Source organism: Hymenobacter sp., from assembly GCF_035709525.1.
GTDB lineage: Bacteria > Bacteroidota > Bacteroidia > Cytophagales > Hymenobacteraceae > Hymenobacter.
The window spans coordinates 1-57,671 of sequence record NZ_DASTEP010000136.1 but is presented as its reverse complement, the minus strand read 5'-3'; the positions used below and the strand labels follow the sequence as shown (position 1 = coordinate 57,671).

The following is a 57,671-nucleotide window of genomic DNA, read 5'->3' as shown; positions in this document are numbered from 1 at the left end:
CCTACTGCCCCGCTTCTACGACCCCAGCGCCGGGCAGGTGCTCATCGATGGGCACGACATCCGCGCCTGCACCCTGCACTCGGTGCGCGACCAGATGGGCATCGTGACGCAGGAGAGCATTTTGTTTAACGACACGATTTATAACAACATCAAATTCAACACCGAAGCCACCGAGGCCGAGGTAATCGAAGCCGCCAAAACGGCCAACGCGCACGACTTCATCATGGCCAGCCCCGAGGGCTACCAGACGATGATAGGCGACCGCGGCGGGCGCCTGAGCGGCGGGCAGCGGCAGCGTCTCAGCATCGCCCGCGCCATCTTGCGCAACCCGCCCATTCTTATCCTCGATGAGGCTACCTCGGCCCTCGATACCGAAAGCGAAAAGCTGGTGCAGGAAGCCCTCACGCGCCTCATGGCCTCGCGCACATCGCTCGTTATTGCCCACCGCCTCAGCACCGTGCGCCACGCCGACGAGATAGTGGTGCTACAACACGGCCGCATCGTGGAACGCGGCACCCACGACGCGCTGCTGCGCCGCGCGGGCGGCCTCTACCAGCGCCTCAGCCAGCTCCAAACCAACGCCGCCTTGGCGTAGCTTTGGCGCAGTACTTATCCCTTTTTCTCCTCGGTTTTCGCTTATGTTCGGCTCTAAAGCTACCCGCTGGTTTGGTATCCTGTTCTTGCTGATGCTGGGTTTGCGCCTGGGCTACAAGTACTACCGCACGCAACAGCCCCCGGCCGCCGAAGAACAGATGACGAAGCTACAGGCACGCAACGAGGCGCTTATCAAAGCCATTGAGGCCGACCAGGCCCGGCAGCGCGCCAACGGCGCTACCGCCGTGCGGGCCGACTCGACGCTGACCGCCGCCGACCCCGCCGCAGCCAGGTAGCCAACGCAGCAAACTGCACGGCTGCTCCGTAGAAGTGGCTTTGGCCCTAGCGCCTTTCACCTTCTTTTCACCCGATTTTATGCTTGCTTTTAAACGCATCGTCACCGTCGCCGCTTTAGTGTATTTACTGTTAGCGGTGCTGTTTTTCTTGTTTCCGGCGGTGCGCAGCAGCGTGGCCGGTCTCAACGGCAGCGGCTCGCTCGTGGACGACGAGCGCAGCTTTTTCTACGTGCTGGCCGCCATTGGGGCAGCGGTGCTGGCACTAGTAGTCGTGGTCGAAAATCTTGACAGCAGCCTGTTGCGCCGCGAATCTCTCAAGCAGGACAGCAAGATTAACGAGCTAAAAGCCAAACTCTACGACGTGCACCAACCGGCTCCCGGCACGCACAATCCGGCCGTATCGTACCCCACCGCCGCATCGGCGGCCGCTGCTGCCGAGCACGCGCCACGCCCCACCGCCCCCCCTACCACCCCGACTACTTACTAAGCTTACGCTGTGTCCGACTCCGTCGCCCTTACTCCTGCCTCGCTGGCTGGCCTCGTGCAGGCCGAGCTGGCCGAAGCCCGCACCGTGCTCACCCAGTTTCTGGCCGATGAGCGCAACCTCACCTGCATCGCCGAAGCGGCCGAGCTCATCGCCGCCAGCCTCAAAAATGGCGGCAAAGTGCTGACCTGTGGCAACGGCGGCAGCCTCTGCGACGCCCAGCACTTTGCCGAGGAGCTGAGCGGCCGCTACCGCCACGACCGCCCCGCCCTGGCCGCCATCGCCCTCACCGAGGCCTCGCACATGACCTGCGTGGCCAACGACTACGGCTTCGAGTTTGTGTTCAGCCGCTTTGTGCAGGCGCTGGGCCGGCGCGGCGACGTGCTGCTGGCCATCAGCACCAGTGGCAACTCGCCCAATATCCTCAATGCCGCCGAGGCCGCCCGCGCCGCCGGCCTGAAAGTGGTGAGCCTCACCGGCAAAAACGGTGGCAAGCTCGCCGACCTCAGCGACATTGAAATCCGGGTGCCGCACTTCGGCTTCGCCGACCGCATTCAGGAGGTGCATATAAAAGCCATCCACATCATGATTATGCTGATTGAAAAGCTGATGTTTTAACGCAATAGCGTACCAACTAAAAAGGGCCACCCGTCGGGTGGCCCTTTTTAGTTGGTCGCGAAAGCAGCTTACTCCAGCACCACGCGGCGGCTGGCGTGCGCGCCGTTGGCGGCTTCGGCTTCGGCCAGGTACAGGCCGGCGGGCAGCGCCGGCAGCGGAGCGGGCTGGCCGTTGGGCGTTTCCAGGCTGGCTACCACGCGGCCCAGGGCATCGCGCAGGGTGAGGCGCAGCGGCTGGGCCGGGGCCACCGTGGCCAGCTCGAAGCGCGGGGCCTGGCCGCGCGCGGTGGGGTTGGGCCAAGCGGTGAGGCCGCCCGTGGCTACTTCGCGGGCGGCGGTAGCATTCAGCGGAATGGCCGTCTCGGCCGAGTAGGCTACCGCCGTGGGCGTGGTGAAGGCGCTGGTGGCATAGCTAAGGCTCAAGGTCTGCTGCGCCGAATTCTGGCGGTAAAATAAATGCTGGAAGAGGTAGGTTTTATTGCCTTGCGTCTGGCCCAAAGCCCCCAGCAAGAGTGCCGGCGCCGGCTGGCCACTCAGGTAAAAGCTGTCTTGCTGCACGAAGCGCCGCTGCACCAGTAGCACCGGCAGCGGGGCCGAGCCGGCCGCGCTGCCCGCCACCGGAATCCGCACCGTGCCCCAGCCCGCCACCGAGTCGACGGTAGTAATGCGCTGCACGTAGCGGAAAGGAGCCTGATTGAGGAAGCCCGCCGCCACCGTAAGCAGCGAGCTGCTGCTCGAGCGGCTTTCGCGCACCACGCGGGTGGTGCTGGTGAGCGGCAGCGGCAGGCGCAGCAGATTGACAGCGATGTTCTGGGCTGGCACGCTCAGCACATCATTGGGGCCGCCCGTGAGGGTAGTGAGCGGAAAGCTTTGCGCGGCCACCCCCGTGCCGAGCTGCGAGTAGCCCACCGCGTCAAAACCCTCGTAGGCCGTGGCGGCTAGCGCAAACGTACCCAGCTGCAGCGTCAGCGGATACGAGCGGTTGCTGTTGGCAAACGGCGGGTTGGTACCCACACTGTTGAACGTGCTGACGATGACGCTGCCCTGCGGAGCGAGGCTGCGGTAGTCCCAGGTTTGGTTGGCCCCTTTGGTGGGCGCGGCCACGGCCGCCACGGTGGCCTGCTGCACGCGCACCACCGTGGCGGCCGTGGCCGGATACTGGGCCGCCGTGATGGTGATGGGACTTTGGGCGTAGGCGGCGCTGCTGGCCAGCAGGCAGGCGGCGAAAAGCTGCTTCATAGCTGAAAATTAAAAGGTTAATAACTTGGCTACAAAGGTACGCACCAGGTAGCCGCAGGCACCAGGTAGCCGCAGGGTTCATTCTTTTATATGTTCAGGAGTAGCTATACCAGCTAGTTGAAAAGCAGTTGGCTAATTTGTTATTTTGCGGCTAGTTAGCTCACCATTTCGCGCCAACGTGGCAGCAATACACCCGGCGCGGGCTACCTTCGCCGGGTGTATTGCTGCCGGCAGGCAGGTTTTGTTATTTTTATGCTAACCAAGGTTTTTGGCTCGGCGGTGCAGGGCGTCAACGCCTACACCATCACCATCGAAGTAGTGGTTTCGGCCGGCACCAATTTTTACGTGGTAGGCCTGCCCGACAGCGCCATCAAGGAAAGCCAGCAGCGCATCGAGTCGGCGCTGAAGCTGCGCGGCTACCGCATGCCGCGCACCAAAGTGGTGGTGAACATGGCCCCGGCCGATATCCGCAAGGAAGGCGCGGCCTACGACCTGCCCATCGCACTAGGCATTCTGCACGCCTCGCAGCAGCTCAGCACCGACGAGCTAAGTAGCTACGTGATAATGGGTGAGCTTTCGCTCGATGGCACGCTGCGGCCCATCAAAGGCGTGCTACCCATTGCCATTCAGGCCCGCAAAGAGGGTTTCAAAGGCATTATTCTGCCCCAGGAAAATGCGCAGGAAGCGGCCATCGTCAACAACCTCGACGTGATTCCGGTCGAAACTATGCAGCAGGCTATCGATTTCTTCGAAGGCCGCGAAGCGATTGAACCCGTGCGGGTTGATACCCGCGATATTTTCCAGCACACGGCCAACCAGTACGCCGCCGACTTTGCCGACGTGCAGGGCCAGGAAAACATCAAACGCGCCCTCGAAATAGCCGCCGCCGGCGGCCACAACGTCATCATGATAGGCCCGCCCGGCGCGGGCAAAACCATGCTGGCCAAGCGCTTACCCACCATCCTGCCGCCCCTCAACATGCAGGAGGCGCTCGAAACCACCAAGATTCACTCGGTGTCAAATACAAGAGTTGATGCAAATACTTAAAAGTTGATGCGAATTGCACCACGCAAAGGCGTACAGAATTAGAATCTATCAGCAGTTTGTTCAGCACGTTGTTCTGCACTATATGTTTCCCCACTTCAACTCTGATTTTCCAAAGGATGAAGAGTATTGGATGGTTGCGTGGGTTTACTTGGTCACTTTATCTGGCAATGACTATTTGCTTACTGTCGACCTTGCCGCCGTTAACATCAGCACTTTCAACGCGCACCCTTATCGCGCCGATAATTTCACCTCCAAGCGCCGAACTATCCGTGTAGGAACTGGATTTTTATCCTTGGTCGAAATAGGAAGCATTTGGCACCGCCAATCTCTGTTTTTCTCCCCCTCGACTTCTGCGAATGTCGATGGGAAGGTCAGCACCTTAACTATCACGGTAGCTGACCCCCAGCGAATGGTCAGTACTACATTGCAGCAGCTGGCACAAGCCGTCGACCGCATCGCCAGTGTTCATCCATTCGGCAGTTTTGATGAGGAATTACTACGTTTTTCCCCGTGCCGAGTACTCAAGCCTGGGGCATTCACTTTGCAGGACGGGGAAAAGGTTGGCTTCCTCGTTATTCCCCCTTCAGAAATCCTTCGCTTTTATCACTGCGGCTCTGGCAGTCTAATCCAGCAAGTGCTAGCGGGCGGCATCCCTTACGACCGTATTTACCTCCAGGAAGCTACGCGCTACGACCCAGAAACAGCAGAGTTATTTGTTCGAATACGCGGGCACCTACAAGACTCGGACGCGCTCTATGTTGGCCGTCTGGCGGGTGACCGAATGGCGCACGAAGAAGCGGTAAACTTAGGGAAGAACATTCGGCAAAATCTGGTAAATCACCGCGTTAGCCACCTGGACATGGGATTCCCTTTTGCGGGGCCAACTAGATTAAAAGTGGCAGGAAAATGGATAAAAGCAACCGCCGGCCCCCATAAGTGGGCGTTTTTCGTGTACGCCATCCTAAGTTGCACTGCTCGACTACCTTTTCGAAAACTTCTTTTTTATCGAGAAAACGACAATACCCAAACAGCCAATCCTCAGCAGGAAAAACAGGCCAACGAAGGTATTATTCGGCAAACCAACATGCCTGTTTCAGGAGCCTCGGTCAGCTCCACGAGCCCGCCCAGCTCCGACCTGGCAAAAGGCAAAATGGGCCTTCTGATAGCCGCTGACCAAAAATTTCTGGGAGCGCCCCCGGTCGAACGTGTCCAGAAAGAACAGCAACTCGTGGCACTCAAAGGGCGGCGGCCACGCTGGCACGTCCAACCCAGCAGCTACACGGTCTCAGACAATGTTCCTAATGCCAGCGACGGTTTGGTCGGACCCGTGAGCACTGATGTAACTGATGACACACTGCCTAATCCCGACGCCGGAGTTGAATTTTCACAGTTCCACCATATTACGGAGACCCTGCGTGCAGAGAAGGTTGACTGTTTGTATATGGACGGTGCAAATGAAATTGCCTCGCATACTGCTTACATAGATTTTCCCTTTCCTACTCAGCCTACACTCAGCGCTCCTGCAATAAAGCGGTGGCTTATGCTTAAGACAACAGCCGGTACCCGGCGAAGAAGAGTCGTCATATTGCAGCTGACTTATGGACGTCGTTTGTTCTACCTAGTAGAATGCGAAGCCAGAAAAAGTGAAAACTTCAGTCGATTTCTACTTGCTTCAAACGACCCATTTTACAACTCAGAATTATTACTCAGCACTCTACTCCGCCAACTTGCTGCTGCGCAAGGCCGGTGGAGTAAGACTGATTTATCTGATTTGGACATTGCCAAGCAAGCTATCCATCATGGCAAGCAGGACACACCTCAAACCGTGGCGCAACGCCTGCTTGGCTATCTGAAGCGGATGCTGGAAAGCTAGTTAAGTTTTAGGCGTGCTTTGATGAAAAATTCAGTACAACAGCTAAATGGACTGTGGCCCATTGGCTGCTGGGTCCCGCAAGACTAACTGGCGGCGGTAGCGCTTGACACTCGATTCACTCACGCCCGTGGCAGCTACGGTCTGATGCACCGACATGCCGGCCGCTAGACAGGCCTGGACCTTGGCCAACTTTCCCGCGTCCACCCCAGCACGGCGGCCTAAGTGCTTCCCCTGCGCTTTGGCTAGAGCAATACCTGCCATCGCCCGCTCGCGAATACTCTCACGGTCGTACTCGGCTAATGCAGCGAAAATACCTAGTATCAATCGCCCAGCGGGAGTCGCCGTGTCTATACCCAAGTCTAGGGCGACGAACCGCACCTGCCGGGCGTGCAGGTCTGCCACCACATTCATGATATGAGCACTATTGCGCCCCAATCGGTTTAATCTGGCCACCGTTACCGTGTCCCCGACGCGCAAAATGCTCAGCAGTTCGGTGAGCACTGGCCGATGTGCGGTAGTACCACTAATTTTTTCCTGAAACACGCGGTCGACGCCCGTAGCCTTGAGTTGTTCGAGTTGGGTATCGAGGTGTTGGTCTTTGGCTGAAACGCGGGCGTAACCGAAATGCATATAAAAGGGTCAATAAGGTGGGGCCAGCAAGATACTCATCTGGTCCCACTTTCTGGCCCTATTTTCGTCTGGCTGAAGTCCACTTGTTAATGAGGACCGGCAAGGTGTACCTTTCTGGCCCCACCATCAATGCGCAATAGTTAGCATGGTGTGTTTCGTGAGCTAGACGCCTTGTGTCGGACCGCTTATTTTTTGAACCGAACTTTTGTTGAGGTCAGCATTCAATGTTAATATGAGCGCCACAAAAGACTCAGGCAAGTGATGTGACTCGCTCAGAATGGAAGACAGCCGAGTATTGGTCTGCCTAATGACATCGAGGAGACGCGACGGCCACTCTTCCAAAAGCCAAGCCACTTGCTCGACTAATCGCATCCTCTCCTCCAATCGAAGGGTCTCTAGCCGGTTCCGGTACCCACCAGCTGGTTGGTGAAACATCAATTGTAGACTTTCGGCAACCGCCCGTTGAAAACCCAGCAGGCTCGGCTTCCGGCTGCTGAGCAGCATCAGCAGTTGATGCAGCACGTCAAAGTATTCGTATCCGTTGCCAGTGTCTCTGCTGTCGGTGATGCGCTGGTACCATTCCTGCTGGAAACGTAATACTAGGGGTGGCACGACTTCAGTTCTTAAATCTGCGAAATCCGCGAAGCAACTAGTACAGCAACTCAGCGGGTAAGTAGCCAACTCACGCTTTCGCCCAATCTCGCTGCGATGGAAGACTACCGGTTGCTTACAAAAAGGGCACTCATCCAGCAACTGACAGCCACATTCGGGGCAACCAACGGCTAATGCTAAGCGCCACCATCGACGATAGTAAGGCCGTGCACCGTCTTGTTGAAAACAGGAAGGGCAAAATTGAATGCCGTAACGGGTGTGGGTTCGGTGATAGATGCCTAAGGCTAGCAACCAAAACGAGTTGCCCTGAAACGACGCTCGTTTGAATAATATTCCTTCATAAGCCGCCAGCGTTGTCTGGTAACTTCGTTCGGGGCTCACGCCTACCTTGAGCGCCATCAATTGCCATACTTCGGGCAACGCCATTCGGTCAATGTCCCGATTCCAAAAGGCCAGACGGGGCCACACAACTTTGCAAAACGTGTGCGCCTTCATCTGGTGAGCATGGCTATTTCTCAACAGCCAACTTGAAAGTAATTCGTCCTTCTTCGGAAGAACAAAGGCTGGCCATCGAGTACTTACGGATAATGGCATGAGATAGAAAGCGTTATCAACCTATCGGTCAAGGCAAAAACTGCTGTGCGGCTTGGTTATACCCAGCCACACAGCAGTCTCAAAACGAGAGCACTTTCCCAATATTAGAATTCAACAATTTTTTAACAATTCAATGATATAAATTCAAGTTTCTTTTGCTACTTAGTGCCCTCAAAGTTGTGTTGCACACCACAGCTCCAGAGCCAACCACTTCTCGCTTGCTACAGAGTATGCAAGGACTACTAGCACTTACCCTTTAAGGCCTGAAAATCAAAACGTATCATGATAGACTTCCGCAGACGCATTAATGCCAATGGCCCTGACAAGAAAGTGGACCCAGTGGAAATTTATCAATCTCTTGATACCACTGTTGATGTAGCCGGACTGCGAGTAGCTCAGGAAGCCGTTCTAGAGGACTGGTTCAAGAATTATAGAGATGAACGTGATATTATATTGAAGCTGCATACAGGTCAAGGCAAAACGCTAGTCGGCCTGCTCATGCTACAATCTCAACTCAACGCCGGTAGGGGCACAGCTGTCTATTTGTGCCCTAATAAATATTTAGTTCACCAGACTAAAGAACAGGCCCGGAAGTTTGGAATAAAATACTGTGAGTTAGATGGCAACGGAGTGTTCCCTAACGAGTTCTTAGAGGGCAGGCAAATCCTAATAACTACAGCGCAACGCCTGTTCAACGGCCGAACTAAATTCAAGCTTGGACCCAGAGCTGTTGAAGTAGGCACCATTGTACTAGACGACTCGCATTCCTGCATCGATACCATTCAAGATAGTTTCACTATTAAAATATCAAGAACAGACGACGAACAGCTTTACGACGCTTTCCTTGCGCTATTCGAATCAGACTTAAAGGAACAGGGGCAGTCGAGGTTTTTCAACGTACGCGAAGGCGACCACCGAACTGTCATGTTAATTCCCTATTGGGCTTGGCAGAACAAGGAAGGTATGGTCGATGCGCTTTTAAGAGAAAATACTGATATCAATGGTGTCGGCTTTGCTTGGCCGCTAGTAATGAATGAACTAAAAGACTGCCAGTGTTATGTATCTGGTAGTAGTATTGAAATTTCACCTTACCACAATAACATTGACCTATTTGGCTCTTTTTCGAGAGCTAAAATGCGCATTTTCATGTCGGCAACGACTAGTAATGACGCCTTTTTTATTAAGGATTTGGGTATTCCTAGGGAAGTTGTACAACATCCATTAGTCTATGCTGCGGAGAAGTGGTCAGGAGAAAAAATGATTCTCGACCCTTACCAAATGTCCGACCTTTTACACCGCGGGAACATCATTGCTGCCTACGCTCCAGCTTCTCCCAACCGTAAATACGGAGTTGTTAGTTTGGTGCATAGCCACCGTTCAGCAAAGCACTGGGAGGAAAAAGGCGCAGTCGTTGTCGAGAACGTTGAAGAGGAAACCGACAAACTTCGTAACGGTGATTTCAAACAAACACGAGTCTTAGTAAACCGTTATGATGGCATCGATTTGCCTGATGATGCCTGTCGGATTCTCATACTTGACTCCCTGCCATTTGCGCAACGCCTTGGCGATGCTTATCAGGAGTATTGCCGTCCTACTAGTACAACGATAGAAACCCGCGTAGCCCAGCGAATTGAGCAGGGCTTAGGGCGCGGGGTGCGCGGTGAAAAAGACTACTGTGTAGTCATTATCACCGGGACTGACCTAATTAATGTCATGCGTACGCCTCGATTTCGGAAAAGCTTTTCTGCTCAAACGCAAAAGCAAATCGAAATTGGCATAGAAGTTAATATAATGGCTACTCAAGATGCTACCACAGGTGACCCATCCGTTTTACTAGATAACGTTATCAAGCAGTGCCTTAATCGAGATGAAGGATGGAAGGACTACTACCAAGTGGAGATGAATAAGCTAACCACTGGCATTTCCGATAATCCATTGTTTCATATCATGGAATTAGACCGTAAGGCAGCTGAAGCACACAGAAAAGGAGACTCAGTTAAAGCTCAGCGGTTTATACAGGAACTCATCAACAAGCATCTTGACCGTACTGATGAGGAAGAAACTGGTTGGTACATGCAGGAGATGGCTCGCTATGCCTATGCAGAGCAACGTGTCGATTCGGGGACTTTTCAGACTAGTGCTTACAGACATAACCAAGCTCTACTCAGACCCGCTGACAGCACATACTTTAAGAAACTCATCATCAACCAAACCCAGGTGGAAAATGCTAAAGAATGGCTGGCATCTTTCGCCTCTTACGATGATTGTCGGATTACAGTAGATGCGATGCTTGGTACGCTAGAGTTTGGTAAAGACACTGACAAATTTGAATCTGCCTTAAAAGACTTAGGACTAATGCTTGGATTCGGTAGTGACCAGCCGGACAAGCAATGGAAAATGGGACCTGACAACCTGTGGAATGTAGCCCAAGGGGAATACGTATTTTTTGAATGCAAAAGTGGGGTGAAGCTATCCCGTACTGAAGTGAGTAAAGCAGAAGCAGGTCAAATAGGCCAGCATGAACTCTGGTTTCAAAAAAATTACCATGATGCTACCTTGCTGCCTATCATTATTACACCCGCGAGAATGATAGCAAATAACGCTGCCCTGAATCCAAATGTCCGCATTATGGATAATTCTCAATTAAACAAATTAAAAAAGAATGTTCGCAACTATCTAAAGGAATTCAAGAAGTATGCACTCAAAGATGTAACTTCTAACATTGTAGAAGCAGCTTTGCGTATGCATTCTCTAACAAAAGAGAGTATTGCTTCTTACACAGAAGTACCGATACCTGCAGCAACTAATCCCAAAGTGTAGTAGAACCCTAAAAATATTGCTTAATTTTTGCCGTTGGATAAAGCAAATTGGCTTATCCAACGGCATATCTTTTACTAATGATTGCGAATATCTTCTCAGCCAATGACTCATCCTACAGTATCGCCATTACGCGAGCGGATACGCATTCTACTTATCATTTATAATTTTTCTGAACCTTACAGTGACCCAGACCATCCGAACTGGGCACGTATCCTACGCTCAGAGGTAAAGATTCAGAAGATAGATTTTCTGTTCCGATACCCCAGTTACCTCTGCAATGAGTTGTTACGTGAACATGAAGCTGGTACTATTTCAGCGAACGAGGTCAGAGGTATAGTGCGGCAGATATTTGTAGATAATGAGCCCCAGCTACGCACCGACGAGATGAAACGCTTTTTTTTTGGCGCTTATAATGGCCTCGACACCACTCTTTCTGCACTTAAATCTCTTAACCTAATAGATTTGAGAAGTCAGCACAATGCGCTCCTAAAAAAAACAAACAAGGAATACTTTATCACTCATTTTGGAGCAGAAAAGATCACGCGCGCCTTATCTCAAGTACCTGCCGCGCAGTGGTACATCGCCCGCTGCGAATTAATTAAACACTACTTCGGCTACCTAAGCGGCAGCGACTTAAAACGACGGCAATATGATATTGAAACCTACCGAGAAACACCCTTGGACGAGGTAATTGCTGACATCGAAAACGAAGTAAGAGAACGTTATTTTAACCTTTTCAACGATTCCTTACCCCTATGAGTACTACACCGGAATTAACCGAGTTGGTTAAGCGCGTGCATAAACGTATCAATAGCGCGACTACTAAAGCTGACTTAGAGCAACTGTTTTCGCTCGGTGATGATGAAGCATATACCCGCGACAGTCCTCGCTCGGTAGGCCGTCACCTGCGTATTCTCTCCATTGAATTCAGCGGTGTCAAGCAAACCGGCGAGCCCTTACACTACACACGCAAGCCTGAGACCGGCGTTAATCTATGGGTAGGAGAAAATTTGGTTGGTAAATCCACTATATTCAAATCCGTCAAATTCGCTCTAACTGGCAATAACTCATTCGTTGACGATGTTGGTGAATGGATTAAAACTATATGGGTTGAGTTTACCCTAGGTGCACAAACTCACACGGCTCACATATTCAAAAGGCCAGCGGATCGAAACTTCATATTTGAATTCTACAGTCTGTCGCGCGACGAATTAGGCGATATGGATGCAGAGGAAATTGAGGATGCTGCTGATTTTAGAGGCAACAAAGGAGATTATGAAGCTTATGTAGAGAAATTCTTTTTTAAAGAGTTCGACTACTATAAAATGCAATGGACATCGAGTAGAAGTGGACAGAAAGACCAAGTTGGCTTACAGACTAATAATACTAGCTGGCAAACTTATTTCAAATCAATCTACTTAGAAGCCGATGATGCATTAGTGTTTGGGTCTCAAACGGAACTGGTGCTGCAAATGCTATTCGGGCTTGAGCTGACGTACCCAATCAACCGGCTGAAGATGGAAAAGGAGAAGAAGCAGAGCACACTTGGTCTGCTTAAATCTCAATCCGCCGCAGCTGCCACTAGCGAACAAACTCAAAGCTTGCAAAAAGATATCCAGCATGTCGAGGTTGAGCTAATGAAATTGCAGGAAACGAAGAAGGCTGCTAACGCATCTGTTGCACCATCCTCGGCTCGTGATTTTGAAATAGCTTTGAACAGGCAGAATACAGCCATCACTCAATCTGGATTACTGAGTCAGCAACTACTTCAACTGACAGCTGACCAAAGCAGATTGCAAGCCGAGGAAAAAGAATTCAAGCAGAAGATATACGAATTTGGCAACGAAGCATCTCTAAAGAAGAAGCGAAGTCGCTTCCTACAAGACCAAGAACAGTTTGGAGCCTTTTTTAACGAGTTAGAAGTCAGCATCTGTCCCAGTTGCAGTCATGAGGTCGAAACGATAAGAGTAGAGCATGAAAGACAGACCGGCAACTGCCGCCTCTGCACATCTCATATGCCGCCTGACCAGCCAGTAGTCGAACCAGGTACTCATCAGGAGGAAGTCAAGCAGCTTGAAGATGAAGCTACTAAACTAATAGCGGACCAGTACTATTACCGTGTCAAACGTTCTGGGGTACTTAAATCCTTAGAGGACGTTGGCAAACAATTAGACGATGTCAAAGCACAGCAATTGGCCAATACATCAGCCATTCCAATCTATGCGGCGCAGGTGCAGACATTGCAACAAGCATTATCGGCCAAACCAGTCACTTTTGATGTAGATAAGTATATTGAAGATACTACTGCCCTATTACAGCGGAAGGCAGAATTGAACGCCGAGCTTAATGCGCTTATTCAGCCTGCTGCGGATAGTAAACAGCGATTAGAGCGACTAGAGAATGAAATCAACTGGTTACATATGGCTCAGGAAGAGCTAGGTAACCTTCGTAACGAACGTAGTAGCGACCTACTCGAAGATTTTGAAAAGCTATACTTAAAACTTTTACAGGAGTTTGGCCTACCAAATTGCGAGAGCGTCAAAATTGACGATAAATTCAAATTTACCTACCAATTTTCTGGCACAGAGTTAAGCTTTGCTAAACTGGCTCCTGGGGCACAATTACGTGCAAAGCTAGGAATGTACATTGCTATTATTCAGCTTGACGTTCAACTGCATCACGGCCGTCATCCGCGCTTTATTATTCTGGATTCGCCCGCTGGTCAAGAGGCGGATAGACGCTTCGTGGAAGCATTAAAAGACGCCTTGGCTTACATTGAGGCCAACATGAAGGAGGATTTGCAAGTATTCGTTGGGACTGCTGTGCGTACATTAGCCGCTGCTGTTACGTCTGATAAGATGGATTGGCGCGACGAACCAGACCCATCAGGCCGCCAATATTTCTTCTAAATTCACTTGACCTTCCCCTTAAGCTACAGTTCGTATAGCGCTCAGCCGTTGGATGAGCGCTTTGACTGGTTTGAGCGACTAGAATGGAAGGATTTTGCACAACCGGCACAGGAGCGAAATATTAGGCGTTTTCTACAAGAAGTATTTGACTCTGAAGAAAATAATCACCTGAGATTGATAGCCCTCGAATGGTTCAGTGAGTTAGCGTTGGGTAATATTATTCCATCACATGCTGCCATGACTTTCTTAATGGATGTGGCGGCTGAAGAGCAGTATATTCAGAGTGCCAAACTACGGTACCTATTTCTACTCTTTGGAGATGATGCAAATGTGAATAGCACACTCGACAGTTACTTGGATAATCCAGACGCCGATGTCGCATCTGAGGCGTTCTACCGCAAGGGGCTAATTCATTTATTATATAGAACCTCGCAGGCAAATCAAGTTGTGTTCCTCAACGAGCTGGGGATGGCCAGTGAGCTCTTTAGCCAAGCCATCGATATGGCAGAAAACCGGGTGGATGCGCTCTTTTTCTTACTAGCTACCCGTTGCATAAAAGAATTACTGGCTTACCAATCGGAATTGTACACCGATACCTTTCATCAACTGACTGAGCTCCTTTGGCAGCGCCAACTTTGGATGGAGCAACCAGTAAGCGACCTATTAGAGTGGAATATATACCATAGCCTGAAGAATATCAAGAGCTTAGCAGAGCATGTAGATAAGCAAAAGGAAGAATGGGACGATTACCAAGCGGAATTTGCTGTACTCGCAAAGTACTTCAATGACGCCGTTGTTATAGATGGACTGAGCGATAGATTAAAAAAGACGCATCAGCACTTCACCAGCAGCGTCAGCGAGAGAATTATCGACCATTACTATGCAATCAACTTATCTGGTTGCCAGAAAAAGATTGAGTCTGTAGCAGCTAAGACCCGGACCACAAATCCAATACTTAGCAGCTTTTTACTTGAGTTGGGCGTCCGTCTGAATGCTCAGCAGAAAAAAAAAAATGACGAAGTTGACACCAGCTTATTGGTAAAATTCCTCAACTCCTTCACTGAAGCCACTCCTGAGAACGTTATAAATGCTATCAGGCAACGCACACAAGCAGGTGAAGAAGAGACGCTCGCTTACGCCAATCTTGCTCTTGATTATGCTGCTCGAAATCGTCTCGTTGAAAAAGGCCATAAGACAGGTAGTAGACCAGGGCAAAAAGTTTTGGAATACATCGCAGATGAAATAATCAAAGCTAAACTCGGTTATGACAAGCATGCCCTCGAAATTTTTCTTGCCTGCTTATCAGATATTATCAGCTATGCGCACCGAACAGATACCTTACCAAAACATTTCTTTCCTCACTTGCATGACCCTTCTGTAACAGATGAACGAGTGTTTCAGGATAAAATGTATGAGGGCCTTATTAATAATAACAGCAAAGCTCCCTATTATAATTACGAGCCTATAGACCGAATCGCAGGTGGAAGGGTGGATTTAACTTACGAAGAAGACGGGTACATATTTCCAATTGAGGTCAAGAAAGATACCCAACCAGTGACATGGCAAGCTGTTACTTCTAATTACTTGGCTCAAGCTCAAACATATGCTGGACCTCAAAGTGAGATAGGCATATTGGTCATTTTTGATATAAGCGAGAAAATTGGAAATGCCCCTAAAAACCCTTTTAGAGACCGTTTTGAGTTGCTTCATATGCCACCTTTATCACCTAGCATTTCAAAGCACCCGAGCTACGTTGTAGCAGTTATTATTTACGGTAACAATGTCCCACCAAGTGCGCTCTCTACTTACTCAGGCTTAAAAAAGAAAAAGAAAAAACCAGGCAGTGGCAACTAAAATCGACTTGGTCAATTATATCCGCCACATAGTAGGCAGTTTATTTTCTCTTTTGAGGCAAGCGCAACGATGAGCTTTGGTTATTGCAAAAACAATTACTCAATTCATCAGGTTGATAACTGCCTTTCGCTGAGACGGGGCCTGCCACCCTATCTGCTCCAGCAACCGGGTTGTGATACATTCTTGGCCATTATGAATAGCCCGGATGGCAGCTTGCCGAAGCAAGTTTGAAATCTCGCCGATAGCTCCCTCACTCATGGAAAGTATCTTTAAACTTAGCTCATCACTTTCTAAGTAGGAAGATTTCCTCAACGGTAGTTTACGCTCAAAGCTAGCTAGTAGTCGGCGGTAGTCCTCCCCGTCTCTCCAACGCGGTAGCAAATGGGGTTCAAAACGATTGGCTAGTTGCGGGTCGGTGTGAATAGCACGGAAGGCGTCCTTGGTACCAATGGCTACGATGGGTATTTGCAACTCATTTGACAAGTACTTGATAACGTTCAAGAAGCCGCGTTGTTTCGTTAGGTTGCCGGCCAATACATGATGTATCTCGTCAATGATAAGCATACGGGCCTGAACCGTTGCCAGCAATTGCATTACCTGATGCTGCTTGCGATCAATTTTATCGTTGACTTTATATGGAGTCGCCAACTTATCTAAGATGCCGTTGTACAAGCGCTTCTCATCTGGAATCGGAGGAGCCTGCACCATCACAACCGGTACGCGCACAAAATCCTCATCTGGCAGCGAATAAGCCGGGTGCAGTTCTAAAAAGCGCCCGGCAATCACTGTCTTTCCATTATTCGTGTTGCCTACCAGCAACAAATTCGGCATGCGGTGCGTCGGGGGATGTACCAAAAGGTCTTCTAGCCGGTCCATTGCTTTTTTCGCAAGGGGATAGCCGATGACGGGGCTCAGGGCCAGTTCCTTAATTCGCCGTGCTGGCGGCTCCTGCATCAGAGGATGCAGGTTGGGATGTAAATGATCCATGATTAGAGGTCACCAAAGGGAACATACTGCCGGGGAGTGGGAGCATCTAAGCGATTTCCTTCTTCCCGCAAGGCTTGTTTGGGTGCCAGAGCAACTTGCCGGGCTGCGTGTACATCCTGGCGCTGATTACGACGACGTGTTTCTTTTGTCTGCTTAACCGCTTGATCTTCAATCTGCCTCATCGCCTCGTAGGCTGCAAAAATATGCTCCTCATCCACCGGAATATTCTGGGCCTTTACTCGACGAATGGCTTCGCGGTATTCCCAAATACTCATGGGTGGCCGCGAGGTATCGCGATAGGGAATGGCAAAGTGCTCCTGAAGTTCTGGGTCGTAGAAATACACGACGCTCACATCACGCGGATCCCGTTTGAAAAGTAATTTCTGCCGACGCTTGTACTTATCCGTCGTCTTTATCCAACGCCGCAATACGTCGCTATAGTAGTAGATGTGGTCAATCAATACACCATATTCCTGGACGGTACGTTCCTCGAACGGCATGAAATCCATTCGCACTTTCTCTTCGTTCATGTAGCGAAACGGCATGCCGCTGCCCGAATGAGTATCCGTGCCGAAAATGCCTTGCTTGAAGCGCTCCAGTGGGGCAATCCCAAGGGCACTATGCTTGCGTTTGTGGTAGACGTTCGTGATATACGTCAACAACCACTTCTCTAGTTCTCGCAACGTCATCACAGCCTTTTCTTCAGAAGGATAGTCTCCCCGCTCACTGATAGAGGAGAACGTAGTACCTGGCAGTGTATGTAGTTCCCCCAAAACAGTCCCTAGGTAGCGCTCGATATGTCCGCCATATCTTGGCGTGGCGACTGGGCGCCAGTTCAGTTCAATGCCATATTGCTCGCACGCCCGCATGAGCATCGTTCCGTGGAACTCGCGGGCGTTGTCTAGGTGGAGCGTCCGCATTACACCCCAGCAGGGCCATTCACCACTCAAATCATGCATGGCCAGCCACTGCTCCTTGGGAAGGATCGCATTGGAGATACAAAGCCCTGTACCCATAGCCCCGGGAGGGTCTAGCGAGATATAGAAGCCGACTACCATGCGACTGAAAACGTCGATGGCCAACGTAATCCAGGGCCTACCCACTGGCAGGCGCTGCGCATCATCGACTAATTCGATATCCAGCTTCGTGTGGTCAATTTGCACGAAAGCCAAGGGATAATCGGCCCCGGGGAAACTTCCTTTATGAGGTGCTAACTGTTCATCGGCAGCAGCCTTTCCATAGCGGTAACGCAAACGGCTGTACTCCGTTAGCTGACTAATTCGGTTGCGAATTGTATTGGGGTGGGGCACCGGTAAGCCTGCCCGCTGGCATTGAGTGGCAACAACTTGATGGACTTTTGCCAAAGGTTTGCGCTGCGTAGTGAGGTACTCGTCCTTAATGGCCTGTTGAACAATAGTATCGATTTCCGGCATCAATCGAGTCTTACCACGACCGCCATCGCGCGGCTGCTCCATCAGCGAAGCAACAAGCCCAGTGGCTTCGTAGCGGTCCAGCCAGCGGTATAGGGTGCTGGCATTAATGTTGTTTTCGCGCGCAATCTGTTTCACTAGGGCTCCGTCCGTCCGATTTTCTAAGATGGGTTTCAACAGCGCAAAGCGTCTATTGGCGGTAGCCCACTGTTCTTCAGTGGCCAATTCAAAACTCGGCGTCTTGACATCGTTGGCATAGACTGGCTGCACGTCCTCCACGGCAACCACAACGATGTGGTTGTCTTCCGGTCGCTCAATCAACAGCCGTCGCATATCTAGCAAGGCCTTGACTTGATAGTGGTGTCCTTCGTAGGACACCGTCGACTTAGGAGTGATGGAAAACTGGTTCATAGGCGGCGAGTCGGCTGGATAAAAGAAGTCCGTTGATGGCTATTCGACCAGATGGGCGTTTGCATCGTCAATTTATGTGTCAGTTCGATGCCCACTACACCTAATGCCACCATATGCCACAACACGAACAGGTACTCGGCCTGCTTATAGGCATCGCGTGCAGCAAGTTGAATGATTTCGGATGGAGTTGTGTCAGGCAGCAACTCTAGTAATTGCTGCAAGCGGTGGATGTACCCAAGCTCGACATTCACCCAACGATAACGGTTAAGGAAGCGCACATTTTCTAAGTACTGTGTCCGAATCTCTTTTTCCGTTAGTATCTTAAAATCCCAACCGCGTTTGGCAGCAAACTGAACCGCAGCCTGAAATTTTGGACGCAACGTCGCCCACTCAGCCCAAAGAGTTGCGCGATACTTTACTTCTATTAGGCGCGGCTTTAACCATACGCCCGGTGGTTTATCCGAACGGTAATGGACCAATATGTCCGGCGTATATGTATGCAGTCGGCCGGTTTTACCCACAAACTCAATGCGCACGGGTTGTTCTTCAAAAGACTGCACATTGCGGTCAAATTCCAATAGAGAAATTAGGTCACGCTCCAGAGACGATTCAAATCCGTGCAAGCGCATATTCTTTTTGCTAGGTGCTACCCCGGCAATGGAAGAGTACTTAAGGGGTATATCGCGGACAGGCATGGTGAAGTATTCTTATGATGTGTTGTAAATTCCTAAAGCAGTCGCACTAACTTGTGTCAGATTTCGCAAATGATGTTGGTAATGATGTGTAAACCGCAATCAGCCAACTATGCCCTTTCTTCCTCCCTACTAGCAATATACCGTCTAGATTGCGACGAGAATGAATTCCCTAAATTCGCAGGAACTTCTGTATTTGACAGGCGGCGGCGGCAACCCGCAGCCCGGCGAAATCTCGCTTTCGCACAATGGCGTGCTGTTCCTCGACGAGCTGCCCGAGTTTAAGCGCACCGTGCTGGAGGTGATGCGCCAGCCGCTGGAGGAGCGCCGCGTCACAATTTCGCGGGCCAAAGTAAGCATTGATTTTCCGGCCAATTTCATGTTGATAGCCAGCATGAACCCCTGTCCCTGTGGCTATTACAACCACCCCGAAAAAGAGTGCGTGTGCGGCCCCGGCGTGGTGCAAAAGTACCTCAACAAGGTGAGCGGCCCGCTGCTCGACCGCATCGACCTGCACGTGGAGGTTACGCCCGTGACCTTCGACCAGATGACCGAAACGCGCAAGGCCGAAACCAGCGCCGACATTCAGCAGCGCGTAGAAAAGGCCCGCGAAATTCAGACCCAACGCTTCGCCGACTTCCCCGACATCCACTCCAACGCCATGATGCCCTCGCAGATGGTGAAGGATATTTGCCAGATAAGCCCCGCCGGCCGCGACCTGCTCAAAACCGCCATGGAGCGCCTCGGCCTCAGCGCCCGCGCTTACGACCGCATCCTGAAAGTGGCGCGCACTATCGCCGACCTCGCGGGCACCGAAGCGATTGAAATTCAACACTTAGCCGAGGCCATTCAGTACCGCTCGCTCGACCGCGAGGGCTGGGCAGGATAATATATTTTGATTATGTATAAGCAATTCGCCAAACCCCTGCTTTTCAAGCTCGACGCCGAGCGCGCTCACCATTTCACGTTTGATAACCTAAAGCGGGCGGCGGGCCTGCCGGGCGCCAAAAGCGTGCTGCGCGGCCTCTACGACTACCAGCACCCGAGCCTGGCGCGCGAGGTGTTCGGCCTGAAATTTCCGAACCCCGTGGGGTTGGCCGCCGGCCTCGACAAAAACGCCGTGCTCACCGACGAGCTGGCTACGATGGGCTTTGGCTTCGTGGAAATCGGGACCGTGACGCCCCGGCCGCAGCCCGGCAACCCGCAGCCGCGCCTGTTTCGGCTGCCCCAGGATGAGGCGCTGATTAACCGCATGGGCTTCAACAACGACGGGGCCACGGTGGTGGCCGAGCGCCTGAGCCAGCGGAAAAACCGGCAGCTCATCATCGGCGGCAACATCGGCAAAAACAAGGACACACCCAACGAGCAGGCCGCCCAAGACTACGTAGCCGCTTACGAGGCGCTGGCCGAGGAGGTCGATTATTTTGTGGTCAACGTGAGCTCGCCCAACACGCCGGGCCTGCGCGAGCTGCAAGATAAGAAGCCGCTTATCAGCCTCTTGCAGGCCGTGCAGGAGCGCAACCAGGCCCGCGCCACGCCGCGCCCGCTGCTGCTCAAAATCGCGCCCGACCTCACCGACGCCCAGCTCGACGACATCCTGGAAATCGCCCGCGAAACCAAGCTAAGCGGCCTGGTGGCGACGAATACTACCATTGCCCGGCCCGAGAGCCTGCGCACGCCAGCCGCCACCGTGGCGGCCCACGGCGCGGGCGGCCTCAGCGGGCGGCCCCTGCGCGAGCGGGCCACCGAGGTAGTGCGCTACCTGCATCGGCACAGCCAGGGCGGGCTGCCCATCATCGGGGCGGGCGGCATCCACTCGGCGCAGGATGCGCTGGATAAGCTGGCGGCGGGCGCGAGTCTGGTGCAGCTTTACACCGGCTTTATTTATGAAGGGCCGGGGCTGGTGAGCCAGATAAACCGGGCGCTGGTGCGGTAGTTACCCGCTGCTGCCGCACCCGTCGGTGCCACCACGCGATGACGGGCACGCCCAGCACCGTGGGCCATAAAAAGCTATACGGGAAAGGAATAAAGTGCAGGCTGGTAGCCGAAAAGGCCGTAACGGCCGCGATGTACGAGGCCATAAAACCCGAAATATGGTTGAGCAGCCACTGGCTTTTGCTCCAGCGGCCGGCTTGGGCGTAGCCGCGCAGCTGCCGCCCCGCCGTAATCGCCCCGATGCCGCCGAACACCGTCACGGGTACGTTGCCAGTGGCTAGGCCGTAGCCCACGGTACCTACGAATACCGCCAGCCCCGCGCCAGCCAGCACCCAGTCGAGCAGGGCCACGCGGGCATCCCAGGCGAGGGGCTTGAGGAAAACCGAGCGGTAGCCGAAGACCGCCATGTAGAGGCTAAACACCGCCGTGAGCAGCAGAAACAGACTGTGAATGTGCTGCGCGCCCGCCAGCGCCGTGGTGCCCGCCACCACCATTGCCCAGAAGAAAATCTTGCCCCAGCGCCGGTGCGCCGGCCCGCCCTTGCGCACGGCCAGCGCCACCGGAGCCACAAAAAACCCGACGAAACCAGCCGCAATGTGCAGCCAGCGATTGAGCAAAAAGAAGGTTTCCATGACGAGCGCCGGGGCGGCTTTTGGTTGATAGCCGAAAGATGGTGGCTTACCCGGCACCTCTCAACTTGCAACTACCCGAAGCCGCGCTAGCTGCGCCCGAAGTGTAGTGTGAGCCCGCCGAATCGTTTGGCTTGCTTCGCTGCGCTCGCAAAAACAACCCAAATTTGACTACCGCTTGGCGAGCTTGGCCCCTACTTTAAACTCAATCACGTCGGCCGCGCCGCGGTGGATTTTCAGGTCTATCGCCCCAAATACCACGTCGGTGAACTGGTAGCGCAGCCCCAGCCGCTCGTAGTAAAAGGCGTTGGATTTGTAGGGGTTATAAAAATATACGCCCAGGTGCGACACAAACGCCAGCCGCCCAAACAGCAACTCGTGGCCCATGAAAACGCCGGCTTTTTTAACATCGACCAGCTTGCCGCCGCTGCGGGTGGTATCCTTTTGCGCCGCCAGTAGCGAGCGGTCGTAAAAGCCTTCGAGGCCTACCAGCAAATTGCTCTTGCGGTTCACGCGGCGGCCGGCGGCCACGGTGATGGAATTGACGAAATACTTCTTGTCGTCGCTCAGGCCAAACTGCTTGTAGCCCAGGCTCGTACTGGCCAGCAGGAAATTGTGGCCCACGTCGGTGGGGACGGGGGCCAGGTAGGGCACCGTGGGCGCGGGGCGCTGCTGGTGGTAGTTGAGCCCCAGCACCAGCGAGGGCAGGTTGACCCCAAAATTGGGCTTGGTGGTGGCCCCGTTGGAGTAGTGGTTGACGGCCACGCCCACCAGCAGGCCCAGGTGCTCGCTCAGGGCGTAGTCGTATTCCACGCGCAGCTGCAAGGTGGCATTCAGCGGCGAGCTGACGATGGTGTTCTTGCGGTTGGTTTGCAGGTCGAAGGGGTTGGTAAACCACGCCAGCCCCGCGCCCAGCCGAAAGCTCAACTCCTGCCGCCGCGTGCGCAAAAACGGCTTGCTGATGTACAGCGAAGCCGCGTAGCTGCGGTCCAGAATGGGGTTGTGGTAGTCGTAGTACACCAGCGCTAGGCCTACTTTGGGGTACTTATACCAGCCGTGCCAGGCGGCGCGGCCGGTGGTTTGGCGCTGCGCATTCAGCTCGAAGCCCGTGGGGTGCGAGGCCGCCAGGTGGCTGATGGCCGCCGTGTGGTTGAGGATGAAGCTGCCCTGGGCGTAGGCCCCCAGCACCAGCGGCGGCCGGGCCGCCTGCACGGCCACCGAGTCGTAGGCGGCCGGTGTGGGCGCTACCTGCTGGGCCTGGGCCTGCCCCGCCGCGCAGCCTGCGGCCAGCACAATGGCTCGGACACTCGTTTTTTTCCTCGTCAATATCCTACTAAACCTCAGATAGGGCATAAAGCTGGCAGCAAACCAGTTCCAAAAATACGCGCCTAATCGCACTGGAAACTGCTACTCCGAATAAAAGTAATTTTTTCTCAAACTGTAACCCTGCCCCAACGGCGCTTGTATAAGGCGCATTTCCGGTCTACTGCATTTCGCTATTCATCTTACCGGCCGGTTTTATCCACACCTTTTTTTCAGCCATGAAAAAATTCATTCTATCACTCGCCGTTCTTGCTAGCGCTGCTGGCGTTGCTAATGCCCAGACTGGCATCAAGGTTGGCTTGAAAGGCGGCTTCAACGGCTCTACTTTCTCGGGTACCGACTCTAAAGGTTCGGAATACAAGGCTGGCTTCGCGGCCGGTGGTTTTGTAAACTTCGGTGTTTCGGACAACTTCTCGGTTCAACCTGAGTTTCTGTACTCGCAGAAAGGTGCTTCCGTTGATGACTTTCAAGTAAGCGGTCGTACGCTGAAAAGCACGCTCGGCTACCTCGATGTGCCCATCATGCTGCGTTACAACGTAGGCGAAGACGGCAAAGGCTTCTTCGTGGAGCTTGGCCCGCAGGGTAGCTTCGTGCTACACAACCGTGACTTCATTCAGACCGGCGGTGTAAACACGCAGCAGACGGAGAACACCAGCACTAACGACCTCAATAAAGTAGTAATTGGCTATGTAGGTGGCCTGGGCTACCAAATTACTAGCGGCCTGCAAATCGGTCTGCGCTACACCGGCGATTTTTCGCGTGTGTACAAAGAAGGCGCTTCTACTTCGCTCAAGGCTGGTTCGGCTAACAACGCCCAGTTCGTACAAAACCCCAACGTTCGCAACTCGGTATTCCAACTTCAGGTTGGCTACGCTTTCGGCGGCAAATAATATCGCTTGCCTTAAAGCGAGTTAACAATTCAATAAAAACCCGATCATTGCAAAATGGTCGGGTTTTTTGTGCTGCTGGCAGATACTTCCGCTACCTTTGCCAGGCACTCATGCTATATACACTTTTTTCTGTAATGAAAAAATTTTTCCTCTCTCTGGGGCTGCTAGCGGGTATTTCAACGGCCGCCCAAGCTCAATCAACCAAATTCGGTATCAAAGCTGGCGCTTCGCTCACCAACTTTGCAGGCGGCGGAGCCAGTGGCCAAGGTTTATTCGGCTTTAATGGCGGAGCCTTCGCCAACTTCGCGCTTAGCGACGCTATCTCAATCCAACCCGAGGTACTTTACTCCATGAAGGGCTTTCGGCGGGAAGCATCGGATAACTTCTACGGCACAACCTTTAATGTCAAGGCTACCTCTCGCCTGCACAATATCGACGTTCCCGTGCTGGCTCGCGTCACGGCTAACGGCTTGTTCATGGAGTTTGGTCCGCAGCTTGGGTTTAACATAGCTGCTAAAAGCAAATCAGAGGTTACGCAAGGCTCCCGGACTACTACCAGCAAAGATGATTTCAAAAACGAAATCAATACTGTGGAGCTTGGTTTTGCAACTGGCGTAGGCTATCAATTGACCAACGGGGCTGGTATTGGCCTGCGCTACAATGGTGGCCTCACCAACATCAGCAAAAACAATAGGACGTCATCAGCCGTTCGTAACAGCGCCTTTCAACTGTATCTGAGCTTCCTATTTGGCGGCAAATAAATCTCTAAACCTAAGCTACTTGCAGCCGGCTCTTGCACGAGAGCCGGCTTTTTTCATACCCAACAGCCTTGGCAGCGAGCCGTAAATTTGCCTTTTTCGGCCACTTTCTTACTTCTACTCAATGAAAAAATCGACGATAGCCTTACTAGCCTTAAGCCTGACTGCCAGCACTGCCGCGCAGGCACAGCGGGGCCGCAGCGGCGGCGGTAGCCCCAGCGTATCGTTGGGTTTGAAGGCGGGCGCTTCACTCACCAGCTTCACCGGGGCCGACGCCAAGGCGTATGACAACCGCTTCGGGTTTCACGCAGGCGTGTTTGCCAACATTGGGCTTACCAAGCTTTTTGCGTTCCAGCCCGAGTTGCTGTATTCGCAGAAGGGAACCAACTACGACAATGTGACTGATGTATCGCAGCGCTTGCACTATGTCGATGTACCGCTCGCGTTTCACGTCAATTCTGGCGGGCTGTTTTTCGAAGCTGGCCCGCAGGTAGGCTTTCTGGTAGGCGCCAAGTACCAGAGCGGCAGCGCTTCTACCGATATAAAAAGCACGCTTAACAGCGTCGATTTTGGTTACCTCTTCGGGCTGGGCTATCAGCTCAAGCACGGCCTCGGGGTAGGCCTGCGCTACAACGGCGGCTTCACCAACGTAGACAAAGCCGCCACCTTCGGCAACCTGACCGTGCAGCGCCGCGCCCGCAACAGCGCCTTCCAGCTTTACCTCACCTACTCGGTAAGCGGCCGCTAGGCCGCGCTGGCGGCCATTAAAAAGCCCGATTCCTGCGCAGGAATCGGGCTTTTTACTTTTACAGGGCAACTACTCCCCTACTCGCCGGCCGCGTACTCGCGGTAGAATTCGGGGATGGTTTCGATGCCTTTCAGGAAGTTGAAGACGCCGAAATGCTCGTTGGGCGAGTGGATGGCGTCGGAGTCGAGGCCGAAGCCGAGCAGCACCGAGTCGAGGCCCAATTCGGTTTTGAACATGGCCACGATGGGGATGGAGCCGCCGCCGCGCGTGGGCACCGGCTTTTTGCCGAAGGTGGTGGTCATGGCGCGGGCGGCGGCGCGGTAGGCGGCCGAGTCGGTAGGTGTCACCACGGGCTCGCCGCCGTGGTGCGGCGTTACCTTCACCGTAACGCCGGCCGGCGCAATGCTCTCAAAGTGCTTCTGAAACAGCGCCGTAATCTCGTCGCTGGTTTGGTGCGGCACCAGGCGCATCGATATTTTAGCGTAGGCCTTGCTGGCGATTACCGTCTTAGCACCCTCGCCGGTGTAGCCGCCCCAGATACCGTTGACATCGAGCGTGGGCCGGATGCTGGTGCGCTCGGGGGTAGTGAAGCCGGCCTCGCCGGCGGCGGCGGGCAGCCCGATGCTGGCATCAAACTCCGCTTGCGAAAACGGGGCCTGGGCCATCTCGGCGCGCTCGGCGGCGCTGAGCTCGGCCACGTTGTCGTAGAAGCCGGGGATGGTGATGTGACGGTTTTCGTCGTGCAGGCTGCTTATCATGTCGCAGAGCGCGTTGATGGGGTTCATCACCGCGCCGCCGTAGAGGCCGGAATGCAGGTCGCGGTTGGGGCCGGTCACTTCTACCTCGTGGTAGCTGAGGCCGCGCAGCCCTACCTCGATGCTGGGCACATCGTTGGCCAGAATGCCGGTATCGGAGATGAGGATGACGTCGGCGGCGAGCTTCGCCTTGTTTTCGCGCACGAAGATGGCGAGGTTGTTCGAGCCCACTTCCTCTTCGCCTTCAATCATGAATTTGAGGTTGCAGGGCACGCCTGCGCCGCCGTCGCGCAGCATCATTTCGAGCGCCTTCACGTGCATGTACACCTGGCCTTTGTCGTCGCAGGCCCCACGAGCGTATATTTTCTCGTCCTTAATTACCGGCTCGAAGGGCGGCGAGGTCCACAGCTCGTAGGGGTCGGCGGGCTGCACGTCGTAGTGGCCATACACGAGAACGGTGGGCCGGTCGGGGCCGGCCATGTACTCGCCGTACACGATGGGGTTGCCGGCCGTGGGGCACAGCTCGACGTGGGTAGCTCCGGCCTCGCGCAGGCGCTCGGCCAGGAAATCGGCCGCGCGCAGCACGTCGCCGTGAAACTTGGGGTCGGCCGAAACGGACGGGATGCGCAGCCAGTCGATTAGCTCTTCAAGAAAGCGGTTTTGATGCTGAGTCAGGTAGGTGGGAGTTGGCATATAAGCAGGAAAAATATTGTGCAAAAGTAATGGTTTGGTCACAAGCACCTTGCCCAGCAGGTAGCGCTAAGCTCTGATAAGTGCAATTCGCCCCTTGAATTAGGCTAAATACTCGCCCAACCGGCCTAAAGCCAGGGTGGCCGGCCGCTGCGCCTTCCTTCTACCGCTTGCCCCACAGCGGCACGCGGCTTTCGGTGCCCGCCCGCAGCCGGCCGATGTTGGCGCGGTGGGTATAGATAAGCATGGCCGCCAGCACAAAGCCAAACCAGATTTGCAGTGAGTTAGCGGGCCGAAAAGCAGGCAGCAGCTGTAAAAACGCAAAGGCCACGCCGGCCGTCATGCTGCTCAGCGACACGTAGCGCGTGGTGCCCAGCACCACCAGAAACACCAGCAGCGCCACCCCCACCGTAGCCGGCGCGATAGCCAACATCATCCCCAGAATGGTAGCTACCCCCTTGCCACCCCGAAACTGCGCCAGCACCGGGTAGATGTGCCCCACCACCGCCAGCACCCCGCACGCCAGGCGGAAGTAAAACAGGTTTTCGGGCGCGATAACCTGCTGGCTCAGCAGCCAGTTGGGCAGGAAGTACGCCGCCGCAAAACCCTTAAAGGCATCGAATAGCAGCACAAACGTGCCCGCTTTCTTGCCCAGCACCCGGAAGGTATTGGTGGCCCCGGCATTGCCCGAGCCGTGCTCGCGGATGTCGGCCAGCTGAAAAAACCACCGCCCTACCCACAGGGCCGTCGGGATGGAACCAAGCAGGTAGGCGGCCAGCAGCGCGAGTACAATGTAGAGCATACGGAAGGGTGGGTTGAAAACAAAAGTACCCCGAAGCAGGGCTTCGGGGCACTTGAGCTTACGAATCGCCGAAGGGGTCGTCCTCGGCTTTCTTCTTTTTCTTCGACTTCTTGCCGGGGTCGGTAGTCGGCTCGGCCGAGGGGTCGGCGGCGGGCTCAGGGGCCGCCTCGGCCTCTTTCTTTTTCTCCTTCTTCGACTTCTTGCCCGTGTCTTCGGCGGGGGTAGCGGTGGGGTCGGCGGCGGGCGCGGCCTCTTTCTCCTTGGCTTTCTCCTTCTCCTTTTTGGCGGGTTCGGCAGCGGCCGGGGCTATTTCACCGTCAGCGAAGGGGTCGTTGTCCTTCTTCTTTTTCTTGGATTTCTTGCCCGCGTCGGCGTCGGTGGTAGGGTCGGCGCTTGGGGGCGGCGTTATTTCGCCATCGCCGAAGGGGTCGTCCGACTTCTTCTTTTTCTTCTTGCCCTTGTCGGTGTCTACCTCAGGTGCGGGCTCGGGGGCGGCGGGGCGGGCGGCGAGCTTGCCCGACTTGCCCAAATACTCGCGCTCGAAGTGCGAGCGGAAGCCATCGACATCCGAGTAATCGCCCAGAAACACGCCAAACTCGGTGGCCGTGTTGGGGTCGCCCTTGGCCTTGCCGCCCACCAAGCCGTTGTAGGTTTCGCTCGACGACATCGTGACCACGATATTATTAGCGTAGCGGATGTAGTACCACGTCTGCGGGTCGGCCTCCAGATACACCTCTACCTGGTCGGTCGAGTTTTCGCGCTTGATTTCGATGTAGCCATCCACCAGCGCGTTGAGGCCGCGCTTGTTGATGCCCGCCACCCCGATTTTACCCACCGAGTGCCAGGCTTTGCGCTTGGCACTCCAGCGCAGGTTGGCGCGGCTCAAGGTCAGCGAGTGGATGAGCTTGGGCGATACCGTTGCCAGCAGCGGCGGGGCCGTGTTGGGCGAGCGGCTGGCGTAGGCTTCGGTGGCTTTGTTGCCGGCCAGCTGGCCTATCTTGTACAGCTCGGCGGTGGAGCCGTCGAGGGCCGGCTGCCCATTCTTGGTTACCTGGCCCAGGTTGGCGGCCATCACATCGAGGGCCTTGCTGGTCATGTTGATGTCGAAGCCCAGCAGCGCATCTACCTGATAGCGGGCGCTGTCGGGGTTGGCCTGGCCCACGCCGGCCGCCGTGAGGCCGTAGTTTTTATTGCTCACAATGAAATTCATCGGCCCCCGGAAGTCCACGCGGCCGTTGGTTTCGTTGTAGGTCAGCACCGCGCCCTCGTACTGCTTGGGGTCGGCGGGGTCAATTTTCGAGATGGTGTACTCGCCGGTTTTGGCGGCGTAACGCAGTTTGCCATCCACGGCCAGCACGGGCAGGTCGGCTTCCGTGGCTTTGGCCGCCGCGTAGCGCGGGTATAGCTTGTTGTCGGCGTCCGACAAGAACAGGCCGGTTACCAGCTCGGTCCCATCCTCGGTTTTAGGCTTGCTCAAAGTCAGCACCACGTTTTTGGGGTCGATGCTATCCTGCACCGCAAACCAATCGGAGGCGCCTTTCAGCTTGCCAAATTGCAGCTGCACCTGCCCGTCGAAGATGAGGCCACGCTTCTGCGAATTCAAACTGATGCCGCCGCGGTAGCCGATGCTGGGCGCCAGCTGAAACTTCTGGTTGTTATCGACGCTGGCCGTGGCCGTGGTAGCCACGCTGGGCGGCGTGGCACTGGCGGCCGGCGAGCGGCGCAGCAGGCTAAACCGCTTTTTGCTGGCCTGGCTCACCAGGGCCGACGAATCGGACCGGAAATTGGTGAATTTCATGGCCACCGAGTCGCCGGTAGCGGTGCGCGAAATGTAGCGCGCATCGCCACTAAAGGCATCGCGCGAGGTCACGGTGATGTTGCCGCCCGTCAGCTTGTGAAACCGCTCCAGCGAGTCGAGCAGCACCGTAGCCCGGCGCAGGGTCTGAATTTTGCCGCCGCCGGCCACCGTCACGCGGCCCGAGTCGGGCACTATCCAGGCGTCGGCCGCCGCGATGTAGGGCACGCCCTTGGTGGCGAGCAGCGACTTCGTAATGTCGTAGGAGGCCGAAGTAGCCTTAAACTTCAGGCCCTTTTGCTCGGGCCGGGTCGAGGCCACGTAAGCGGCCGCGTTGGCATCGGTTGTTTTCAGCGTCACGCGCTTCTTTTTGAAGTCCCAGCGCCCCTCGCTCAGCCCGGTGCGGAAGCCCGCGTAGGGCAAATCGAGACTGGCCGTGCTACCCTCGTCGCGCTTAAACTCGGCCACGCCGTTCTTGAGGTCGTAGCTGAAATTGGTGTCGTTGGCCGTGAGGGCGGGCTTGCCGGCCTGGGCCGATTTCACGCTCAGCACCGCCTTCTTGCCCGAGTACGAGTCGTTTTTAAACGTCAGCGACTCCGAGCGCACGTAGCTCTGCGGGCCGTCGAGGCGGCCGTCGCCGCCCAGGCCCTTGGGCGTCAGCAGCATACTACCCTTGAAGGTGTGGTCGGCGTACATCTTCACCGGGGCGGTTTTGGCGGTCGTCATCAGGTGCAGCGAGTCCGACTTCGCATTCCAGTTGATGAGGTAGCCGGGCGGCATCGTTACCTTCGGAAAGTTGGCCCCGGCCGCGATAGCGCCCGCTTTGCCCTCGCCGGTCAGCGAGTCGCCGTACATCACGAAGCGGTCACTTTGCAGGGTCGCGCCGAGGTAGGTTACGGTGCCGTCCGACTGCAAGCCCTGCGAGTTGAGGCGCACCTTGGCCCCGCCCGAGAGCTTACCCTTGCCGCCGTACAGGGCGTAGCCCGTGGCTGGCACCGTGTGCACGAAGCCCAGCGAGCCATCCTCTTGCGTCGTCATGGTCGTCTTAATCGGCGGCAGCGCCTTACTGTGGAATACCCCCACCACGTTGGCCCGCGACTTGCCCGTGCCCATCGAGTCGAACTTGAAGGGTGGCACGTCGAAGTAAGTAGTCGAGTCGTAAGCGCCGCCCAGCACGTCGGGCTTGTTAAAGAATACCGTGGCCCCCGAAGTCGAGTTAAAGGCCGGGTATTTGCCCAGCTTTTTGCGCCCCGAGCGGTTTTTGGGGTCGTTCAGGAATAGGCGCCCGCTTTGCGTATTACCCTTGTTGGTGAGGGTGAAATCGGTGGGGCGGGTAGTGTTTTTGCCGGCCGCTTTCTTAGGTGCCTTGCTGCGAATGGTCAGCGAGTCGATGTGCGGCATATCAATATAGTAGCCGTCGTAGTCGAACTGAAAGTCCTTGCCTTTAAACCGATAGGCCGACGCAACCACCCGCCCGCTAAAGTGCAGATTGCGGTTGCGCTCGATGCGGACCACGCCGCTATCGGGCCGCACCACCACGGCCGCCGAGTCGTCGCTGAAACTGAATTGCTCTACCCCGCGCACCAGCATCTGGTCGGTATTGAGGTTGAGCGTGGCCGAGCGCCCCGAGCCGGTGAGCGACTTAATAGCGATGTGGTCGAAGTCCTTTTTTTCGCGGGCCGCGCCCACGTAGTGCGTGCCCTTGGGCAGCAGCGTTACCTGGCCGGTTTGGGGCTGCACCTCCACGTAGCCGTCGCGGGCCAAACTCACCACGGCCGAGCGCAGGTTGGCTTCGGGTATCTGCACGGCCTCGGCCACGTCGCGCACCGACATGGTTTGCACCTTGCCATGCTCTTGGCTGTAGCCCAGCAGCATTTGCAGCGGGTGCAGGTGGTTGATGCTCTTGAGCTGCTGGTAGCGCACGTTGGAGAAGAAATTCTTGCTCTCAAAATCGGCCGATACCTGGTTGGGCGAGGTGTAGATGCTGAAGTTAATCTTGGGCTCGCGCAGGTTCCAGGTCACCATTTCGGCCCGCACGTCTACCTGGTGGTACGAGTCGGAATAGGGCGTTTTGCGGAACGTGCCATCTTCCTGCAATAGCTTGAGGCTTTGCTTATTTTTCAAATATTTCAGCTCCACGCCGGGGTGCGTGATGGAGTCGTGCGCAGCCTCGTACAAAGCCACCGCCGCCCGCGTCGTTGAGATTACCGAGTCGCCGAGCACGTAATTACGCGAGGTGGCCCGGAAGCGCCGCTTGCCCTCCTGCTGCACCGTGATGGTAGCCAGCGAGCCATCAAGCGCCGCCGACAGCAGCCGCTCGCCGGCCATCGACAAACCGCCCTGGTACGTGATGCCCTCGCCCATGTTCTTGAGCCGCACATCATTAGTAAGCGAGATAAAGCGCGGGTAGCCTGTGTCGCCGCTGGCCGGCTTGCGGCGCACGGCCTTGTAGCTCAGCGCGCCCTTCACCGGGGTTTCAAACAGGTAGGGGAACGTGAGCGTCACCGGCTGGGCCGTAAACTCGGGCTTGCTCAAATCAAAATCAAACGGCCCCAGCTCGGCCGACACGGGGTTGCTTTTGACGGTCCAGTCCATCTTGCCACCCGTGGCCAGGAAGCGGTTGCTCAGCACGGCCGTGGTGCCGCTCACCTTGTGCAGCACCATCGAGTCGCCGGCCGTGCCCATCACGATGTCGGCATCCTTAATATCTATCACCGGCCCGCTCACCGCCGGCGGGTAGTAAGCCGCCAGGGCAGCCGCCACCGAAGGCGCAAAGGGCACGTCGGGCTGGTCGAAACTATCGTTGGCGGGCGCGGCAGTAGCGGCCGGCTTAGCAGTTGGGGCTTTAACTGGTGCCTTCGCCACAGTTTTAACCGGCGCTTTCTTTTTGGGCGCGGGCGCGCCCCAGCCATCGTTGGCGGCGGGGGCGCCCCAACCGTCATTGGAGGCGGTTTTTTTCTTGGGCGGGGGCGGGCCCCAGCCGTCATCGCCCCAGCCGTCGTTCTTCTTTTTGGTCGGCGTAGTCGACCACAGGTCGCCGGTGTCCCAGCCATCACTGGCGCGTTTTTTCACTACCGGCTTGGGTTTGGGCTTAGCCTTCGCTACCGGCTTGACGGCAGCGGCGGGCTTGGCGGCCGGCAGGGGCGCGGGCTCGGCGGGCTTGTCATTGTCGAAGCTGAGGCCGGGCACAGCCTCAGTAGCCTTACCCTTGTGCACAAACGAGAACTGCCCGCCCGCCACGCGCAGCGAGTTGAAGCCCGAGCGGTACAAATACCCACCATTCAGCACCCGCGAGGTAGTAATCAGAAATTTCTCGGTGTCGCCCGTCGGGTCGCGCTCCAGCGACTGCCCCAACACCTCCAGCAGTTGGTCGAGCTGGGCGTCGCTCAGCTTCGCCTGGTTTTTGCCGCCTACGATGGCCGCGTAAAACGCCGCCAAATGCGGCTGCGGCCGGAATTTTTTATCGAGCAGCTTTTGCGACAGCTCCGCAATGCGCAGCTGCTGGCTGCTGGTGAGCGTGTTGCTACCCCACAGCTGGCGCAGCTTGTCGCCCGTCAGCTTGGCCGCGTTGTTGTTGGTAGCCAGCATCATCGTTCCCACATCGAGGATAAACTGCGCCGGGTCGGCCGAAAGGTGGCCGGTGTAGCGCTGGCTTACTGCTACCTGGCCGGGGCGGGTTTGGCCAGGCGCGCGGCCGTCGGGCGCGGCGGGGGCCGGCGGCTTGGCAGCGGGCGCGGTGCCGGGCTTGCCGGGTTGCGCCTGGGCCGGCAGCAGGTGGAGGAGGCTGGTGAAAAGTACGGCGGCGAAAAGTCGCTTCATAAGGTCGGGCAAAGGCTCGGGCGGCAATGTAGCGCGCCCGGCCTTTATCCCGAGCGACCTACAATTTTGTAAAAATAGCAGAAATCCAATTACGCAGCTCGCGGTGGCGCTCGTAGCGCAGCCCCTGCCGGGTGGCTTCGGCCGTTATTTTGGCCAAGTCTTCCTCATAAAACCCGCTGAACAAAATTGGTTTCCCGGCTGGCAGCAGCGCCGCGTAGGCGTGCATGTCTTCGAGCAATACGTTGCGGTTGATATTGGCCAGGATGATGTCAAACGGCTCCTCACCCGCCAGCACTTCCACGCCGCCCAGGCGGCATTCGATGGTGCGACAGTGATTTTCGGCGGCGTTGTCGCGGGCGTTTTCCACCGTCCAGGGCTCTACGTCTACGGCCAGCACCTGGCGCGCGCCCAGCATCTCGGCCATGATGGCCAGGATGCCCGTGCCGCAGCCCATGTCCAGCACGCGCTTGCCGTGGTGGTCAATATCCAGTTGATTTTCAATCATCAAAGCCGTCGTCTCGTGGTGACCGGTACCGAATGACATGCGCGGCATTATCTCCATGTCGTACTCCACGCCCTCGGGCTTGGGGTGGAATGGGGCGCGCACCGATACCCGCTCGGCGATGATGAGGGGCTGAAAATTCTTCTCCCACTCCGAGTTCCAGTTTTGCCGCGTGATGACGCGGTCGGAGTAGCTCAGCTCGCCGATGCCCTCGTAGCGGCTCATGATTTCGGCCACCGCGTCGGGGTTATAGTCGCCCTCGCCGATGTAGGCGCAAAAGCCTTCGTCGTTGTCCTCGAAGGTGTCGAAGCCTACTTCGCCCAGCTCGGCCACCAGCATGTCGGCCAGCTCGCGGGGGGCCTGCACCCGCAGTTCAGTATAATCCATTCTAAGTTTAAGTAAAGAAAATGTCCAAAAATTTAATAAATGTGCGAGATGTAAAAAATGTGAGAATGTGGAAATGCTGCAATCACTCCGCGAGTAATCTCAGCATTTCCACATTCTCACATTTTTTACATCTCGCACATTCTTTTAATTCGTCTTGCAACCCGCAAACGAGCGCACCTTTGTGTAGTGAATCGAGAACTCGGCCAAGTTGCGGTCGGTAGTGACGAACAAATTGTAATCGGCAAACGCGCGGTTGTCGGCCGGGTACCAGAGGCCAGCTTTATCGGCAAACAGCTTGTTGTTCTCGTTGTAAACCAGCACGTCGGCAAAGGTTTCTTCGGGCTCGATGTACACCGTAGCGAAGCAGTTGCTGCGCAAACGCGGGTCGGTTTCGAGGTAGATGGAGCCGTAAATTCTGCACGGCTCGACGCCGGCCGGGGCCGCTTTGGCGGGGGCCAGAGCGAGGAGCGCTGAGAGGATAAGCGAGAAAAACATGCGCGATAAGGTGGGTTTCTTAGCCGGATAAACTGCTGCCGGGCAAAATGCGTGCTAGCGCGCTTCTGGGCTCATGGGTGTAGAGACGCATACTTGCGTCTCGCGTCGGACGGGCTGAACAACGACGAGACGCAAATATGCGTCTTTACACTCGGCTAGAATGACGTCACAATCGTCACGAAATCACGCGATTTCAGCGACGCGCCGCCGATGAGGCCGCCGTCCACATCGGGCTGGCTGAACAGTTCGCGGGCATTCTGAGCATTGCACGAGCCGCCGTAGAGGATGGCGGTATTGTTGGCTGCCTCGGCGTCGTAGGCGCTGGCGATTTGCTCGCGGATGAAGGCGTGCACATCCTGCGCCTGCGCGGTAGTGGCCGTTTTGCCGGTGCCAATGGCCCAGATGGGTTCGTAGGCAATTACTACCTTGTCAAATTCCTCGTTGCTGAGGTGGAAGAGGCCGTCCTTCAGCTGCTTGGCGATGAAGTCGAAGGTTTCGTCGGCTTCGCGGGTTTCGAGGCTTTCGCCCACGCAGAAGATGGGGCGCAGGCCGGCGGCCAGGGCAGCTTTCAGCTTCTGGCTCAGCAGTTCGTCGTCTTCGTGGAAGTACTGCCGGCGCTCGGAGTGGCCCAGGATAACGTACTCGCAGCCTACCGATTGCAGCAGCTTGGCCGACACCTCGCCGGTGTAAGCGCCGCTTTCCTTTTGGTGGCAGTTTTGGGCACCCAGCGCCACGCGGCTGCCATCGAGCAGGCGGCCCACGGCGGGCAGCAGCGGAAAAGAGGGGCAGATAACCACCTGCGCCGCGTCGGGGCCGTGCTGCTCGTCGTGCAGCATTTGCACGATTTCCGAGGTCAGAGCCTGCGCCTCGGGCAGGGTGAGGTTCATTTTCCAGTTGCCGGCAACAAATTTCTGGCGCATTGCAAAGAGCAGTTTAAAGTAGAGTGGATGCGGGCAAAAGTACGCCCGGCCAGCGGCCGGAGCCCCCTGCCCTATCGCGCCGTTGAAGTGGGCCGCCGCTTGCGTAGCCAATCCAGTACCGCTCCCGTGGCCAGTGCCGCCGCCGCGCCCAGCGCTACCAGCGCCAGCGCCGGGTGCGCTTCGCGCTGCGCTACGTAGGTGCCCGCCAGGCCCCAGGCAATGGGCAGCGGTAGCAAAGCATCTTGCGCACGCTGGCCCAGCGCCGTGCCCAGCGCCGCCGCCACGGCTACCAGGCCATAGCTACCCGCCAGGCTGGCCTGGGCTGACCATTCCCAGCCTAGCGCGTCGCGCAGCCCAAAAATCACGTTCAGCACCGAGGCCAGCATTATCCAGCCCAGGTACAAGCTCAGAAACCACGCAGGCCAGGCCGGGGCATCGCCGCGCAGCACTACCGGCCGGGCGCGGGCATAAGCTACGGCCAGCAGCCCCAGGATGGCCAGCATTACGATGAGGCTCAGGCCGATGTGGCCGTAGCTGAATACCAGCGTCCAGCAAGTAGTGACGAGCACGGCCAGCGTGAGCACCGGCGTGAGGCGGCCGGGCAGCGGCGTGCGCCAGGCGGCGGGCCGCAATTGCCAGACAGTGTAGGCCACCAGCCCGCTGAAAATGACGCCCCAGATGCTAAATGAATAGCCAGCCGGCGTGATGAGCGTGGGGTGCCGGGCCGACATTTCGCCGTTGCTGAGCGCACCCTCGGGCGGGCGGGCATTGTAGATGTAGTTGACGTAGAGGCAGGCGGCGACGGCCACCGGCAACACAAAGCGCCAGACGCGGCTGGGTGAGGCTGTAGTTTCCATGCCCGCGCATACGCAAAAAAGCGCGGGACCGTGGCCGGCCCCGCGCTTAATGTTGCGCGGACTTTGTAGTCCGCGATTGTTGTGAGCGTACAGTCAAAACGCGGACTGCAAAGTCCGCGCAACCTTATACAAACAGCCCCTCGACCGACAAATACCGCTCGCCGGTATCGTAGCAGAAGGTTAGCACCTTGCCACCCTGCGGCACTTCACTCAGCTTTTTGGCCACCGCCGCCAGCGACGCGCCCGACGAGATGCCGCATAAAATGCCTTCCTCGGTAGCCGCGCGGCGGGCCATTTCGAATGCCTCGTCGCGGCTCACCTGAATGGTACCGTCCAGAATGTCAGTGTGCAGGTTCTCAGGGATAAAGCCCGCGCCGATGCCCTGAATAGGGTGCGGCCCCGGCGCGCCGCCGCTGATAACGGGCGACAACTCGGGCTCCACGGCGTAGGTTTTCATCTTGGGAAACAGCGGCTTGAGCACCTCGGTCACACCCGTGATGTGTCCGCCGGTGCCCACGCCGGTCACGTGCAGGTCGAAGCCGCCTTCGGGCGCATCGGCTAGGATTTCCTGGGCCGTAGTTTCGATATGGACTTGAATATTAGCGGGGTTTGAAAATTGCATGGGCATCCAGGCACCGGGCTCGCGGTCTACTAGTTCCTGGGCTTTGGCAATGGCGGCTTTCATACCGCCCTCGCGGGGCGTCAGCTCCAGGTGGGCACCGTAGGCCGACATCAGGCGGCGGCGCTCGATGCTCATGCTCTCGGGCATCACGAGCGTGAGCTTGTAGCCTTTCACGGCCGCTACCAGCGCCAAACCCACGCCGGTATTGCCCGAAGTGGGCTCGATAATGTGGCTGTCTTTGGTGAGGATGCCGTCTTTTTCGGCCTGCTCTATCATACTCAGCGCGATGCGGTCTTTGATGGAGCCGCCGGGGTTCTGGCGCTCTAGCTTCACCCACACTTCCACGTCGGGCCGCTCGGCGGCGAATAGCTTATTGAGTTTGACGAGCGGCGTGTGGCCGATAACGTCGAGAATGCTGTTAGCTTTCATTCTTTCGCTGTTAGCTAGCAGCTGTTGGCTGTTAGCTTTTTATTTTGGAGTGAAATAAAAGGCTAGTAGCTAACAGCCAACAGCTGCTAGCTAACAGCTTAAAACTTAAATAACGAACATCACTTCACCGGCCGGGTCATCCTGCCGGGCCATGTGCAGCTGGGCGCGGTGGTACACCCGCGAATGCGAAGGCACGCTCTCGGTCAGCCACACGTTGCCGCCGATGATGCTGCGCGTGCCGATAACCGTGTTGCCGCCCAGAATGGTAGCATTGGCATAAATGACCACGTGGTCTTCGATGGTGGGGTGGCGCTTGAGGCCCTGCTGGCTCTTGGCCACGCTCAGCGCCCCAAGCGTAACGCCCTGGTACACTTGCACGTGATTGCCAATGTGGGCCGTTTCGCCGATGACGATACCCGTGCCGTGGTCGATGCAGAAGGCCCGTCCGATGCGCGCGCCGGGATGGATGTCGATGCCCGTCTGGCGGTGGGCGTACTCGCTGAGCAGGCGCGGCAGGCGCGGCACGCCGCGCTGGTGCAGCGCGTGGGCCAGCCGGTATAGCGCCGTGGCATAAAATCCGGGATACGAGCTTATTACTTCAAACAAGCCCTGCGCGGCGGGGTCGGCGGCCAGGGTAGCGGCGGCGTCTTGCAACAGAGCTTCGTGCAGGTCGGGCAGCTGACCGAAAAGAGCCTGGGCTACCTCGGCGGGCGGGGCGGGTAGCGCGGGTACCAGTGCCAGCAGGGTAGTCAATTCGGCCTGAAGCTGGTGGAGCGTGGCGGCCACGACATCGGCGGTGGGCAGGCGCTGGGAGGCGCGCTCCGGAAAAAGGACGGCTAAAACGTGCTCGGCCAGGGCGCAGAAGGCCGGGCCGGGGAGGGCGGTGGGCACGGCCGCGTGGGCGTGCGCCAATTGCTCGGCGAAACGTTGGGCGACGGTGGTGGACACGGCAGAATCATGGAAAAAGAACTGAAACCGAGCGGCAAGTATAGCACGCAGGCCGCTCGCGTAAGAATTGAACCCCTTACCCGCCCGAAGGTTTGGCGCGGCCCACAACCGCCGCCCGCCGCCTTGCGTTAGCCTCCACGGTTCAAAGCGGCGTGGCACGCCGTTTTTTCTCGCATTCAAAAACTACGGAGTGCCACTCCGTGCTACATTTTTTCCAATGTCCGTTTCCAACGTAAACGCCAATAACGCGCCCGAGGGCAACCAAGGCGAAAAGCAACTGGCCGCCGGCCACCACGTAGCCCTGCGCCTCTGGGAAGACGAGCAGCCCGGCGAGCCCAAGCCCCTCAGTAACCGCCCCTACGAAACCGTGGGCTACGTGCTAAAAGGCCGCGCCGAGCTGCACCTCGAAGGCAAAGTAACTGTGCTGGAGCCCGGTACCTCCTACCTCGTGCCGCAGGGTGCCTCGCACACCTACAAAATTCTGGAAACCTTCTCGGCCGTGGAGGCTACCTCGCCCCCGGCTAAGTAGGTTGGCCAATGCGCGAATGAGTGAGGGGTGAATGAGTGAATAGAAAAGCAATTCACTCATTCACCCCTCACTCATTCGCGCATTGATTACCCCGGCACCACGCGGGTAAAAAAATCGACAGCCCGCCGCTCGGAATAGTAGCTGCCGCTGGGCGCGCCTTCGGCAAAGCCGACGTGGCCACCCGCCGCTGGCGTTTCTAAGAAGAAAAAATTGCTGGCCGCCGCCGTGGTGCGCGGGTAGCACGAAGGCGGCAAAAAAGGGTCGTTCAGCGCATTAACTAGCAGCGTAGGCACCCGAATAGCGGCCAAATACTGCCCCGAGGCCGCGTGCTCGTAGTAGGCATCGGCCGAGGCGAAGCCGTGCAGCGGCGCGGTATAGCGGTCGTCGAACTGCGGGAAGTCGCGCAGGGCTTCCAGGCCGACAAGGTCGAGCTGGCCGGGCAGGTGGGCAGCTTTCTCGCGCATTTTGTTGCGGAGCGAGGCCAGGAAGCGCCGCAGATACACCTGGTTTTGCCAGCGGCCGATGTGGTGCGAGCTGGCCTTGAGGTCGGTAGGCACCGAGAACACGGCCGCCCGCCGCACCTGCGGCGGCACCTTTTCCGGGGCTTCGCCCAGGTATTTCAGCGTTACGTTGCCACCCGCCGAAAAGCCCGTCAGGTAAATTTCCGGGTAGTTTTTCACCTCAATGGCGTGCTTTATGACGGCGGCCAAATCGCCGGTATCGCCGAGGTGGTAGGCGCGCAGTAGGCGGTTGGGCTCGCCGCCGCAGCCCCGGTAGTTCCAGGCCAGCGCATCGAAGCCGGCCTGGTTGAGTGCCCGCGCCATGCCGCGCACGTAGGGCCGGCCGCTGTCGCCCTCCAGCCCGTGCGAGATAATGCCGAGTTGCCGCGCTGGCGCGGGGTCGGCCAATGACCAGTCGAGGTCCACAAAATCGCCATCGGGCAACTCCAGGCGCTCGCGCTGGTAGCGCACCTCGGGCACCCGGCGTAGGGTGCTGGGCACGATGGTTTGCAGGTGGCCGTTAAATAAAAAAGCGGCCGGTCGGTGCGCCGACGAGGAAAGCAAGGGCATAAGGCAAGTGAATTTAGCCCCAACACGTGGCCAGCGCGTGAAGTTTGCGGCTAACGGCCAAACGCTGGGCGGCTTACGTGGGCCGCAGTCGGCTTTCCAAACTTTTTACTGGCACTTGGATATGCTAGTTATTCTGCTTACCTTTGCCCTCCCAAACGTGAAAACCGCAGCCCACCGGCTGTTTCCTATAGAATCTCTTTTTTGTCATGGCAAACCATAAGTCGGCTATCAAGCGCATCCGCAGCAACGAAGCGAAGCGCGTACTAAACCGTTACCAGCACAAGTCTACCCGCACGGCCGTTAAGAAGCTGCGTGGCACTACCGACAAAGCAGTAGCCCAGGAGCTGCTGAAAAAAGTATCGTCGATGCTGGACCGCCTGGCCAAGAAGAACATTATCCACAAAAACAAAGCTGCTAACAACAAAAGCAAGCTGACAAAGCTCGTTAACGCGCTCTAGCGCGAGACGAGCTCTAGCGGGGCCAAACTCTGCCGCCCCATCGTTTGGTCCCGCGCTCCTTACCAGCAAGCCCCGCCAAGTGCTGGCGGGGCTTGCTGCGTTTAGGCTTGGCAGGATAGGGTTTGGGCTATACCTTCACGGCTCATTCACCATTTTCTTTTCCAGCATGAAACATAAGTACTTGCTAGCCGCCTTTCTGGCGGGGGCGCTCGGGCAGCAGGCGCAAGCCCAAACTACGGCTTGGCGGCCCTTCCGGCCGGGCTTTGTGTACGGGTTCACTCAAAACCCTGGCACCGTATCTACCTATTCTATTCGCACACTGCGAGTAGATTCGGCTTATGCTACTGCCGCCGGCGACTCGGTTTACACGTTCAATCGCCTGCTGCGCGCTCCCAGCCCTTCCAGCAGCTACGCTGTCAAAAGCCGGAATAACCTATTTGGTGCCCGCTTGCGGTGGCAGCCCGGCACCAGCAATTACTACCTCGAAGCCAATGCCGAAGCGGCCACTGGCCAAGCCACGCCGGTGGCCCTACTCCTGCGCCCGCGCGCAGCGGTAGGCAGTACCTGGACGGCCAGCACCACGCCGGCGCTCACGGCCACGCTTAGCTCGCGCGTAGTCAGCCCGACTTCTGCTACCGACTCCATCGCCACTATCACCCTCAGCAACGGCCAGCAGTTCATCTTCAGCCGAGCCAATGGCCTAACCCAAGGGCCGCAGTGGCTTATGCTTAGCGCATCGGCTACTACGCTCGCTACGCAGTGGCGGCAGTTCAGCACACCTCAGCCTGGGCTGGGCGTATATGACCCGCGCACGCTGTTTAGCATGAATGTGGGCGATGAAATGGGATATATAGCGGAGGTTCCCTACCTATGGGGCTCGCTCCTGTGCAAATCGGGGTATCGCCTGCGGCGCGTCAGTTCGCGCGTCGTCACGGCTGACAGCTTGATTATCAGCTACCGGGAGCAGCGTCTTATCACTACCTATTCTACGCCCAACTGCGGAGGACAGCCCGGCACCGTGCTTTCTCCCGTACAAACCGGACGCTGGGCCTTTTCGCTGCGCACAGGTGCATCGCCACAATTCCCTTTTCTGGCTTTGCTAACGGGCGAATACCGCCCCTATTTGCCCGCGTCTGGTTTAGGTGGCCTGCTAGTAGGCAATAGCTATACGCTGGATTTTCCGGGGACTGCGTGCCTCAACTACGGGTCGCAACTCGCCTTTCTGGCCATGTACCCAATGAGTAACAATGCTAACCAATATATGGGGGGTATAGACGGCTTGGCAATAAATGAGTCCTATGATGTAGGTGCCAAAATGGGCCCTTATTATTTCCAAGATGCTTACAATAACAAGCTAAGCTATTTCCGCAAGGCTGGCGTAGCCTGCGGCTCGCCCATCAACTTCAGCACGCTCCTCCCCTCCCGCGCCGCCGAGGCCGCCGCAGCCGCCACGCTGCACCCCAACCCCGCCGCCGAGGCCGCCACGCTCACCCTGGCCGCCCCTACCCGGCCCGGCACCGTGCTCACGCTCACCGACGCCCTAGGCCGCCGCGTGTGGAGCCGCGAGGTAGCCGCCGGCCAAACCAGCCTGCCCATCGCGCTAGGCGGGCAGCCGGCCGGCCTGTATCTGGTGCAGCTGGCAGCGCCCGGTGCCGCGCCTCTCACGTGGAAACTTAATCACTGATTAGCACGAATTTTAGCGGATTTCACGGATTTTGTAGACGCAAAAAAGGCCACCCTGTTGGGTGGCCTTTTTAGTTTAATTTTAATCTTCGCAAAACCAGCGGTAGCACCAAACAGAAATCGCCTACAAAATCCGCGAAATCCGCTAAAATTCGTGCTAATCAGTGATTTTAGGCGACGCTCACTTTCACCATGTTCGAGCGGCCCTTGTCGGTAATCGGCAGGGTGGCGGTGTTGATGAACACGTCGCCTTTCTGCAAATTGCCCGTCGTGAGCAGCACCGAGCGCAGGTCGGCAATGGTGCTGTCGGTGCTGATGAAGCGGTCGTAGTAGAAGCAGCGCACGCCCCACACCAGGCTCAGCACGGTGAGCATGTTGCGGTCGTCGGTGAAGATAAAGATGTCGGCTTTGGGGCGGTACTTGGCAATTTGGAAGGCCGTGTAGCCGCGGTGCGACATGCCGGTAATCACCTTAGCGCCAGTATTCTTGGCCAAGTGGCAGGCAGCCGACAGCACGCTGTCGACCATAAAGTTGGGCGACGTGGCATCGACCGGCCACCACTTATGGAACAGCTTGGGGCTGCGGCTTTCCACGCTCTTGATGGTGCCCACCATCGAGCGGATAACCTCGGCCGGGTACTGGCCCACGGCGGTTTCGGCCGAAAGCATCACCGCGTCGGCCCCGTCGATAACGGCGTTGGCTACGTCGCTGGTTTCGGCGCGCGTCGGGCGCGGGGCCGTTATCATCGATTCCATCATCTGGGTGGCTACAATGACGGGCTTGCCGGCCTTGTTGCACTTCTCGATAATCATTTTCTGGGCCATCGGCACCTCTTCCATCTTCACCTCCACGCCGAGGTCGCCGCGGGCCACCATCACGGCATCGGTGAGGGCGATGATTTCGTCGATGTTGCGCAGGCCGTCGGGCGTTTCAATTTTGGCGATTACCCGCGTCGTCTTTCCCGATTCGGCAATGATGTTTTTGATAAACCGGATGTCCTCGGCGCGGCGGGCAAAGCTCAGCGCCACCCAGTCCACGTCGTTTTCGAGGCCAAACTTCAGGTCCTCAATGTCTTTCTCGGTCATGCTCGGGGCCGAAACTTCCGAGTCGGGCAGGTTGATGCCCTTGCGGGGCTTCACGATGCCGCCGTAAATAACTTCGCACTGCACCTCCTTTTCGCGGTCGGTAGCGAGCACGCGCAGCTCCAGCTTGCCATCATCGAGCAGGATGCTGTCGCCGGGCTTCACGTCGCGCGGCAAGCCCAGGTAGATGGTCGCCAGGCGAGTAGCCGTGCTGATTTCCTTCTCACCGGCCACAATCGTGATTTTGTCGCCGGGCTTGATTTCAACCTGCCCGCCTTCTACCTCACCGAGGCGAATTTTCGGCCCCTGCAAGTCTTGCAGCAAGCCCACGTTGGTGCGCAGGTCCTTGTTGAGGCGGCGCACCGTGTTGATTACCGACAAATGCTCCTCGTGCGCGCCGTGCGAAAAGTTGAGGCGAAACACGTCCACCCCCTCGCGGATGAGCATCGCGAGGCGGTCGTAGGTGTTGGAAGCGGGGCCCACGGTGGCCACGATTTTGGTTTTGTTGAACGATACGGGTGTCGGTTCCATGTAGAAAAGCAGCGCGTTTAAAAAAAGAAATTCTCCTTGTATTTCAGCTCGTTGGGGTCTATTTCGCTGGCGTAGCGCACGGGTGCCAGCGCCGTGAGGCGGTCGAGCAGCTCGGTGCCGGCCAGCTCGTCGGCCCCGCCTACTACTTGCAGCAAGTAGTCGTATTCGTGGATATCGGGCGCAAAAAATGGCTTGGGCAGCGCCGAAGGCGGCAGCGCCCGGTTGCGCAGCAGCCGCAAAGTAAGCGATTCGGTGCCGTAGAGGTAGTAGCTAAAGGCCAGCGGGCCCTGCTGCACGAGGTTCAGCACAAAATCGGGCTGCCGCACCAGGCGCAGCCGCAGGCCCCGGCTGAGCGCCCACGCCACGGTGTAGTCGGGCACCCCCGATACGAGGCCGAATAGCGCGAAGTCGCAGTCATACTCAGCGTCCAGGGTCAGGGTCATAGTCGGCAGCGGCGGGCAGCGGCGAAGCGCAAAGCTACGGCTTTCGGCGGCGCGGCAGCGCCGGGCTAAAACCGGCCGGCCAAAATCTTGTACGCTCCGTGAAAAGCCGATTCGCGGCGTGTATAGGAAAAGTAACGTTACTTTGCAGTCAAGTTTCCCCTTAACCCACGACTGCAATGTCTGAAATCGCCGAAAAAGTAAAAGCCATTATTATCGACAAGCTGGGCGTTGAAGCCTCGGAAGTAACTCCGGAAGCCAGCTTCACCAACGACCTAGGTGCCGACTCGCTCGACACCGTGGAGCTAATCATGGAGTTCGAAAAAGAATTCAACGTGAGCATTCCCGACGACCAGGCTGAAAACATTCAGACTGTGGGCCAAGCCGTTAGCTACCTCGAAGAGCACGCTAAGTAAGACCGCAGATTCAAACGTATTTTTAGGATTTAACGGATACGCCCGGCTGCGCCGGGCTGACTAAGCTGGTTTTTCCGGCGTACTATTCCTGAGGTTCGTTTGGCTGCTTTGCTGGCACTAGCTACAGTTTCCTTTTAAAACCGGCCGGCGCACTGCCGGCCGGTTTTGCGGTTTAAGCCCGTTTCTGTCGCCCGCGTAGTCAGCCCGGCGCAGCCGGGCGTATCTGCGAAATCCTAAAAATCCGTTTAAATCTGCGATTTTATGTCGTCCATTCGCCGCGTTGTTGTCACTGGTATTGGGGCCATTACCCCCCTGGGCAGCACTGCCCCCGCCTATTGGGAAGGGCTGAAAAATGGGGTAAGCGGAGCCGCCCCCATCACGCGCTTCGACGCGACCAAGTTTAAAACGCGCTTTGCCTGCGAGGTAAAGAACTATAACCCTCTCGATTACTTCGAGCGCAAGCAAGGGCCGAAGATGGACTTGTTTACGCAGTTTGCCGTTATCGCGTCCGACGAGGCCATTGCCGACGCAGGCCTGCTGACCGGCAACGTCGACAAAGACCGGGTGGGCGTGATTTGGGGCTCGGGCATTGGCGGCCTGAAATCGCTACAGGAAGAATGCTTCCAGTTTGAGCGCGGCGACGGCACCCCGCGCTACTCGCCTTTCTTCATTCCGCGCATGATTGCCGACTCGTCGTCGGGCAACATTTCCATCAAAAACGGCTTCCGCGGGCCCAACTACGTCACGACTTCGGCCTGCGCCTCGTCCAACGACGCCATCATCGCGGCTTTCAACAACATCCGCCTCGGCCTGGCCGACGTTATCGTGACCGGCGGCTCCGAAGCGGCCATCACCGAGTCGGGCGTGGGCGGCTTCAACGCCTTGAAAGCCATGAGCGAGCGCAACGACGACCCCGCCGCCGCCTCGCGCCCCTACGACAAAGACCGCGACGGCTTTGTGCTGGGCGAAGGCTCGGGCGCGCTGGTGCTCGAAGAGTACGAGCACGCCAAGGCGCGCGGCGCCAAAATCTACTGCGAGCTCATCGGCGGCGGCATGTCGTCGGATGCGTACCACATCACGGCCCCCGACCCCAGCGGCTCGGGCGTAGTGCTGGTCATGAAAAACGCGCTCCGCGATGCCGGCATTCGGCCCGAGGAGGTCGATTATATCAACACCCACGGCACGAGCACGCCGCTCGGCGACGGGGCCGAGGTGAAGGCCATCGAAACCGTATTTGGCGAGCACGCCGCCAAGCTCAACATCTCCTCGACCAAGAGCATGACCGGCCACTTGCTGGGCGGCGCGGGCGGCATCGAGGCGGTGGCCTCAATTATGGCCATTCAGCACGGCATCATTCCGCCCACCATCAACCTGCACACGCCCGACCCGGAGATTAATCAGGCACTGAATTTTACGCCCAACGTAGCGCAAGAGCGCCCGGTAAACGTGGCCGTGAGCAACACCTTCGGCTTCGGTGGGCACAACACCACAGTAGTTTTCCGCCGCCTGGCCGACTAGCTTAGCCTTGTTTAAATACGTCATGCTGAACGCAGTGAAGCATCTCGCGTGGCGCAGTAATCTCCATCGTATTGAGGTTAGTGCGCTACGCGAGATGCTTCACTGCGTTCAGCATGACACTGTATAATTAACTTACCTACTAAACAGCTAACCAGTATGCCCTTACCACTTTTTGGCTTGTTTCGGCGGCTGCTGGGCAGCGACAAGCAGTTTCGGCAGGCCGTGGCCACGGTTATCGGCCAGGACCCCGGCAATGCGCGGCTCTACCAGCTGGCCTTCACGCACTCCTCGGTGGTGCGGGGCGAGCCCGGCGCGGGCCGCCACCAAAGCAACGAACGGCTGGAGTTTCTGGGCGATGCCGTGCTGGGCACGGTCGTGGCCGAGTACCTGTTCAAGAAGTACCCCTACGAACAGGAAGGCTTCCTGACCGAAACCCGCTCGCGCATCGTCAACCGCGAGAGCCTGAACGCCATTGCCTTAAAGATAGGCCTCGACAAGCTGGTGCAGCTCGACTCGGCCCAAACCCGCGTGGCCCGCTCGCGCTCGGTGAATGGCAACGCGCTGGAGGCGCTGGTCGGGGCCGTGTACCTCGACCTGGGCTACAAGGCCGCCCGCAAATTTGTGCTGAAAGGCTTGATTAAGCCTTTCGTAGATGTCGCGGCGCTCACAACCACTACATCCAACTACAAAAGCAAGCTCATCGAGTGGGCGCAGCGCAACGGCAAGGCCGTGCGCTACGACATCAGCGGCGAGCCCCGCTCGGGCGGCGTGATGGAGTTTACGGCCACTGTGCTGCTTAATGATGAAGTGGTAGCCACGGGCATGGGTTTGAATAAAAAACAGGCTGAGCAATTGGCGGCCGAGCGAGCGCTGACGGCGTTGGGAGTATAGCGCGGCGAGGTAACGGCTTGGTAGGCTAGAGAACCGGGATGAAGCGATATTTTTGAACATTCATAAGAATGGGCAAGTATTTCACTCACCTGTTCACAAGTTCACCCTTCGCCTACTATGCGTCTTGCCGGTGCCGCCCTCAACCAGATTCCCTTCGACTGGAATCATAACATCCAGAATATCAGCACTGCCATCGAGCAGGCCAAAGCGGCGGGCGTGGAGCTGCTGTGCTTGCCCGAGCTGTGCTTGACGGGCTACAACTGCGAAGACCTGTTTCTGAGCGACTGGCTGCCGGCGGCGGCGATGATGCACTTGCAGAAAATCCGGCCGCTCACGCAGGGCATTTGCGTGGTAGTGGGCGTGCCGGTGCGGCTGCACCACTACACCTACAACACGGCCGCCGTGCTGCGCGACGGCGAGATACTAGGCTTTGCGGCCAAGCAGTTTCTGGCCAACGACGGGGTGCATTACGAAACGCGCTTTTTCGTGTCGTGGCCAGCGGGGCAGCAGACTACCGTAGAGTACGAGGGCGAAAGCTGGCCGCTGGGCGACCTTACTTTCGAGCACAAGGGCGTGCGCTTCGGCTTTGAAATATGCGAAGATGCCTGGCGGCCCGACGACGTGCGGCCCGCCTGCCGGCTGCGCGGCAAGGTCGAGTTGATAATCAACCCCTCGGCCAGCCACTTTGCCATGAGCAAGACCGACGTGCGCTACAAGCTGGTGCTCAACTCGTCGCGCAAGTTTGAATGCACCTACCTCTACGCCAACCTGCTGGGCAACGAGGCCGGCCGCACCATCTACGACGGCGAAATCTTGGTGGCGCGCAACGGCCACTTACTGAAGCGCAACCAGCTGCTGAGCTTCAAAGAAGTGGACATGGAATGGGTCGACGTGGACTTCAGCGAACCGCTCGAAGTAGCCGACGCCATCGTGGACCTACCCGAGCCCGACGAGTACCGCGAGCTCAACCAAGCCATGAGCCTGGGCCTCTTCGACTACCTGCGCAAGGCGCGCAGCCGGGGCTTCGTGCTGAGCCTGAGCGGCGGGGCCGACTCGTGCTTTTGCGCCGTGGCCGTGGCCGAAATGGTGCGCCTGGGCGTGGAGGAACTGGGCGAAGATGAATTCAAGCGCCGTAGCGGGGCTTTTGACGAAGCTAAAAAAGTAGTGACGCAAGCCGGCGCGGGCGGCAAAGCCCACCAAAAAGCCGACGACGTAGACAATCCGACCGAGCCCGAAAACCAGAAACCAGAAACCAGAAACCAGCAGCTCGTAAACCACCTGCTTACCTGCGCCTACCAGGGCACGGTCAATTCCTCCGACGACACCTTTAACTCGGCCAAAGACCTGGCTGACAGCATCGGAGCGCGTTTTTTTGACTGGACGATAGACGAAGAGGTGACCGGCTACGTAGGCAAAATCGAGCACGCCCTGGGCCGCGAACTCACTTGGCAAACCGATGACCTGGCCCTGCAAAACATTCAGGCGCGGGTGCGCGCCCCCGGCATCTGGCTGCTGGCCAACGTGCAAAACTGCCTGCTCATCACGACCAGCAACCGCTCGGAGGCCAGCGTGGGCTACTGCACCATGGACGGCGACACGGCGGGCAGCATCTCCCCCATCGCGGGCGTGGACAAAGATTTCGTCAAAAAATGGCTGCGCTGGGCCCAAACCGCCCTCGGCTACGAAGGCCTGCGCCACGTGAACGCCCTGCAACCCACCGCCGAGCTGCGCCCCCTGGCCGACAAGCAAACCGACGAGCGCGACCTCATGCCCTACGTGCTGCTCAACCGCATTGAGCGGCTGGCCTTCTACGACCGCCTTTCGCCCGCCGCCGTGCTGGCCCAGCTCGTGGCCGAAGAGCCTAACCACGAGCCCGAGCAACTGCGCGCCTACGTCAAGCGCTTCTACCAGCTCTGGAGCCGCAACCAGTGGAAGCGCGAGCGCTACGCGCCCAGCTTCCACCTCGATGATTATAACGTGGACCCGCGCTCGTGGCTGCGCTTCCCGATTTTGAGCGGCGGCTTTAGCGAGGAGCTGGCCGGGCTGTAAGCTGTCATGCTGACGAAGGAAGCATCTTATCACACCAGAATTAGTAATCTCACCGTGATAAGATGCTTCCTTCGCCAGCATGACGGATACCCTACCTTTGCCCGCATGACTGCACTGCTCGCCTACGTTCCCTGGAACGTCTCCCCCATCATCGCCGAAATCGGGCCGCTGCTGCTGCGCTGGTACGGCGTACTCTTTGCCCTGGGCTTCGTTATCGGTTCGTTTGTGCTCACGCACATCTACAAGGAAGAGGGCGTGCGGCCGTACTGGGTCGATGTCATTACCTTTTACATGGTGGTGGGCACGGTGCTGGGCGCGCGGCTCGGGCACGTGTTTTTCTACGATTGGGATAAGTACAAAGACAACCTCTGGGACATCTTCAAAATCTGGGAAGGCGGGCTGGCCTCGCACGGCGCCACCATCGGTATTCTGCTGGCGGTCTTCCTATTTAGCCGGCGCAATAAGTTCGACTATCTCTGGGTGCTCGACCGCATCGTGATAGTAGTGGCCATCGGGGGCGCGTGCATCCGCATCGGCAATCTGATGAATTCCGAAATCGTGGGCAAGCCCACCGATGTGCCGTGGGCCTTCGTGTTCCCGCGCGATACCGAGCACTTGCAGCCCGCCACGCACCCGCTGCCCGCCGGCGCGGTGCAGGTAGCCGCCCAGCCCGTAACGTACGCCGATGGCTCGGCGGGCTACCGCCTGCTGCCCGCTGGCACGCCCGTAGCGCCCGACTCGCCGATGGCCGTACCGCGCCACCCCACCCAGATTTACGAGTCGCTGTTTTGCCTCTTCTTGCTGGCGCTGCTTTATGGCCTCTGGAACAAGTACAAGCAGCGCACGCCCCGCGGGCTGCTGTTTGGGTTGTTCGTGGTGCTGCTGTTCACCTTCCGCATCCTAGTCGAGTTCCTGAAAGAAAACCAGGTGAGCGACGAAACGGGCATCATCGCGCAGTATCACCTCAATATCGGGCAGCTGCTCAGCATCCCCTTCATTATCATTGGCTTATGGGTACTGCTGCGCGCCGGCAAAGACCCACAAAACCCCTACGGCTACGCCCCGCGCGACTTGGCCGACGAGGAAGCGGCCGCCGCTGCGGCCAAGGCTTAGCCATGTAATCGGCCGAAAAAGGCTCGCTGCATCGTGCAGCGAGCCTTTTTTTGTGGCGAAGCCGAGAGGTTTTTACCGACGTTTGCGTCGTGCGGCTGCGCTATTCGGGCGGGCTGCCGTCACTGCCACCAACAGGCCGATAAGCTGAAGGGGCCGTTCGCGCATCCTACATTAGCGCGGGCCAAGCGCGGAAGCTTTGCGCGACCAGACTCGTTGCCGTGCGCAAAACCTGCGCTTACCAGCCTACCCATTTTTCCCCTACGCTACTGCCTGCCGCATGGTCAATCGCTTACTCCTCGGGCTGTGCCTGCTCGCCACCGCCGCCACGGCCCAGCCCGGCCGGCCGCTCTACCAAAACCCCACCGCCCCCACCGACGCCCGCGTGCAAGACCTGCTGGCCCGCATGACGGTAGAAGAAAAAGTGGGCCAGCTCTCGACGCTGCTGGGCTGGGAGATGTACCAGAAAAAAGGGCAAAAGGTCGGCATCAGCCCGGCCTATAAAAAGGCGGTGGACGAGCGCCACATCGGGGCGCTGTGGGCCACCTTGCGGGCCGACCCCTGGACCAAGAAAACCCTGACCACCGGCCTCAACCCCCAGCAAGCTGCCGAGGCCACCAACGCCTTGCAGCGCTACGTGGTGGAGCACACGCGGCTGCACATTCCGCTGCTGCTGGCCGAAGAGTGCCCGCACGGCCACATGGCCATCGGTACCACGGTGTTTCCGACATCCATTGGGCAAAGCAGCACCTGGGACCCGGCCCTGATTGGGCGCATGGCGGCGGCCATTGCCCAGGAGGCGCGGGTGCAGGGCGCGCACATCGGCTATGGCCCGGTGCTGGATTTGGCCCGCGAGCCGCGCTGGTCGCGCGTGGAAGAAACCTACGGCGAAGACCCCGTGCTCAACGGCCAGATGGGCGTGGCGATGGTGCAGGGCTTCCAAGGCAGCAGCCTCAAAAGCGGGCGCAACGTGGTCTCGACCCTCAAGCACTTCACGGCCTACGGCGTGCCCGAGGGCGGCCACAACGGCGGTAGCATCAGCACCGGCCCGCGCGAGCTGTACCAGAGCTTTCTGCCGCCGTTTCGGGCGGCGGTGAAGGCCGGGGCGCAGTCGATTATGACGGCCTACAACTCCATCGACGGCGTGCCGTGCTCGGCCAATAAATTTTTACTGACCGACCTGCTGCGCCAGCAATGGGGCTTCCGGGGCTTCACGGTGTCGGATTTGGGCAGCATCTCGGGCTTGGCCAATAACCACCACGTAGCCGCCACGCCCGCCGAGGCGGCGGCGCTGGCCATCAATGCCGGCCTCGACGACGACCTGAGCGGCTACGGCTACGACAAGGAGCTGCTGGCCGCCGTGCAGCAAAAGCTGGTGGCGCCCGAGGTGCTCGACCGGGCCGTGGGCCGCGTGCTGCGGGTGAAGTTCGAAATGGGCTTGTTTGAAAACCCCTACGTGGACCCGCGCCAAGCCGCTAAACAAGTACAAACCCCGGCCACCGTGCAGCTGGCCCGGCAGGTAGCCCAGGAGTCCATCGTGCTGCTGAAAAACGAGCAGAACCTGCTGCCCCTGGCCAAAACCCTGCAACGTATCGCCGTCATCGGCCCCAACGCCGACAACATCTACAATCAGCTCGGCGACTACACCGCGCCCCAGCCCGAAAGCAACGTGGTAACGGTGCTCGAAGGCATCCGGGCTAAAATGCCGGGCGCGCAGGTTGCCTATGCGAAGGGCTGCGCCATTCGGGATACCGCCAGCGCCAACATCGCCGAGGCCGTGGCCGCCGCCCGGCAGGCGCAGGTAGCCGTAGTGGTACTCGGCGGCTCCAGCGCCCGCGATTTTAGAACCGAGTACCAAAGCACCGGGGCCGCCACCGTGCAGGCGGGCGGCGGGCCGGCCGTCAGCGACATGGAAAGCGGCGAGGGCTACGACCGGGCTACGCTCGATTTACTGGGCAAACAGCAGGAATTGCTGAAAGCCGTGGTGGCCACCGGCACGCCGGTAGTGGTAGTGCTCATCAAAGGCCGGCCGCTGAACCTCAACTGGATGGCCGCCCACGTGCCCGCCCTGCTCGATGCCTGGTACCCCGGCCAGGAGGGCGGCCACGCCGTGGCCGACGTGCTCTTTGGTGATTACAACCCCGCCGGCCGCCTACCCATCTCGGTGCCCAAAAGCGTGGGCCAGCTGCCGGTGTACTACAACGCCAGGCGCCCCGCCCCGCACGACTACGTAGAGGTCGACAACAAGCCACTCTACGCCTTCGGCCACGGCCTGAGTTACAGTAAGTTCGCCTACGCCAACCTGCGCGCCGACGTGACCGAAAGCGCGGGCGCGGTGCGGGTGAAGGTGCGCTTCACCGTGAAAAACACCAGCAACCGGGCCGGCGAGGAAGTAGCCCAGCTGTATCTGCGCGACGAAGTCAGTTCCGTGGTCACGCCCGACAAGCAGCTCCGCAAATTTCAGCGGCTCGCGCTGCAAGCGGGCGAGCAACGCGAAGTGGTTTTTAACTTGAATGCGGAGGATTTGATGCTACTTAATACCAGCCTGAAATGGGTGGTAGAGCCCGGCGCTTTCACCGCTATGGTTGGCGCGTCATCGGAGGATATTCGGCTGAGCGCACCGTTTAGCGTGGCGCAGCCGGTGGAGGTGGCGCAGTGATTGGCAGGTTGAAGCCTGGGCAATTCTCTGTCATTGCGAGCGCAGCGAAGCAATCGCACCTGTTGAGCCGCACTATTCAGGTTCCGTTCGGGTGCGATTGCTTCGCTGCGCTCGCAATGACAGGCGTTTTTTAAGCTGAACAATATGAAACCCACTCTCCTCCTCACAGCTACCCTAACCTTGGCGGCCAGCACCGCCGCCCTGGCCCAAACCACCTGGACCGTCGCCACGCAAGAGCTACTATTCAAAAACCCGCCCTTCCAGCAGTGTCACGCCTCGACGCTGGTCGAAACCCCGAAAGGCAAGCTGCTGGTAGCCTGCTTTGGCGGCACGCAGGAGAGCGCCAAGGACGTATCCATCTGGCTTTCTGACCTTAGCAAACAAGGCGCTACGCCGCCGCAGCGCGTGGCCGATGGCGTAGTGAGCGATACGCTGCGCTACCCGGCCTGGAACCCGGTGCTATTCAAGGAGCGCGGGGGCCAACTGTTTTTGTTTTATAAAGTGGGGCCGAACCCGCGCGAGTGGTGGGGCATGGTGCAAACCTCGGCCGATGCTGGCCGCACGTGGTCGGCCCCGCGCCGGCTGCCGCCCGGCGTGCTCGGCCCCATCAAAAACAAGCCGGTGCAGCTTGCCAACGGCACCATCCTGGCGCCGTCGAGCGTGGAGGAAGCGGGCGGGCACTGGACTATTCACCTCGAAAAATCGACCGACCGGGGCCAGACCTGGCAGGTGCAGCCCATCGACAACACCTCGCCGCTCGACGTGATTCAGCCCAGCGTGCTGGTGTATCCGGCGGGCCGGCTCCAGCTGCTGTGCCGCAGCAAGCAGGGCCGCATCGTGCAAACGTGGTCGGCCGACAACGGGGCGACCTGGGATAAGCTGTCGCAAACCACGCTACTCAACCCCAACTCCGGCACCGACGCCGTGACGCTGCGCAACGGCACGCAGCTACTGGTATACAACCCCGCCCTGCCGGGCAAAGACTGGTTTAACGGCCGCAGCGAGCTGCGCGTGGCCCAATCGACCGACGGCCAGACTTGGCGCGACGTGGCCATGCTCGAACACGGCTCGACCGAAGAGTACAGCTACCCCGCCATCATTCAGGCGCAGGATGGGCGGGTGCATATCACTTATACTTTTAACCGGCAGAACATCAAGCACGTAGTGCTACAGCAAGGTGCTGAGCGAGCGAAGAAGTAGGGTTTTTGGAACATCCAAAACTATTTATCATGCCGAACGCAGGGAAGCATCTCTATCGCTTCTCTGCTAAGCCTTCCAACGATGCGGTAAAGATGCTTCCCTGCGTTCAGCATGACAGACGCTCAGCATAACGAACACTAGTGGTTTTTCTATTTTTTTACCATTGCAAAGCCACTTTTCTAAAAATTTAACAAAAGTTTTTTGGACTTATAAGAAAAACTAGATTTATTTACATCGAATTTAGCGCCGCCTCACCATGAGTTCGTTATTAGCCTTGGAGGAAGCTTACCTGGCCCGGCTCAATAATGTGGAGCGGCGGCAGCACATGCAGAAGCTCAAGCTGGTGAAGCACTTGTATGTGAAGGGAGCCAAGACAAACGCGGACATTTGCAACCGCTTCGGCATCAGCTCGCCCACGTCCATTGCCATGCTTAATGAACTGGTGGCCGAAGGACTAGTCGAAAAGCAGGGCCGCGGCAAGTCGCTGGGTGGGCGCAAGCCCGAGCTGTACGGGCTCTGCGACGGGTCGCTGTTCGTGCTCAGCATTCACATCGAACAGCTGAAGACGCGGGTAGCCATCTTTGATAATAACAATCATATTATCAGCGGCGTACATACGTTTCACATTGAGGCTACGAAAGACCGGAGCGCGCTGACGCAAATCTGCGGGCACGCGCAGGCGCTGCTGCACGCCTCGGGCATCGAGCTGAAAAAGCTGGTGGGCGTGGGCATCAGTATGCCGGGACTGGTGGCCTCGAAGGAGGGCAACAATTACACCTACCTGCTCGCGCCCAACGAGCCCACCTCGCTGCAACAGACACTGGAACAGCAGTTTGGCAAGCCGGTTTTTATTCAGAACGACGCCAAGAGCGCGGCGCTGGCCGAGTACCGCTTTGGGCTGGCGCACGGCCGGCGCGACGTGCTGGTGCTGTCCATGGACTGGGGCATCGGCATGGGCATCATCCTGGATGGCAAGCTGCGCGGTGGCGCGTCGGGCTTCGCGGGCGAGTTCGGGCACATTCCGCTGGTAGAGGGCGGGGCGCTGTGCCACTGCGGCAAGCGCGGCTGCCTCGAAACGGTGGCCTCGGGCAGCGCCCTCGTGCGGCTGGCCAAGGCCGGCTTAGAAGCCGGCGAAAACACGCTGCTCAGCCAGCTACCGGCCACCGAGCTGGCGGAGCTAACGCCCGAGCGGGTGTACGAGGCCGCCCACGCGGGCGACCAGTTTGCCATTCATCTACTGGCCGAGGTGGGCACCAACCTGGGCAAGGGCATCGCCATCCTCACGCAGCTCTTCAACCCCGAGCTGATTATTCTGGGCGGCGAGATAGCGCAGGTCAGGCAGTTTATCTTGCCCGCTATTCAGCAGGCTATCAATACCTACTGCATGGCCCAGCTGCGCGAAAAAACCAGTCTGGTCGTGTCCGAGCTGGGGGCCAATGCGGTGGTGCTGGGCTCGGTGGCTACGGTGATGGAGAACATCTTCGAGAGCTATCTGGAGCTGGCCTGACTCTTTTTAACTTGTTTGTTTCGAAGCTACTATCTGACTTGTTTACTTGTTTTTGCCCGTTGCCTTAAACGATTTAGCATTTTCTGTCACCTGCTTAGCCTTGCCTCATGCAGAACGTTTCGCTACCCCTCATGACCCGCCTCAACCTCCTGGAGGAAACCCGCTTTGAAAAGCTGCCGGTGACCGTGTACCGCGACAAGCAAGTGGCTTCGGCCAAGGTAGCCGGGCGCATCGCCGCCCTCATCCGCGACAAGCAGCAGCGCGGCGAGCAAGCCGTGCTGGGTTTGGCCACCGGAGCCACGCCGGTGGGCGTGTACGAAGAGCTGGTGCGGATGCACCGCGAAGAAGGCCTGAGCTTTCACAACGTGGTGACGTTCAATCTGGATGAGTATTACCCGATGCCGCCTACCTCGGCGCAAAGCTACGTCACGTTCATGCACGAAAACCTGTTCGACCACATCGACATCGAGCCGGGCAACATTCACATCCCCGACGGCACGGTGGCCCCGGAGGACGTGGCGGCCTTCTGCCTCAACTACGAGCGGCAGATTGAGGAAGCGGGCGGGCTGGATTTGCAGGTGCTGGGCATCGGGCGCACGGGCCACGTGGGCTTCAACGAGCCGGGCTCGGCCCCCAACTCGGGCACGCGCCTAGTAACGCTCGACGACCTGACGCGGCGCGACGCCTCGCGCGACTTCGGGGGCAAGGAAAACGTGCCCCGCAAGGCCATTACGATGGGCATCGGCACCATTTTCCAGGCCCGCGAAATCGTGCTGATGGCCTGGAGTGGCAAGAAAGCCTCCATCGTGAAGAAGGCCGTGGAGGGCGAGGTATCGGGCGAGGTACCGGCTACTTACTTGCAACTAGCCGATAACGTGGAGTTTGTGCTGGACGAAGACGCGGCGGCCGAGCTCACGCGCTTCGACAAGCCCTGGCTGGTGAAGGACTGCGTGTGGGACGAGCAGCTGATTAAGAAGGCCGTCATCTGGCTGTCCAACACGCTGGGCAAGCCGATTCTGAAGCTGACCGACGAGGACTACAACGCCCACGGCATGGCCCAGTTGGTGACCGAACGCGGCCCGGCGTATACCATCAACATCCACATATTCAACCTTCTCCAGCATACCATCACGGGCTGGCCGGGCGGCAAGCCGGGGGCCGACGACTCGCAGCGCCCCGAGCGGGCGCTGCCGGCCCAGAAGCGCGTTATCATCTTCTCGCCGCACCCCGACGACGACGTGATTTCGATGGGTGGCACCTTTATCCGCCTCATCGACCAGGGGCACGATGTACACGTGGCCTACCAGACCTCGGGCAACACGGCCGTGTGGGACGACGACGTACTGCGCTACGTGGAGTTTGCCATCGACCTCGAAACCAGCCTGGGCCGCGATGCCAGCCGCTTGCAAGGCGTGTACGAAGACATGCGGCAGTTTATCCAGCAGAAACAGCCCAACCAGGTTGACACGCAGGAGATTCGCAACGTGAAGGGCTTCATTCGTAAGAGCGAGGCCATTGCGGGGGCGCGCTACGCGGGCCTGGCCGACGACCACATTCACTTCCAGGCGCTGCCTTTCTACGAGTCGGGTAAGACGGCCAAGAACACGGTTACGGACAAGGACATTGAGCTGACGATGGCGCTTTTACAGCAGGTGCAGCCGCACCAGTTGTTCGTGGCTGGCGACTTTGCCGACCCTAATGGCACGCACCTCGTCTGCTTCCACATCGTGACCGAGGCGCTACGCCGCCTGCGCGCTACCGAAGCCTGGGTCGAAGACTGCTGGGTGTGGATGTACCGCGGCGCGTGGCACGAGTTTAAGCCCTACGAAATCGAAATGGCCGTGCCGCTCTCGCCGCAGGAGGTGCTGCGCAAGCGCAACGCCATTTTCAAGCACCAGAGCCAGAAGGACACGCCGGTGTTTCCGGGCGACGATGCCCGCGAGTTTTGGGTGCGCGCCGAGCACCGCAACCGCGAAACCGCCCAGCAATACGACCGCCTGGGCATGGCGAATTACGAGGCGATGGAAGCGTTTGTGCGGTGGCGGTTTTAGGCGTATTACCCCACCCCCGGCCCCTCCCCTCCGGGAGAGGGGAGCCGACCGCAAGCCAACGTCATTCCTTCGTTAGGCTCCCCT

At 57.7% G+C, this 57,671-nt stretch carries 45 protein-coding genes and 2 pseudogenes (1 of these 47 running past the window's edge); 27 read left to right on the top strand and 20 right to left on the bottom strand.

From position 1 onward, the window contains the following. From VFO93_RS11955 to lpcA, 4 genes are all read left to right on the top strand, one after another. Nucleotides 1–595, top strand: partial view of an ABC transporter ATP-binding protein gene (locus tag VFO93_RS11955; protein ID WP_325134602.1) — the 3' portion only. Its footprint begins 1,250 nt before the window's first position; only the last 595 of its 1,845 coding nucleotides appear in the window; its start codon lies beyond the left edge, outside the window; it ends in the stop codon at nucleotides 593–595. Between the two features lie 43 nt (nucleotides 596–638). Beyond that, nucleotides 639–890 (top strand): hypothetical protein, encoded by a 252-nt coding sequence (locus tag VFO93_RS11950; protein ID WP_325134601.1) that lies wholly within the window; start codon nucleotides 639–641, stop codon nucleotides 888–890. A 79-nt stretch (nucleotides 891–969) separates the two neighbouring features. After that, entirely contained in the window at nucleotides 970–1,377 is a 408-nt protein-coding gene (locus VFO93_RS11945; RefSeq protein ID WP_325134600.1) for a hypothetical protein, read from the top strand. 9 nt (nucleotides 1,378–1,386) lie between these two features. Then, nucleotides 1,387–1,992, top strand: a complete 606-nt coding sequence (gene lpcA / locus VFO93_RS11940; RefSeq protein WP_414653571.1) for a D-sedoheptulose 7-phosphate isomerase — start codon at nucleotides 1,387–1,389, stop codon at nucleotides 1,990–1,992. A gap of 68 nt (nucleotides 1,993–2,060) precedes the next feature. On the opposite strand, the gene VFO93_RS11935 is transcribed toward lpcA, so the two are convergent. Continuing rightward, a complete protein-coding gene (locus tag VFO93_RS11935; RefSeq protein WP_325134599.1) occupies nucleotides 2,061–3,230 on the bottom strand; it encodes a T9SS type A sorting domain-containing protein in 1,170 nt (389 codons plus the stop codon). Nucleotides 3,231–3,482: 252 nt separating this feature from the next. Between VFO93_RS11935 and VFO93_RS11930 the strand changes: the two are divergent. Both VFO93_RS11930 and VFO93_RS11925 read left to right on the top strand, forming a co-directional pair. Next, nucleotides 3,483–4,250, top strand: a pseudogene (locus tag VFO93_RS11930) (YifB family Mg chelatase-like AAA ATPase); the annotation flags it as partial. Between the two features lie 109 nt (nucleotides 4,251–4,359). Further along, a complete protein-coding gene (locus tag VFO93_RS11925; RefSeq protein WP_325134598.1) occupies nucleotides 4,360–6,150 on the top strand; it encodes a hypothetical protein in 1,791 nt (596 codons plus the stop codon). Nucleotides 6,151–6,192: 42 nt separating this feature from the next. On the opposite strand, the gene VFO93_RS11920 is transcribed toward VFO93_RS11925, so the two are convergent. After that, entirely contained in the window at nucleotides 6,193–6,780 is a 588-nt protein-coding gene (locus VFO93_RS11920; RefSeq protein ID WP_325134597.1) for a recombinase family protein, read from the bottom strand. A gap of 162 nt (nucleotides 6,781–6,942) precedes the next feature. Continuing rightward, a complete protein-coding gene (locus VFO93_RS11915) occupies nucleotides 6,943–7,986 on the bottom strand; it encodes a TniQ family protein (protein WP_325134596.1) in 1,044 nt (347 codons plus the stop codon). Nucleotides 7,987–8,268: 282 nt separating this feature from the next. Here VFO93_RS11915 and VFO93_RS11910 point away from each other — a divergent pair, with 282 nt between their 5' ends. The 4 genes from VFO93_RS11910 (at nucleotide 8,269) to VFO93_RS11895 (ending at nucleotide 15,569) form a co-directional block, all read left to right on the top strand. Next, the gene (locus tag VFO93_RS11910) at nucleotides 8,269–10,806 is read left to right on the top strand and encodes a DEAD/DEAH box helicase (RefSeq protein ID WP_325134595.1); all 2,538 of its coding nucleotides are present in this window, start codon (nucleotides 8,269–8,271) and stop codon (nucleotides 10,804–10,806) included. A 102-nt stretch (nucleotides 10,807–10,908) separates the two neighbouring features. Continuing rightward, nucleotides 10,909–11,565, top strand: coding sequence for a hypothetical protein (locus VFO93_RS11905; protein WP_325134594.1), 657 nt, complete (start codon nucleotides 10,909–10,911; stop codon nucleotides 11,563–11,565). After that, nucleotides 11,562–13,715: a hypothetical protein gene (locus VFO93_RS11900; protein ID WP_325134593.1), complete on the top strand. Its 2,154-nt coding sequence runs from the start codon at nucleotides 11,562–11,564 to the stop codon at nucleotides 13,713–13,715. Before VFO93_RS11905 ends, VFO93_RS11900 begins: the two co-directional genes overlap by 4 nt. Before the next feature lie 6 nt (nucleotides 13,716–13,721). Further along, entirely contained in the window at nucleotides 13,722–15,569 is a 1,848-nt protein-coding gene (locus tag VFO93_RS11895; RefSeq protein ID WP_325134592.1) for a hypothetical protein, read from the top strand. 99 nt (nucleotides 15,570–15,668) lie between these two features. Here VFO93_RS11895 and VFO93_RS11890 read toward each other — a convergent pair whose 3' ends face one another. From VFO93_RS11890 to VFO93_RS11880, 3 genes are read right to left on the bottom strand one after another with little or no spacing between them, the layout of a single operon-like run. Then, nucleotides 15,669–16,556 carry a TniB family NTP-binding protein gene (locus VFO93_RS11890; RefSeq protein WP_325134591.1) on the bottom strand — a complete coding sequence of 296 codons (888 nt, stop codon included), beginning with the start codon at nucleotides 16,554–16,556 and terminating at the stop codon, nucleotides 15,669–15,671. 2 nt (nucleotides 16,557–16,558) lie between these two features. After that, a complete protein-coding gene (locus VFO93_RS11885; RefSeq protein ID WP_325134590.1) occupies nucleotides 16,559–18,397 on the bottom strand; it encodes a helix-turn-helix domain-containing protein in 1,839 nt (612 codons plus the stop codon). Then, nucleotides 18,394–19,092, bottom strand: a complete 699-nt coding sequence (locus tag VFO93_RS11880) for a TnsA endonuclease N-terminal domain-containing protein (protein WP_325134589.1) — start codon at nucleotides 19,090–19,092, stop codon at nucleotides 18,394–18,396. The genes VFO93_RS11885 and VFO93_RS11880 overlap by 4 nt, the downstream gene beginning before the upstream one ends. A 193-nt stretch (nucleotides 19,093–19,285) precedes the next feature. Here VFO93_RS11880 and VFO93_RS11875 point away from each other — a divergent pair. Then, a pseudogene (locus VFO93_RS11875) lies at nucleotides 19,286–19,978 on the top strand (YifB family Mg chelatase-like AAA ATPase); the annotation flags it as partial. 12 nt (nucleotides 19,979–19,990) lie between these two features. Continuing rightward, a complete protein-coding gene (locus tag VFO93_RS11870) occupies nucleotides 19,991–21,025 on the top strand; it encodes a quinone-dependent dihydroorotate dehydrogenase (RefSeq protein ID WP_325134588.1) in 1,035 nt (344 codons plus the stop codon). Here VFO93_RS11870 and VFO93_RS11865 read toward each other — a convergent pair. Both VFO93_RS11865 and VFO93_RS11860 read right to left on the bottom strand, forming a co-directional pair. Further along, nucleotides 20,970–21,656: a hypothetical protein gene (locus tag VFO93_RS11865; protein WP_325134587.1), complete on the bottom strand. Its 687-nt coding sequence runs from the start codon at nucleotides 21,654–21,656 to the stop codon at nucleotides 20,970–20,972. The two genes, VFO93_RS11870 and VFO93_RS11865, sit on opposite strands and share 56 nt — an antisense overlap. 168 nt (nucleotides 21,657–21,824) lie before the next feature. Next, nucleotides 21,825–22,979: an acyloxyacyl hydrolase gene (locus VFO93_RS11860; RefSeq protein WP_325134586.1), complete on the bottom strand. Its 1,155-nt coding sequence runs from the start codon at nucleotides 22,977–22,979 to the stop codon at nucleotides 21,825–21,827. Between the two features lie 215 nt (nucleotides 22,980–23,194). Here VFO93_RS11860 and VFO93_RS11855 point away from each other — a divergent pair, with 215 nt between their 5' ends. The 3 genes from VFO93_RS11855 to VFO93_RS11845 all read left to right on the top strand — a co-directional run bounded on the left by VFO93_RS11855 (nucleotide 23,195) and on the right by VFO93_RS11845 (nucleotide 25,372). Continuing rightward, nucleotides 23,195–23,866: a porin family protein gene (locus VFO93_RS11855; protein WP_325134585.1), complete on the top strand. Its 672-nt coding sequence runs from the start codon at nucleotides 23,195–23,197 to the stop codon at nucleotides 23,864–23,866. 134 nt (nucleotides 23,867–24,000) lie between these two features. Then, nucleotides 24,001–24,627, top strand: coding sequence for a porin family protein (locus VFO93_RS11850; RefSeq protein ID WP_325134584.1), 627 nt, complete (start codon nucleotides 24,001–24,003; stop codon nucleotides 24,625–24,627). Between the two features lie 121 nt (nucleotides 24,628–24,748). Next, on the top strand, nucleotides 24,749–25,372 hold the full coding sequence (locus tag VFO93_RS11845) for a porin family protein (protein WP_325134583.1): 624 nt from the start codon (nucleotides 24,749–24,751) through the stop codon (nucleotides 25,370–25,372). 77 nt (nucleotides 25,373–25,449) lie between these two features. On the opposite strand, the gene VFO93_RS11840 is transcribed toward VFO93_RS11845, so the two are convergent. The 9 genes from VFO93_RS11840 to VFO93_RS11800 form a co-directional block, all read right to left on the bottom strand. After that, complete coding sequence (locus VFO93_RS11840) at nucleotides 25,450–26,820, bottom strand: dipeptidase (RefSeq protein ID WP_325134582.1); 1,371 nt, start codon at nucleotides 26,818–26,820, stop codon at nucleotides 25,450–25,452. Between the two features lie 160 nt (nucleotides 26,821–26,980). After that, nucleotides 26,981–27,619 (bottom strand): glycerol-3-phosphate 1-O-acyltransferase PlsY, encoded by a 639-nt coding sequence (gene plsY / locus VFO93_RS11835; RefSeq protein WP_325134581.1) that lies wholly within the window; start codon nucleotides 27,617–27,619, stop codon nucleotides 26,981–26,983. A 58-nt stretch (nucleotides 27,620–27,677) separates the two neighbouring features. Beyond that, nucleotides 27,678–33,233 (bottom strand): hypothetical protein, encoded by a 5,556-nt coding sequence (locus VFO93_RS11830; protein WP_325134580.1) that lies wholly within the window; start codon nucleotides 33,231–33,233, stop codon nucleotides 27,678–27,680. A gap of 58 nt (nucleotides 33,234–33,291) precedes the next feature. Beyond that, complete coding sequence (prmA, locus tag VFO93_RS11825) at nucleotides 33,292–34,122, bottom strand: 50S ribosomal protein L11 methyltransferase (protein ID WP_325134579.1); 831 nt, start codon at nucleotides 34,120–34,122, stop codon at nucleotides 33,292–33,294. A 144-nt stretch (nucleotides 34,123–34,266) separates the two neighbouring features. Continuing rightward, nucleotides 34,267–34,617 (bottom strand): DUF6150 family protein, encoded by a 351-nt coding sequence (locus VFO93_RS11820; protein ID WP_325134578.1) that lies wholly within the window; start codon nucleotides 34,615–34,617, stop codon nucleotides 34,267–34,269. Nucleotides 34,618–34,772: 155 nt separating this feature from the next. Further along, nucleotides 34,773–35,537, bottom strand: a complete 765-nt coding sequence (gene tpiA, locus VFO93_RS11815; protein ID WP_325134577.1) for a triose-phosphate isomerase — start codon at nucleotides 35,535–35,537, stop codon at nucleotides 34,773–34,775. Nucleotides 35,538–35,608: 71 nt separating this feature from the next. Then, nucleotides 35,609–36,394 carry a tryptophan-rich sensory protein gene (locus VFO93_RS11810; protein WP_325134576.1) on the bottom strand — a complete coding sequence of 262 codons (786 nt, stop codon included), beginning with the start codon at nucleotides 36,392–36,394 and terminating at the stop codon, nucleotides 35,609–35,611. A 124-nt stretch (nucleotides 36,395–36,518) separates the two neighbouring features. Continuing rightward, nucleotides 36,519–37,445: a cysteine synthase A gene (gene cysK / locus VFO93_RS11805; RefSeq protein WP_325134575.1), complete on the bottom strand. Its 927-nt coding sequence runs from the start codon at nucleotides 37,443–37,445 to the stop codon at nucleotides 36,519–36,521. A gap of 105 nt (nucleotides 37,446–37,550) precedes the next feature. Further along, the gene (locus VFO93_RS11800) at nucleotides 37,551–38,393 is read right to left on the bottom strand and encodes a serine acetyltransferase (protein ID WP_325134574.1); all 843 of its coding nucleotides are present in this window, start codon (nucleotides 38,391–38,393) and stop codon (nucleotides 37,551–37,553) included. 217 nt (nucleotides 38,394–38,610) lie between these two features. Here VFO93_RS11800 and VFO93_RS11795 point away from each other — a divergent pair, with 217 nt between their 5' ends. Continuing rightward, nucleotides 38,611–38,922 carry a cupin domain-containing protein gene (locus VFO93_RS11795; protein WP_325134573.1) on the top strand — a complete coding sequence of 104 codons (312 nt, stop codon included), beginning with the start codon at nucleotides 38,611–38,613 and terminating at the stop codon, nucleotides 38,920–38,922. Nucleotides 38,923–39,008: 86 nt separating this feature from the next. Here VFO93_RS11795 and VFO93_RS11790 read toward each other — a convergent pair whose 3' ends face one another. Further along, on the bottom strand, nucleotides 39,009–39,992 hold the full coding sequence (locus tag VFO93_RS11790; protein ID WP_325134572.1) for a YheT family hydrolase: 984 nt from the start codon (nucleotides 39,990–39,992) through the stop codon (nucleotides 39,009–39,011). 206 nt (nucleotides 39,993–40,198) lie between these two features. Between VFO93_RS11790 and rpsT the strand changes: the two genes are divergently transcribed. Together rpsT and VFO93_RS11780 are read left to right on the top strand one after the other, a co-directional pair. Then, nucleotides 40,199–40,450: a 30S ribosomal protein S20 gene (gene rpsT, locus VFO93_RS11785; RefSeq protein WP_325134571.1), complete on the top strand. Its 252-nt coding sequence runs from the start codon at nucleotides 40,199–40,201 to the stop codon at nucleotides 40,448–40,450. 166 nt (nucleotides 40,451–40,616) lie between these two features. Further along, nucleotides 40,617–42,134, top strand: coding sequence for a hypothetical protein (locus VFO93_RS11780; protein WP_325134570.1), 1,518 nt, complete (start codon nucleotides 40,617–40,619; stop codon nucleotides 42,132–42,134). Between the two features lie 169 nt (nucleotides 42,135–42,303). On the opposite strand, the gene pyk is transcribed toward VFO93_RS11780, so the two are convergent. After that, entirely contained in the window at nucleotides 42,304–43,746 is a 1,443-nt protein-coding gene (gene pyk, locus VFO93_RS11775; RefSeq protein ID WP_325134569.1) for a pyruvate kinase, read from the bottom strand. A gap of 17 nt (nucleotides 43,747–43,763) precedes the next feature. After that, nucleotides 43,764–44,189 (bottom strand): IPExxxVDY family protein, encoded by a 426-nt coding sequence (locus tag VFO93_RS11770; protein WP_325134568.1) that lies wholly within the window; start codon nucleotides 44,187–44,189, stop codon nucleotides 43,764–43,766. Between the two features lie 176 nt (nucleotides 44,190–44,365). Between VFO93_RS11770 and VFO93_RS11765 the strand changes: the two genes are divergently transcribed. The 9 genes from VFO93_RS11765 to nagB all read left to right on the top strand — a co-directional run bounded on the left by VFO93_RS11765 (nucleotide 44,366) and on the right by nagB (nucleotide 57,587). Next, a complete protein-coding gene (locus tag VFO93_RS11765) occupies nucleotides 44,366–44,602 on the top strand; it encodes an acyl carrier protein (protein ID WP_068229068.1) in 237 nt (78 codons plus the stop codon). 261 nt (nucleotides 44,603–44,863) lie between these two features. Continuing rightward, a complete protein-coding gene (gene fabF, locus VFO93_RS11760; protein WP_325134567.1) occupies nucleotides 44,864–46,120 on the top strand; it encodes a beta-ketoacyl-ACP synthase II in 1,257 nt (418 codons plus the stop codon). 156 nt (nucleotides 46,121–46,276) lie between these two features. Next, nucleotides 46,277–47,011, top strand: a complete 735-nt coding sequence (gene rnc / locus VFO93_RS11755; RefSeq protein ID WP_325134566.1) for a ribonuclease III — start codon at nucleotides 46,277–46,279, stop codon at nucleotides 47,009–47,011. A gap of 117 nt (nucleotides 47,012–47,128) precedes the next feature. Next, nucleotides 47,129–49,060: an NAD(+) synthase gene (gene nadE / locus VFO93_RS11750; protein WP_325134565.1), complete on the top strand. Its 1,932-nt coding sequence runs from the start codon at nucleotides 47,129–47,131 to the stop codon at nucleotides 49,058–49,060. 105 nt (nucleotides 49,061–49,165) lie between these two features. Next, a complete protein-coding gene (lgt, locus tag VFO93_RS11745) occupies nucleotides 49,166–50,173 on the top strand; it encodes a prolipoprotein diacylglyceryl transferase (protein WP_325134564.1) in 1,008 nt (335 codons plus the stop codon). 277 nt (nucleotides 50,174–50,450) lie between these two features. Beyond that, nucleotides 50,451–52,829 carry a glycoside hydrolase family 3 N-terminal domain-containing protein gene (locus tag VFO93_RS11740; protein ID WP_325134563.1) on the top strand — a complete coding sequence of 793 codons (2,379 nt, stop codon included), beginning with the start codon at nucleotides 50,451–50,453 and terminating at the stop codon, nucleotides 52,827–52,829. Nucleotides 52,830–52,973: 144 nt separating this feature from the next. Further along, nucleotides 52,974–54,029 (top strand): sialidase family protein, encoded by a 1,056-nt coding sequence (locus VFO93_RS11735; protein WP_325134562.1) that lies wholly within the window; start codon nucleotides 52,974–52,976, stop codon nucleotides 54,027–54,029. 256 nt (nucleotides 54,030–54,285) lie between these two features. Next, nucleotides 54,286–55,536: an ROK family protein gene (locus VFO93_RS11730; RefSeq protein ID WP_325134561.1), complete on the top strand. Its 1,251-nt coding sequence runs from the start codon at nucleotides 54,286–54,288 to the stop codon at nucleotides 55,534–55,536. 107 nt (nucleotides 55,537–55,643) lie between these two features. Then, a complete protein-coding gene (nagB, locus tag VFO93_RS11725) occupies nucleotides 55,644–57,587 on the top strand; it encodes a glucosamine-6-phosphate deaminase (RefSeq protein ID WP_325134560.1) in 1,944 nt (647 codons plus the stop codon). The last annotated feature ends 84 nt before the right edge of the window (nucleotides 57,588–57,671 follow it).

What these genes read in the sequence shown, in the direction of transcription:
- VFO93_RS11950 (WP_325134601.1), top strand. Translation starts at nt 639, where the DNA reads ATGTTCGGCTCTAAAGCTACCCGCTGGTTTGGTATCCTGTTCTTGCTG.
- VFO93_RS11945 (WP_325134600.1), top strand. Translation starts at nt 970, where the DNA reads ATGCTTGCTTTTAAACGCATCGTCACCGTCGCCGCTTTAGTGTATTTA.
- VFO93_RS11935 (WP_325134599.1), bottom strand. Translation starts at nt 3,230, where the DNA reads ATGAAGCAGCTTTTCGCCGCCTGCCTGCTGGCCAGCAGCGCCGCCTAC.
- VFO93_RS11925 (WP_325134598.1), top strand. Translation starts at nt 4,360, where the DNA reads ATGTTTCCCCACTTCAACTCTGATTTTCCAAAGGATGAAGAGTATTGG.
- VFO93_RS11920 (WP_325134597.1), bottom strand. Translation starts at nt 6,780, where the DNA reads ATGCATTTCGGTTACGCCCGCGTTTCAGCCAAAGACCAACACCTCGAT.
- VFO93_RS11915 (WP_325134596.1), bottom strand. Translation starts at nt 7,986, where the DNA reads ATGCCATTATCCGTAAGTACTCGATGGCCAGCCTTTGTTCTTCCGAAG.
- VFO93_RS11910 (WP_325134595.1), top strand. Translation starts at nt 8,269, where the DNA reads ATGATAGACTTCCGCAGACGCATTAATGCCAATGGCCCTGACAAGAAA.
- VFO93_RS11905 (WP_325134594.1), top strand. Translation starts at nt 10,909, where the DNA reads ATGACTCATCCTACAGTATCGCCATTACGCGAGCGGATACGCATTCTA.
- VFO93_RS11900 (WP_325134593.1), top strand. Translation starts at nt 11,562, where the DNA reads ATGAGTACTACACCGGAATTAACCGAGTTGGTTAAGCGCGTGCATAAA.
- VFO93_RS11890 (WP_325134591.1), bottom strand. Translation starts at nt 16,556, where the DNA reads ATGGATCATTTACATCCCAACCTGCATCCTCTGATGCAGGAGCCGCCA.
- VFO93_RS11885 (WP_325134590.1), bottom strand. Translation starts at nt 18,397, where the DNA reads ATGAACCAGTTTTCCATCACTCCTAAGTCGACGGTGTCCTACGAAGGA.
- VFO93_RS11880 (WP_325134589.1), bottom strand. Translation starts at nt 19,092, where the DNA reads ATGCCTGTCCGCGATATACCCCTTAAGTACTCTTCCATTGCCGGGGTA.
- VFO93_RS11870 (WP_325134588.1), top strand. Translation starts at nt 19,991, where the DNA reads ATGTATAAGCAATTCGCCAAACCCCTGCTTTTCAAGCTCGACGCCGAG.
- VFO93_RS11865 (WP_325134587.1), bottom strand. Translation starts at nt 21,656, where the DNA reads ATGGAAACCTTCTTTTTGCTCAATCGCTGGCTGCACATTGCGGCTGGT.
- VFO93_RS11855 (WP_325134585.1), top strand. Translation starts at nt 23,195, where the DNA reads ATGAAAAAATTCATTCTATCACTCGCCGTTCTTGCTAGCGCTGCTGGC.
- VFO93_RS11850 (WP_325134584.1), top strand. Translation starts at nt 24,001, where the DNA reads ATGAAAAAATTTTTCCTCTCTCTGGGGCTGCTAGCGGGTATTTCAACG.
- VFO93_RS11845 (WP_325134583.1), top strand. Translation starts at nt 24,749, where the DNA reads ATGAAAAAATCGACGATAGCCTTACTAGCCTTAAGCCTGACTGCCAGC.
- VFO93_RS11840 (WP_325134582.1), bottom strand. Translation starts at nt 26,820, where the DNA reads ATGCCAACTCCCACCTACCTGACTCAGCATCAAAACCGCTTTCTTGAA.
- plsY (WP_325134581.1), bottom strand. Translation starts at nt 27,619, where the DNA reads ATGCTCTACATTGTACTCGCGCTGCTGGCCGCCTACCTGCTTGGTTCC.
- VFO93_RS11830 (WP_325134580.1), bottom strand. Translation starts at nt 33,233, where the DNA reads ATGAAGCGACTTTTCGCCGCCGTACTTTTCACCAGCCTCCTCCACCTG.
- prmA (WP_325134579.1), bottom strand. Translation starts at nt 34,122, where the DNA reads ATGGATTATACTGAACTGCGGGTGCAGGCCCCCCGCGAGCTGGCCGAC.
- VFO93_RS11820 (WP_325134578.1), bottom strand. Translation starts at nt 34,617, where the DNA reads ATGTTTTTCTCGCTTATCCTCTCAGCGCTCCTCGCTCTGGCCCCCGCC.
- tpiA (WP_325134577.1), bottom strand. Translation starts at nt 35,537, where the DNA reads ATGCGCCAGAAATTTGTTGCCGGCAACTGGAAAATGAACCTCACCCTG.
- VFO93_RS11810 (WP_325134576.1), bottom strand. Translation starts at nt 36,394, where the DNA reads ATGGAAACTACAGCCTCACCCAGCCGCGTCTGGCGCTTTGTGTTGCCG.
- cysK (WP_325134575.1), bottom strand. Translation starts at nt 37,445, where the DNA reads ATGAAAGCTAACAGCATTCTCGACGTTATCGGCCACACGCCGCTCGTC.
- VFO93_RS11795 (WP_325134573.1), top strand. Translation starts at nt 38,611, where the DNA reads ATGTCCGTTTCCAACGTAAACGCCAATAACGCGCCCGAGGGCAACCAA.
- VFO93_RS11790 (WP_325134572.1), bottom strand. Translation starts at nt 39,992, where the DNA reads ATGCCCTTGCTTTCCTCGTCGGCGCACCGACCGGCCGCTTTTTTATTT.
- rpsT (WP_325134571.1), top strand. Translation starts at nt 40,199, where the DNA reads ATGGCAAACCATAAGTCGGCTATCAAGCGCATCCGCAGCAACGAAGCG.
- VFO93_RS11780 (WP_325134570.1), top strand. Translation starts at nt 40,617, where the DNA reads ATGAAACATAAGTACTTGCTAGCCGCCTTTCTGGCGGGGGCGCTCGGG.
- pyk (WP_325134569.1), bottom strand. Translation starts at nt 43,746, where the DNA reads ATGGAACCGACACCCGTATCGTTCAACAAAACCAAAATCGTGGCCACC.
- VFO93_RS11770 (WP_325134568.1), bottom strand. Translation starts at nt 44,189, where the DNA reads ATGACCCTGACCCTGGACGCTGAGTATGACTGCGACTTCGCGCTATTC.
- VFO93_RS11765 (WP_068229068.1), top strand. Translation starts at nt 44,366, where the DNA reads ATGTCTGAAATCGCCGAAAAAGTAAAAGCCATTATTATCGACAAGCTG.
- fabF (WP_325134567.1), top strand. Translation starts at nt 44,864, where the DNA reads ATGTCGTCCATTCGCCGCGTTGTTGTCACTGGTATTGGGGCCATTACC.
- rnc (WP_325134566.1), top strand. Translation starts at nt 46,277, where the DNA reads ATGCCCTTACCACTTTTTGGCTTGTTTCGGCGGCTGCTGGGCAGCGAC.
- nadE (WP_325134565.1), top strand. Translation starts at nt 47,129, where the DNA reads ATGCGTCTTGCCGGTGCCGCCCTCAACCAGATTCCCTTCGACTGGAAT.
- lgt (WP_325134564.1), top strand. Translation starts at nt 49,166, where the DNA reads ATGACTGCACTGCTCGCCTACGTTCCCTGGAACGTCTCCCCCATCATC.
- VFO93_RS11740 (WP_325134563.1), top strand. Translation starts at nt 50,451, where the DNA reads ATGGTCAATCGCTTACTCCTCGGGCTGTGCCTGCTCGCCACCGCCGCC.
- VFO93_RS11735 (WP_325134562.1), top strand. Translation starts at nt 52,974, where the DNA reads ATGAAACCCACTCTCCTCCTCACAGCTACCCTAACCTTGGCGGCCAGC.
- VFO93_RS11730 (WP_325134561.1), top strand. Translation starts at nt 54,286, where the DNA reads ATGAGTTCGTTATTAGCCTTGGAGGAAGCTTACCTGGCCCGGCTCAAT.
- nagB (WP_325134560.1), top strand. Translation starts at nt 55,644, where the DNA reads ATGCAGAACGTTTCGCTACCCCTCATGACCCGCCTCAACCTCCTGGAG.